Source organism: Solwaraspora sp. WMMD792, from assembly GCF_029626105.1.
In the GTDB taxonomy this organism is placed as follows: domain Bacteria; phylum Actinomycetota; class Actinomycetes; order Mycobacteriales; family Micromonosporaceae; genus Micromonospora_E.
Map to the genome: position 1 here is coordinate 2,475,729 of NZ_JARUBH010000009.1, position 57,671 is coordinate 2,533,399.

41 protein-coding genes and 1 pseudogene (2 of these 42 cut by a window edge) are annotated in these 57,671 nt (G+C 72.1%); 19 read left to right on the plus strand and 23 right to left on the minus strand.

Translation table 11 applies throughout. The features are described from left to right. The 4 genes in view from O7629_RS12635 to O7629_RS12650 are tightly spaced (at most 54 nt apart) and all read right to left on the minus strand, a layout consistent with a single transcriptional unit that may run on beyond the window. Nucleotides 1-3,329: the beginning of a hypothetical protein gene (locus tag O7629_RS12635; protein ID WP_278169372.1), read on the minus strand. It extends 5,842 nt beyond the left edge of the window; the window shows 3,329 of its 9,171 coding nt (coding positions 1-3,329); the start codon lies at nucleotides 3,327-3,329; its stop codon lies off the left edge, out of view. A 26-nt stretch (nucleotides 3,330-3,355) separates the two neighbouring features. Beyond that, the gene (locus tag O7629_RS12640; protein WP_278169373.1) at nucleotides 3,356-3,724 is read right to left on the minus strand and encodes a hypothetical protein; all 369 of its coding nucleotides are present in this window, start codon (nucleotides 3,722-3,724) and stop codon (nucleotides 3,356-3,358) included. 54 nt (nucleotides 3,725-3,778) lie between these two features. Further along, nucleotides 3,779-4,201 (minus strand): YbaB/EbfC family nucleoid-associated protein, encoded by a 423-nt coding sequence (locus O7629_RS12645; RefSeq protein ID WP_278169374.1) that lies wholly within the window; start codon nucleotides 4,199-4,201, stop codon nucleotides 3,779-3,781. Next, nucleotides 4,201-4,494 (minus strand): hypothetical protein, encoded by a 294-nt coding sequence (locus O7629_RS12650; protein WP_278169375.1) that lies wholly within the window; start codon nucleotides 4,492-4,494, stop codon nucleotides 4,201-4,203. Before O7629_RS12650 ends, O7629_RS12645 begins: the two co-directional genes overlap by 1 nt. Nucleotides 4,495-4,751: 257 nt before the next feature. Here O7629_RS12650 and O7629_RS12655 point away from each other — a divergent pair, with 257 nt between their 5' ends. Then, nucleotides 4,752-8,024 (plus strand): right-handed parallel beta-helix repeat-containing protein, encoded by a 3,273-nt coding sequence (locus O7629_RS12655; RefSeq protein WP_278169376.1) that lies wholly within the window; start codon nucleotides 4,752-4,754, stop codon nucleotides 8,022-8,024. Between the two features lie 66 nt (nucleotides 8,025-8,090). Here O7629_RS12655 and eccCa read toward each other — a convergent pair whose 3' ends face one another. Beyond that, a complete protein-coding gene (gene eccCa / locus O7629_RS12660; protein ID WP_347403727.1) occupies nucleotides 8,091-12,020 on the minus strand; it encodes a type VII secretion protein EccCa in 3,930 nt (1,309 codons plus the stop codon). Between the two features lie 214 nt (nucleotides 12,021-12,234). Between eccCa and eccD the strand changes: the two genes are divergently transcribed. Both eccD and eccB read left to right on the plus strand, forming a co-directional pair. Beyond that, nucleotides 12,235-13,590 (plus strand): type VII secretion integral membrane protein EccD, encoded by a 1,356-nt coding sequence (eccD, locus tag O7629_RS12665; RefSeq protein WP_278169378.1) that lies wholly within the window; start codon nucleotides 12,235-12,237, stop codon nucleotides 13,588-13,590. Between the two features lie 3 nt (nucleotides 13,591-13,593). Next, the gene (gene eccB / locus O7629_RS12670) at nucleotides 13,594-15,030 is read left to right on the plus strand and encodes a type VII secretion protein EccB (protein ID WP_278169379.1); all 1,437 of its coding nucleotides are present in this window, start codon (nucleotides 13,594-13,596) and stop codon (nucleotides 15,028-15,030) included. Nucleotides 15,031-15,086: 56 nt separating this feature from the next. Here eccB and O7629_RS12675 read toward each other — a convergent pair whose 3' ends face one another. Genes O7629_RS12675 through O7629_RS12685 form a run of 3 tightly spaced genes read right to left on the minus strand, consistent with a single transcriptional unit; the run spans nucleotide 15,087 to nucleotide 18,886 of the window. After that, the gene (locus O7629_RS12675; RefSeq protein ID WP_278169380.1) at nucleotides 15,087-18,068 is read right to left on the minus strand and encodes a hypothetical protein; all 2,982 of its coding nucleotides are present in this window, start codon (nucleotides 18,066-18,068) and stop codon (nucleotides 15,087-15,089) included. A 27-nt stretch (nucleotides 18,069-18,095) separates the two neighbouring features. Next, nucleotides 18,096-18,503: a hypothetical protein gene (locus tag O7629_RS12680; RefSeq protein ID WP_278169381.1), complete on the minus strand. Its 408-nt coding sequence runs from the start codon at nucleotides 18,501-18,503 to the stop codon at nucleotides 18,096-18,098. Between the two features lie 41 nt (nucleotides 18,504-18,544). After that, a complete protein-coding gene (locus O7629_RS12685) occupies nucleotides 18,545-18,886 on the minus strand; it encodes a hypothetical protein (protein ID WP_278169382.1) in 342 nt (113 codons plus the stop codon). A gap of 255 nt (nucleotides 18,887-19,141) precedes the next feature. On the opposite strand from O7629_RS12685, the gene O7629_RS12690 reads away from it, so the two are divergent. The 3 genes from O7629_RS12690 to O7629_RS12700 all read left to right on the plus strand — a co-directional run bounded on the left by O7629_RS12690 (nucleotide 19,142) and on the right by O7629_RS12700 (nucleotide 22,880). Beyond that, on the plus strand, nucleotides 19,142-20,893 hold the full coding sequence (locus tag O7629_RS12690; RefSeq protein WP_278169383.1) for a hypothetical protein: 1,752 nt from the start codon (nucleotides 19,142-19,144) through the stop codon (nucleotides 20,891-20,893). Between the two features lie 28 nt (nucleotides 20,894-20,921). Further along, nucleotides 20,922-21,914: a glycosyltransferase family 2 protein gene (locus O7629_RS12695; RefSeq protein WP_347403728.1), complete on the plus strand. Its 993-nt coding sequence runs from the start codon at nucleotides 20,922-20,924 to the stop codon at nucleotides 21,912-21,914. A gap of 378 nt (nucleotides 21,915-22,292) precedes the next feature. Further along, nucleotides 22,293-22,880, plus strand: a complete 588-nt coding sequence (locus tag O7629_RS12700; RefSeq protein ID WP_278174512.1) for a hypothetical protein — start codon at nucleotides 22,293-22,295, stop codon at nucleotides 22,878-22,880. Between the two features lie 83 nt (nucleotides 22,881-22,963). Here O7629_RS12700 and alc read toward each other — a convergent pair whose 3' ends face one another. Genes alc through uraH form a run of 7 tightly spaced genes read right to left on the minus strand, consistent with a single transcriptional unit; the run spans nucleotide 22,964 to nucleotide 31,459 of the window. Beyond that, on the minus strand, nucleotides 22,964-24,049 hold the full coding sequence (gene alc / locus O7629_RS12705) for an allantoicase (protein ID WP_278169385.1): 1,086 nt from the start codon (nucleotides 24,047-24,049) through the stop codon (nucleotides 22,964-22,966). Beyond that, a complete protein-coding gene (gene allB, locus O7629_RS12710) occupies nucleotides 24,039-25,364 on the minus strand; it encodes an allantoinase AllB (RefSeq protein WP_278169386.1) in 1,326 nt (441 codons plus the stop codon). The genes alc and allB overlap by 11 nt, the downstream gene beginning before the upstream one ends. Continuing rightward, entirely contained in the window at nucleotides 25,354-26,640 is a 1,287-nt protein-coding gene (locus O7629_RS12715; protein WP_278169387.1) for an aldolase/citrate lyase family protein, read from the minus strand. Before O7629_RS12715 ends, allB begins: the two co-directional genes overlap by 11 nt. Further along, nucleotides 26,640-28,262, minus strand: coding sequence for a malate synthase A (gene aceB, locus O7629_RS12720; protein ID WP_278169388.1), 1,623 nt, complete (start codon nucleotides 28,260-28,262; stop codon nucleotides 26,640-26,642). The genes O7629_RS12715 and aceB overlap by 1 nt, the downstream gene beginning before the upstream one ends. Then, nucleotides 28,262-29,665 carry an 8-oxoguanine deaminase gene (locus tag O7629_RS12725; protein WP_278169389.1) on the minus strand — a complete coding sequence of 468 codons (1,404 nt, stop codon included), beginning with the start codon at nucleotides 29,663-29,665 and terminating at the stop codon, nucleotides 28,262-28,264. The genes aceB and O7629_RS12725 overlap by 1 nt, the downstream gene beginning before the upstream one ends. Continuing rightward, a complete protein-coding gene (gene pucL, locus O7629_RS12730; protein ID WP_278169390.1) occupies nucleotides 29,659-30,519 on the minus strand; it encodes a factor-independent urate hydroxylase in 861 nt (286 codons plus the stop codon). The genes O7629_RS12725 and pucL overlap by 7 nt, the downstream gene beginning before the upstream one ends. A gap of 4 nt (nucleotides 30,520-30,523) precedes the next feature. After that, nucleotides 30,524-31,459 carry a hydroxyisourate hydrolase gene (gene uraH, locus O7629_RS12735; RefSeq protein WP_278169391.1) on the minus strand — a complete coding sequence of 312 codons (936 nt, stop codon included), beginning with the start codon at nucleotides 31,457-31,459 and terminating at the stop codon, nucleotides 30,524-30,526. A 154-nt stretch (nucleotides 31,460-31,613) separates the two neighbouring features. Here uraH and O7629_RS12740 point away from each other — a divergent pair. Next, nucleotides 31,614-33,080 (plus strand): annotated as a pseudogene (locus O7629_RS12740) (PucR family transcriptional regulator ligand-binding domain-containing protein); the annotation flags it as partial. Here the strand turns inward: O7629_RS12740 and O7629_RS12745 are convergent. Together O7629_RS12745 and O7629_RS12750 are read right to left on the minus strand one after the other, a co-directional pair. Further along, nucleotides 33,003-34,268, minus strand: a complete 1,266-nt coding sequence (locus tag O7629_RS12745) for an XdhC/CoxI family protein (RefSeq protein WP_278169392.1) — start codon at nucleotides 34,266-34,268, stop codon at nucleotides 33,003-33,005. The pseudogene O7629_RS12740 and the gene O7629_RS12745 sit on opposite strands and share 78 nt — an antisense overlap. Continuing rightward, nucleotides 34,265-34,927 carry a nucleotidyltransferase family protein gene (locus O7629_RS12750; protein WP_347403652.1) on the minus strand — a complete coding sequence of 221 codons (663 nt, stop codon included), beginning with the start codon at nucleotides 34,925-34,927 and terminating at the stop codon, nucleotides 34,265-34,267. Before O7629_RS12750 ends, O7629_RS12745 begins: the two co-directional genes overlap by 4 nt. Before the next feature lie 147 nt (nucleotides 34,928-35,074). Between O7629_RS12750 and O7629_RS12755 the strand changes: the two genes are divergently transcribed. From O7629_RS12755 to O7629_RS12775, 5 genes are all read left to right on the plus strand, one after another. Beyond that, nucleotides 35,075-35,911 (plus strand): FAD binding domain-containing protein, encoded by an 837-nt coding sequence (locus O7629_RS12755; RefSeq protein ID WP_278166929.1) that lies wholly within the window; start codon nucleotides 35,075-35,077, stop codon nucleotides 35,909-35,911. Next, a complete protein-coding gene (locus O7629_RS12760) occupies nucleotides 35,908-38,655 on the plus strand; it encodes a molybdopterin cofactor-binding domain-containing protein (RefSeq protein ID WP_278166930.1) in 2,748 nt (915 codons plus the stop codon). The genes O7629_RS12755 and O7629_RS12760 overlap by 4 nt, the downstream gene beginning before the upstream one ends. A gap of 40 nt (nucleotides 38,656-38,695) precedes the next feature. Then, complete coding sequence (locus tag O7629_RS12765; protein WP_278166931.1) at nucleotides 38,696-39,799, plus strand: adenosine deaminase; 1,104 nt, start codon at nucleotides 38,696-38,698, stop codon at nucleotides 39,797-39,799. Beyond that, the gene (locus O7629_RS12770) at nucleotides 39,789-40,484 is read left to right on the plus strand and encodes a hypothetical protein (RefSeq protein ID WP_123601747.1); all 696 of its coding nucleotides are present in this window, start codon (nucleotides 39,789-39,791) and stop codon (nucleotides 40,482-40,484) included. The genes O7629_RS12765 and O7629_RS12770 overlap by 11 nt, the downstream gene beginning before the upstream one ends. Before the next feature lie 190 nt (nucleotides 40,485-40,674). Beyond that, nucleotides 40,675-41,760: a hypothetical protein gene (locus O7629_RS12775; protein WP_278166932.1), complete on the plus strand. Its 1,086-nt coding sequence runs from the start codon at nucleotides 40,675-40,677 to the stop codon at nucleotides 41,758-41,760. 19 nt (nucleotides 41,761-41,779) lie between these two features. Here O7629_RS12775 and O7629_RS12780 read toward each other — a convergent pair whose 3' ends face one another. Genes O7629_RS12780 through O7629_RS12790 form a run of 3 tightly spaced genes read right to left on the minus strand, consistent with a single transcriptional unit; the run spans nucleotide 41,780 to nucleotide 45,522 of the window. Beyond that, the gene (locus O7629_RS12780; RefSeq protein WP_278166933.1) at nucleotides 41,780-42,871 is read right to left on the minus strand and encodes a glycosyltransferase; all 1,092 of its coding nucleotides are present in this window, start codon (nucleotides 42,869-42,871) and stop codon (nucleotides 41,780-41,782) included. Between the two features lie 45 nt (nucleotides 42,872-42,916). Beyond that, entirely contained in the window at nucleotides 42,917-44,359 is a 1,443-nt protein-coding gene (locus O7629_RS12785; protein WP_278166935.1) for a sugar transferase, read from the minus strand. Nucleotides 44,360-44,415: 56 nt separating this feature from the next. Beyond that, a complete protein-coding gene (locus O7629_RS12790) occupies nucleotides 44,416-45,522 on the minus strand; it encodes an LCP family protein (protein WP_278166937.1) in 1,107 nt (368 codons plus the stop codon). 282 nt (nucleotides 45,523-45,804) lie between these two features. Between O7629_RS12790 and O7629_RS12795 the strand changes: the two genes are divergently transcribed. The 4 genes from O7629_RS12795 to O7629_RS12810 all read left to right on the plus strand — a co-directional run bounded on the left by O7629_RS12795 (nucleotide 45,805) and on the right by O7629_RS12810 (nucleotide 50,692). Further along, nucleotides 45,805-48,495, plus strand: coding sequence for a hypothetical protein (locus O7629_RS12795; protein ID WP_278174513.1), 2,691 nt, complete (start codon nucleotides 45,805-45,807; stop codon nucleotides 48,493-48,495). Between the two features lie 56 nt (nucleotides 48,496-48,551). Next, complete coding sequence (locus O7629_RS12800; protein ID WP_278169393.1) at nucleotides 48,552-49,109, plus strand: SigE family RNA polymerase sigma factor; 558 nt, start codon at nucleotides 48,552-48,554, stop codon at nucleotides 49,107-49,109. Continuing rightward, nucleotides 49,102-50,274, plus strand: a complete 1,173-nt coding sequence (locus O7629_RS12805; protein WP_278169394.1) for a hypothetical protein — start codon at nucleotides 49,102-49,104, stop codon at nucleotides 50,272-50,274. Before O7629_RS12800 ends, O7629_RS12805 begins: the two co-directional genes overlap by 8 nt. Nucleotides 50,275-50,386: 112 nt before the next feature. Beyond that, nucleotides 50,387-50,692 (plus strand): hypothetical protein, encoded by a 306-nt coding sequence (locus O7629_RS12810; RefSeq protein WP_278169395.1) that lies wholly within the window; start codon nucleotides 50,387-50,389, stop codon nucleotides 50,690-50,692. On the opposite strand, the gene O7629_RS12815 is transcribed toward O7629_RS12810, so the two are convergent. Then, nucleotides 50,664-51,917, minus strand: a complete 1,254-nt coding sequence (locus tag O7629_RS12815) for an RNA-guided endonuclease TnpB family protein (RefSeq protein ID WP_278169396.1) — start codon at nucleotides 51,915-51,917, stop codon at nucleotides 50,664-50,666. The genes O7629_RS12810 and O7629_RS12815 overlap by 29 nt on opposite strands. A 173-nt stretch (nucleotides 51,918-52,090) precedes the next feature. Here O7629_RS12815 and O7629_RS12820 point away from each other — a divergent pair, with 173 nt between their 5' ends. The 3 genes from O7629_RS12820 (at nucleotide 52,091) to O7629_RS12830 (ending at nucleotide 56,662) form a co-directional block, all read left to right on the plus strand. Next, nucleotides 52,091-53,779, plus strand: a complete 1,689-nt coding sequence (locus O7629_RS12820; RefSeq protein ID WP_278169397.1) for an amidase — start codon at nucleotides 52,091-52,093, stop codon at nucleotides 53,777-53,779. Nucleotides 53,780-54,011: 232 nt separating this feature from the next. After that, entirely contained in the window at nucleotides 54,012-54,806 is a 795-nt protein-coding gene (locus O7629_RS12825) for a siderophore-interacting protein (RefSeq protein ID WP_278166945.1), read from the plus strand. Nucleotides 54,807-54,967: 161 nt separating this feature from the next. Further along, the gene (locus O7629_RS12830; RefSeq protein ID WP_278166947.1) at nucleotides 54,968-56,662 is read left to right on the plus strand and encodes a S8 family serine peptidase; all 1,695 of its coding nucleotides are present in this window, start codon (nucleotides 54,968-54,970) and stop codon (nucleotides 56,660-56,662) included. Nucleotides 56,663-56,939: 277 nt separating this feature from the next. On the opposite strand, the gene O7629_RS12835 is transcribed toward O7629_RS12830, so the two are convergent. Further along, nucleotides 56,940-57,647, minus strand: coding sequence for a response regulator transcription factor (locus O7629_RS12835; protein WP_278166949.1), 708 nt, complete (start codon nucleotides 57,645-57,647; stop codon nucleotides 56,940-56,942). Continuing rightward, nucleotides 57,644-57,671 carry the 3' end of a histidine kinase gene (locus O7629_RS12840; RefSeq protein WP_278166951.1) on the minus strand. Its footprint extends 836 nt past the window's final position, so 28 of the gene's 864 nt are visible here — the last part of the coding sequence; its start codon lies off the right edge, out of view; it ends in the stop codon at nucleotides 57,644-57,646. The genes O7629_RS12835 and O7629_RS12840 overlap by 4 nt, the downstream gene beginning before the upstream one ends.

Below are 57,671 nucleotides of genomic sequence, written 5' to 3' on the forward strand. Positions count from 1 at the left end.
CCGGCCGGGAAGATGGCGGATATCGGACCAGCCATGAGATCCCTCAGCAGCTCACCGACGAGGTCCTCCGCCCGCTGTCCTGGTCGGGGGCCTGCCTGGTAGGCGTACATCTGGCCGAGCGCACCGTCGAACTGGGTGTACCAGGGCAGAGCAGGTGGCTCCGCGAACATCTCCGGCAGATCCAGATCGTCCGGAAAGTCGTCCGACCGCCCCGCGAACAACCCCGGCAGATCCAAATCATCCGGAAAGTCGTCCGACCGCCCGGCGAACAACCCCGGCAAATCCAAATCATCCGGAAAGTCATCCGACCGCCCCGCGAACAACCCCGGCAAATCCAAATCATCCGGAAAGTCATCCGACCGCCCCGCGAACAACCCCGGCAAATCCAAATCATCCGGAAAGTCATTGACCGGGAGAGCGCCCGACATGACCGGTGGCCGGCGTACCTGCGGACGGACCGCGTCGCCGTCGTCGCTTATCTCGCGGTCGGGGTCGTCGTCCTCGCTGGTCTCACCATCCGAGTCGGTCGCGGACTCCGGTTCGCCGGTCGTCGTGGTCCGCCGGTCCACTGGTCCGGCGATCGGACCGGACTCGGTGGTCACCGCAGACAACACCGGCGGCTCCGGGCGCGGACGATCGGCCAGATCATCGAGCTCGGTCCCGGGCTGTCCGTCGGCGGTCGGGCGGTCGACCGGGGTGGAAGCCTGCGACGTAGTCGGCGGACGGTTCGCAGCGGCTGGCGGCTGCTTCGGCGCACGTGGTGCGTACTCATCGGCGGTTGGCCGGACGGGCCGGTCCACGCCGTGATAGCCGCCGTCCTCACCGACCGGCCCGATGAGGACGTCCAGCAGATCCAGATGGCGCTGCCGCAGGCCGCCGTCGCGCCAGAGGTGCCACCTGTCCGCCGGCGTCGCCACGTCGTCGCCGGTGGGCTTGGGCACGGTGAAGTCGCCGAGCAGGCTACCGGGGACCGACCCGCTGCCGGACCTGTCGTCGCGCAGGCCCAGTTGGTGAGCGATTTCGTGCGTGTAGTACTCAGCCGCCGCGTCGGCCCACCATGAGTACTGGTGCATCTCCTGGTCCCGGTCGACCAGGTTCACCGTCAGGTGTGCGCTGTCCGGCGAATCGGCACGCAGCACGGTGACATGCAGGCGATCGCCGTTGCCCAGCTGATAGCCGGGACTGTTCAGGTGCTCGCGCACACCGGAGGCGAGTCGGTCGTGGACAGCGTCGACGCCGGCGGGTCCCACTCCGGTGTTGTCGTCGATCCACACCCGGACTTCGAGGTCGGTAAACCATTGACCGTCGTGGAACACCCGCCGCGCGTCGAAGCCGGACCGTACGACCAGCTGCTGCTCGCCGTCGGGGCCGAACCGGTGAACCGGATCGCCCCAGGCGTGCGTGCGAACTCCGACGCTCGCGTTTTCCCTGGCCGACGTCCAGGCGGCGTCGCTGGGCAGTGGCGGCGGCGGGACCGGGGTGACCACCGGCGATGGCGGCGGCTCCGGCGGGGTGTGCGTCCGCTGGTCGGCGACGTCGGCTCCTTGCCGGACCGGGTCGGCTCCTGCCGGGGCCTGGGCCGCCTGCTCTCCGTCCGGTTGGTCCGAGCCGCGATAAGGTGCCGCAGACTCCTCGACCAGATCTCCGTCGCCCGGCGCAGGGGACAGGAGTGGTGTCGGAACAGATTCCGTCGCGGGCGGACCAGCCGTCGCGGGCGGACCAGCCGTCACGGGCGGACCAGCCATCGGGGGCGGCGCCACCGTACCGCTCGGCACACTCGGCTCGGCAGTGACGACCGGCGCTGCCGGTGGTGCCGGGTAGGAGGGCGGCGGCGCGGTCGGCACCAGGGGATCCGGGTTCGGTGTGGTGCCGACCACTGGTGGTCGGAACACCCCCTCCGACGCGGAGGGGCCCGCCTCTGTGCGGTGTTCTGATCCGTCGATCAGGCCCGGGCGGTCTGGCCGGTCCGGTGTCCGCTCCCCCACCGGGCCGGGGCGGGGCGCGTCGCCCGCACCCTTCTCGTCGGCCACCGGGCTTTGGCCGGGCGGGGGCGGGGGCGTCGTAGGCGGCTGCGACGTCCCGCCGGACGGCGGGCCGGCGGTGCTGCCCCCGACGACCGGCACCGGGCCGAAGGTCAACCGGCCGAGCCAGTTGCCGAGCGGCTGCGCAACCTTGATTTCGGTGATGCTCTGCAGGACCGCGGCGGTGGCCGCGAGCCCGGGCATTCCCGGGTCGATGTCGACCTTGCCGTAGACAGCCGCCCCGGAGATCACCTCGCCGAGGGTCTCGCCGATCGCCGTTCCGACGGCCACTGACGTCAGGATGATCGGTAGACGCAGGTGACGTACGGGTGACGGTCCCCCGCCGGTACGCGGGCCCGGACCCGGTCCGACGTTCGGCCCCGGTCCGGGTCTTGGACCTGCGCCATCAGGGCCGCTGGCCCCGTCCCGCTTCACCGGGGGCGGGACCTTCTCGCTGAGTCCGCCGATACCCGGTCGCGGCCCGCCCGGCGGGTCGAGGTCGAATCCGCCCGGCCCGTCACGGCCCAGTCGCGGCGGCGGCAGAAACTTGCGCAGCAGGCTGTCGGTGATGACGTGCTGGAACAGGCCGGAGAAGTAGCCGCTGACGAACGACGATGCGCCGTGCTTGTCGTTGAAGCCGTCGCGGTTGCCCTTCTTGATCTGGTAGTCCTGTACACCGTACGACATGCCGGTCTCGATGACCCCGTCGATCGGGCCGTAGATGAAGACTCCCTGGCCGACTGTCTTGAACCAGGGCGAGTTGATGAAGGACTTGAACCAGGGGGTGTTGACGACGGTCTTGAACAGCGGCGACGAGGTGATCCGCAGGATCAGCCGCTGGATCCCCAGGCGGATCAGCATCCGGGTGATGGCGAACTTGACCGGCAGCAGCGCGGTCGACAACCCGAAGCTGAAGTAGGACATCGCCACGGCGATCGCGATCTCAACGAGCAGCACGATCAACTCGGCGATGATCATGAGCTTCATGTACTCGGCTTCGGTGGCGACCTCGCCAGCGAATGCCGCCAGCGCACGTGCCTGCTCGGCCGCGCCCTCCAGCACGGATATGTCGCCGGAGACAAACTGTTCCATGTGCAGGGCGAAGGCCTCGGCGGCCTGCCCGTCAAAGGACCGGCGGACGCCGGCCACCAGGTACTCGACGTGACCCTGCAGCTCACCGAGATCGCCGGAGACCGCGAGGTACAGGTCCTCAACGGTCCGCAGGATGTCCTCGTTGATGTCCGGCATCCGGGAGCCGGTGAGGACCATGTAGAGGTTGTTGACCTCGTCCGAGGGCTGGATCGCCACCGGTCACTCCGCCGACGGTGGTGAACTCACCACCGTCGGCCTGCGCCGCCGGCGTCCACCTCGCCCTGGTCGAAGATGTTGCTCACCTGCTGGCCATTCTCGTCGGTCATCAGCAGCACGCCACGAACTTGTTCGACGAGTACCTTCAGATTGTCGGTCGGTCCATCGACCTTGGAGCGGTAGGTCTGGGCGATCTCGTCGCCGGTGTTGCCCGCGCCGGCGAGATTGAGCTCGTGGATCTGCTCGATCGTGTCGCCGAGCCGCGCCAGGACCTGCTCAGCCTGGCCGAACCGCGCGAACCGGTTTCGCAGGTCCGAAGGAACCATCAGCTCAGACACGAGACTCCCCCGACCGACATCGGGCCACCGGGCGCCCGGCCGGCAGCGCTGCGGCAACTCTGCACGGTCAACGTGTCAGATCACCTCCCACCGGCACCAGTGGGCATCTCCCTAGTTCCGTCCCCGGGGGTCGGCGTCGAGTCCGCCGGCGGCGCGGGCGGCGCGGCGGATCGGGCCGAGCAGCTCCTCCAGCGGGTTGTCACCGACCATCGTGTCCCGGATGCCGGTTCCGCGTTCGACGAACGATCGCACCACCTGGTCGGTTTCCGCCGCCATCTTCTGCCGGGCCTGCTGGTACGCCCCGACGACGGCCTTGGCCAGATCGGTGCCGGCCATCGACCGGTACGCGCCACCGTGAAACTCGATGTCCGTCAAATCGCCCTGCGCACCCACCACAACGGTGATCGCCCGGTCGGCAGTGGTGACCGACGCGCTGCGCTCCAGCAACGACCGCTGCATCCGGGCCAGGTCCTCCTGGTAGCGGCGGACCTCGGCCATGCCCTGTTCGATCCGGGCCTCCCAGGCGGAGGTCATCAGCCGCCCAGGATGTTTGTGCCGCGACGATCCGAGTCGATGTGGATGTTCTGCATGTCGCTCAGCGCGAGCGCACCCTTGCCGAACGAGTTCTGCATCTGAGCGTCGGCCTGGGAGACGGCGACTTTGAACGCGTCCCACTGGGGACGGGATCCGTCGGCCGCGAAGGTCTGCTCGAACGGGGTCAGACCCTGCATGAGCTGCTGCATGGCGTTACGCATCTGGGTCGTCGCCTGCACCATGTCATCGATGGCCTGACTGAGGCCCGGGTGGTTCAGATGGATGTCGGCCATGGCCACTCCTTCGGTGAACAGACCAGCTGGTCGCCTCAGGCCCGGACACTACGGCGTACCCGGGCGGCGGGGCCAGAGTGGGACGGCACCGGACCGCGAACTCTAGTAACCACCCCAGGCTTGTGCCCGCCGCCGTGGAGCCCGCCACACCCGCCGGTACTCTGGTGCGCGAAACGATATTCCAGGTACGGTCCGCGGCGTCGGGGCCACCATATGGCGTCCGGTCCACGACAACGTGACGGGACGGCGATGCCCGCGTGACGCGCCAGGTGTTGACGGTCGACCCGTCCCGCCCCGGGGGCCACCGCACGATCACCGACGCTCTGCGCGCCGCCCACGCCGGCGCGTTGATCACGGTCGCCGCGGGTCAGTACGACGAGCGGCTGACCATCACCACCGTGGTCACCATCGTCGCCGCCGACGGTCGTGGTTCGGCGCGGATCACCACCCGCACCGGCCCGGTGGTCCGGGTGCTCGGCGAGGCCGTCAAACTGTCCGGCCTGATCCTGCAGGGCCAGGACGCCGAGAGCGCCACTTTGGAGATCCTGCGCGGTCAGGTGGAGACAGACGACTGCGAGGTCGTCGGCGCCGGCTGGACCGCAGTGCTGGCCGCCAATCAGGGCGCGGTGGCGATGCGCGGCTGCCGGGTGGTCAACCCGGAAGGCGCTGGGGTGGTCGACACCTCCGGCGCCGGCAGCGTGCTGGAGGACTGCGTCGTCGAGCACGTCGGAACGTCCGCACTGGTGATCGCCGAACGCGGCGATCCGGTGGTCCGTCGGTGCGTGCTGCGCGACGCCCGCGGCAACGGCATCTGCGTCAACGGGCAGGGTCGGGGGTTGATCGAGGACTGCGAGGTGTCGGCGACCGACAAACCGGCGATCGCCCTCGAACAGCAGTGCACCACCCGAATCCAGCGGACCGCCGTCCGGGACACCGACATCGGCGTCTACGTGACGAGCAAGTCCCGGGTCACGCTGACCGACTGCCAGATCAGCGACACCCGTAGCCACGGCATGGTTCTCGGCGACGTCTCCGATCCGGTCGTCGAGGGGCTACGGATGGACCGCCCCGGCGGTCACGGCATCTGCGTGGTCGAGCAGGCCCGCGGCACCTTCAACCGGTGTGAGGTCACCGAGGCCCGACTGGACGGGCTGTTCGTGAAGGGCGCCGCCGGGCCGGTGCTGACCGACCTGACCGTCCGGCGGTCCGGCGGCTGCGGCGTCGCGGTGCTCGAGCGGGCCAACCCGCAGTTACACCGGTTGACCGTCGACCACGGCACCGGGGCGGCGGTACGGGTCGACGACTCGGCGACCCCGCTGCTGCGCGACTGTCGACTGACCGGAACCGACGGTCCGGGTCTGCTGATCGAGGGCGGCGGTCAGGGCCGGATCGAGGGCGGTGAGATCGCCGACACCGGGGACGACGGCGTACGGGTCACCGGCTCGGCACACCCCCGGCTGACCGCAGTGACCGTCCGCAACGCGGCCCACAACGGCGTGTCCGTCGCGGGACGGGCCCGGGTGACCGTGACCGACTGCGAGTCCACCGGAGCCGGCGGGCACGGGATGCTCGCCGACGAGCAGGGGCAACTGGTCGCTGACCGGAGTCGCAGCCTGCGTAACCGTCGGCACGGCGTACAGGTCGCCGGCGCCGCCCGGGTCTCACTCACCGGCTGCACGGTGAGTGAGAACAGCGGCGACGGTGTCCGGGTCGACAGCGCCGAGCCGGTGACGTTGACCGACTGCCAGCTGACCGGCAACCGGGGTGTCGGCCTGCGCGAAAGCGTCGGCGCCGCCCGGGTCAGCGCCGACAACGTGGTGGACCGCGACAACGAGTCGGCCGCCGCCACCGGCCCCGACGGGCTCCCCGCAGAGCCCGGTCCGGACGACAGCCCGCTACGCCAGTTGCAGGCCATGGTGGGGCTGCCGACGGTGAAACGGCAGCTGACCAGCCTCGTGGACCTGAACCGGATGGCCCAACGACGGCGGGCCGCCGGTCTGCCGGTGCCGCCGACCAGCCGGCACGTGATCTTCGCCGGCCCTCCGGGCACCGGCAAGACCACCGTCGCCCGGCTCTACGGTGGCATCCTCGCCGAGCTCGGTGTGCTGCGCAGCGGGCACCTGGTCGAGGTCGGCCGGGGAGATCTGGTCGCCCAGGTGATCGGCGGCACGGCGATCAAGACCACCGAGGTGTTCACCGCCGCGCTCGGCGGGGTGCTGTTCATCGACGAGGCGTACACCTTGACCGCGCAGGAGTCCGCCGGTGGCCACGACTTCGGCCGGGAGGCGATCGACACCCTGGTCAAGCTGATGGAAGATCATCGCGACGACGTCGTGGTGATCGCCGCCGGCTACTCCGACGACATGCGCCGGTTCGCCGCCTCCAACCCCGGGCTGGCGTCGCGGTTCAGCCGGACCATCGAGTTCGACAACTACACCAGCGACGAGATGGTGACCATCGTCGGTCAACTCGCCGAGCAGCACCGCTACCGGCTCGGGCCGGGCACCGCCGAGACGCTCGCCGCCCACTTCGACCGGATGCCGCGCGACCGGACGTTCGGCAACGGTCGCACCGCCCGGCAGACCTTCGAGGAGATGGTGGACCGGCAGGCCGGCCGGCTCGCCGCCCAACCCGACGTGGACGGCGACGAGCTGAGCACGCTGCTGCCGCCCGACGTCGGCGAGCAGCACACCACCGGGCCGGACCCGACGGACATCCCCGGCCCGGTCGAGCGGCTGCGTGGCATGACCGGCCTGCAGGGGGTCAAGGACGCCGTCGAGGATCTGGTCAACCTGCTGGCTGCGGCCAGGATGCGCCGCGCCGCCGGGCTGCCCGCGATGTCCATCGACAACCATCTGGTGTTCGCCGGGCCGCCCGGGACCGGCAAGACGACGGTGGCGCGACTCTACGGGGAGCTGCTGACCTCACTCGGGCTGCTGCGGACCGGGCAGCTGGTCGAGGTCGCCCGGGCGGACATCGTGGGTCGATACATCGGTCAGACCGCGCAGCTGACCCAGGAGGCGTTCGAACGCGCCCGGGGCGGGGTGCTGTTCATCGACGAGGCGTACACGCTGACCTCGACCGGCGGCGCGATCGCCGACTTCGGTCAGGAGGCGGTGGACACGCTGCTGAAGCTGATGGAGGACCACCGCGACGACGTCGTGGTGATCGCCGCCGGCTACTCGACGCAGATGCGCCAGTTCCTGGCGTCGAACCCCGGGCTGGCGTCCCGGTTCAGCCGGACCATCACCTTCGACAGCTACTCCGACGACGAACTGGTGTCCATCGTCGAACAGGCTGCGGCCGCCGACGGGTACGAGTGCGATCCGCGGACCGTGTCGGCGCTGCGGGAGCATTTCGCCGCCGTACCCCGGACCGAGACGTTCGGCAACGCCCGGTACGCGCGGACGCTGCTGCAGGCCATGGTGACCCGGCAGGCCGGCCGGCTGCTCGCCCGGCCCGGGGCCAGCGTCGACGAGCTGCGGCTGCTGCTGCCCGACGACCTTCCGCAACGCGTCGGCGTCGGCTGACCGGCCCCGGTCAGCCGAATCTGGTCGATCAGCTCCGGTCAGCCGGCCCTCGCCACTCGGGCCCGGTCAGCCGGCCAGGTCCGGCGGCGGGTCGGGCTCGATCAGAGCGGTCTGCACCTCGGTCACCCGCCGCCGGGTGATGTGCTGTGCCCGGCCGGTCGGCAGCACCCGGGGCCGGACGTTGTTGAACAGCACCCCTTCGGCCGGTGGGCAGGACAGCAGCAGGGCCGGACTGTTGACCTCCATCAGGGTCCGCAGCAGCGGGTCCATCATGGCCCGGGACAAACCATTCGCGCTGCGCGCCACCACCAGGTGCAGGCCCAGCTCGGTGCCCTGGGCTAGGAACTCCAGCAACGGGCCGAACGGGTTGGCCCCGGACGAGTTGGACACCATGTCGTAGTCGTCGACCACGAGGTAGAGCTCCGGGCCCTGCCACCAGTCACGACGACGCAGTTGCGCCGGGGTGATGCTGGAGTCGGGCAGGCGCTGACGCATCGCCCGCGCCACCGACTCGACCATCTGCTTGATCCCCGACGCCGACACCCCGTAGCCGAGCTGATGCTCGGTGGGGATGGCATCGTAGAGGCCACGTCGCACGTCGACCGCCATCACCCGGGCCTCGTCCGGGCGGTACCGGGCCACCACGGCGGCGGTCACCAGCCTGAGCAGATTCGTCTTGCCGGTCTCGGCGTCACCGGCGACGACCAGGTGCGGGCTCTCCTCGAAGTCGTGCCACTGCACGCCCAGGGTCTGCCCCTCCCAACCGAGCGGCACCCGCAACGAACCGTCCGCCGCCGGCAACCGGTCGGCGGTGAGCACCACCGGCAGCATCCGTACCGCCGGGGCCCGCCGGCCCGGCCAGGCGGCGTGGACCGCGTCGACGGTAGCGGCCACCCCGTCACCCGGGTCCCCGGCATCGCGGACCAGATGCGACAGCCGTGGCAGCGCGGTCAGGAAGTGCAGTTTGGTCTCGGTGATACCCCGGCCGGGGATCTTCGGCACGGTCTGCGCGACCCGCATGTTGACCATCGAGTCGACGGCGTCACCGAGCCGCAGTTCGAGCCGGGTGCCGAGCAGGTCCCGCAGGTTGGTGGAGATCTCGCCCCACCGGGCCGCCGCCACCACCAGGTGCACGCCGTAGCTCAGCCCACGGGACACGATGCTGGTGAACGCCGGGGTGAGGTCGATCAGGTCGTGCCGGACGGTGGCCCATCCGTCGACGACCAGGAACACGTCACCGTGCGCCTCGTCCGGGAACTCGCCGGCGGCCCGCCGGCGGCGGAAGTCGACCATCGAGTCCACTCCGGCGGTGGCGAACAGCCGTTCCCGGCGGCTCATCACCTCCAGGACCTCGGCGATGGTCCGGCTGATCCGCTCACTGTCGAGCCGACCGGCGACCCCGCCGACGTGCGGCAGCCGGGCGACGCCGGAGAGCAGGCCACCGCCGAAGTCCAGGCAGTAGATCTGGACCTCGTCCGGGGTGTGCGACAGGGCCAGGCTCATGATCAGCGTACGGAGCAGGGTGCTCTTGCCGCTCTGCGGCCCGCCGGCGACGCCGACGTGTCCCCCGGCCCCGGCGAGGTCGACGGTGAGCAGATCCCGTCGCTGGTCGAAAGGGCGGTCCACGACCCCGACCGGGACGGACAGCTGCGCTGGATCCGCTCGACGGCGCCAGGTCAGCCCGCGCGCCGGGTCGGTGGTCAACGCCGGGAGCAGGTCGTCGAGGGACGGCGGGTCGCCCAACGGCGGCAGCCACACCTGGTGGGCCGGCGGGCCGCTGTCGCGGAGCCGGTCCAACGCGGTCTCCAGCAACGACGGCGCCTCGTCGTCGGTGCCGGACTCGCCGGGATCAGGTTCCGCCTGCGGCGGTTGGTCGGCACCGGGCGGGTCGACCCAGCCGCTGCGGTAGGGCAGCACCCCGGTCGCGACGCCGGCTCCGGGATCCGAACGCCGGGCTGGCCGGTACCGGCCCGAGACGTAGGCCGCCTTGAACCGCACCATCGTCGTCACGTCGGTCTTGAGGAACCCGTTGCCCGGCTGCGACGGCAGCTCGTACGCGTCCGGCACGCCGAGGACACCGCGGCTCTCCATCGCGGAGAAGGTCCGCAGGCCGATCCGGTACGACAGATGCGACTCGAGCTGGTGCACTCGGCCCTCGTCGAGCCGCTGCGAGGCCAGCAGCAGGTGCACACCGAGGCTGCGACCGAGCCGGCCGATCATGACGAACAGGTCGATGAAGTCCCGGTGCGCGGCGAGCAGCTCGCTGAACTCGTCGACCACCACGAACAGGCTGGGCAGCGGGGCGAGTGCCGGGTCGGTGCGGGCGCGGCGGGCCGCGTAGTCGGCGGCGGAGGTCACCCCGACCCGGCGCAGCACCTCCTGACGGCGGACGATCTCGCCGTTGAGGGCGTCCTCCATCCGGCCGACCAGCGCTTCCTCGTCGGCCAGGTTGGTGATCACCGCCGAGGTGTGCGGCAACTGGTCCAACCCGAGGAACGTCGCCCCGCCCTTGAAGTCGACCAGGATGAAGTTGAGTGCCTCCGACGAATGGGTCAACGCCAGCCCGAGCACCAGGGTGCGCAACAACTCCGACTTGCCGGACCCGGTGGCGCCGATCAGCAGCCCGTGCGGGCCCATCCCGCCGCGCGCGGACTCCTTGATGTCGAGTTCGACGGCGCGCCCGTCGGCGGACACCCCGATCGGGACCCGTAGCCGCCGTTCGGCCGGCCAGCGCTGCCACAGCTGCGCCGGGTCGTGCCGGTTCAGGTCGGCGATGCCGAGCATGGAGGTCAGCTCGACGTCAGCGGTCAGCGCCTCCCCGCCGTCCAGTCCGCCGCTGAGCCGCAGCGGGGCGAGCGCGGTGGCGAGCGCGGTGGCGGTCGCCGGGCCGAGCCGGGTCGGGCGGCCCAGCACGGTCACCCGTTCGGACTGGTCGGGGGCGGCGGTGACGGACTCGACCTGCTGCGCCGAGATCCGCAGCCAGAGTGTCTGCGCCCCGGTGCGCCACGGCAACGCGCCGGCCAGGTCCAGCACCGTGACGTTGCGGTACCCGTCGTACCGGATCCGGTGGTTGTCGGGTACCTCGACGCCGTCGAGCAGCACGATGACGTACGGCTCATCGACACTGGCGACCGCGTCGGCGGTGAACCCACCTCGGGCGGCGAACTCCGCACCGAGCAGACGTTCCAGGTCGGCCACCCGGTCGGTGAACAGCCGGACGGGGCCGGCACCGTCGTCGTCGGCCGGGTGCAGGGCGTGCGGCAACCACTTGATCCATTCCCACCGTTGCCGTACCGCGCCGTCGGCGACGACGACGATCCGGACCTCCTCCGGCCCGTGGAACACCGCCATCTCGGCGAGCAGGGCCCGCACGAGCGCCACGGCGGTGGACCGATCGCCGTGCAGCAGCACCCGGGCGTAGCGGGCGAGGGTCACCGTGATCGGCTGGTCCGGCACGGTGCGGTACGCCTCGACGAAGCGCCGCAGGGCGTGGGCGGACAACGGTTCGAGGTTCTCCACCGGCTTGGTGTGCAACGGGTGGAAACGCAGTCCGAGTGGCTGCACCCCGGTGGCCACCCGGACCTCGGTGAAGTCGTCGTGACTCGGACGACGTTCCCACATCCGGGAGGTGCCGACGAAGTTCGGCAGCGCCTGCGGATCCGGGTGGCGCCACTGCTGGGCCCGATGGTGGCTGATCACGGCGGCCCGCACCTGCCGGCGGATCCGGCTCAGGTAGCTGAGGTAGTCGCGCCGTTCGCCGTGCAGCTGTCGCTTACGGTCGCGTGCGGTCCGGACCACCTGGCTCAGCACCATGGCCAGGGCGGCGATCAGGATCAGGCCGACCGCGAACACGGTCAGGCCGGCACCGCCGCCGCCGACCGGCCGCAGGAAGATGATCACCATGCCGAGTGAGGCGAGCGCCATCGGCAGGTAGCTCAGCATCTGTGACAGGCCGCTGACCGGCTCGGGAAGCTCCGGTGGCTCCTGGAGGGTCATGTCACCCTCGACGGCTTCCGGTCCAGGTGGCCGCGGCGGCCGTCGGATCAGCAGCGTGCTCACCGCGCCATCCTGCGCCGCGGCCCGTCGACAGGCCAGGAGGCCGCGATTGTCTGGGGATTCACCCAGTCTCCGATGGACCGGTTGGACAACGCTGCGGCCGGGGGACTATCCAGTGTGATACTGGCACGGTTCACGGAAAGGCCTACCTCTGGTGGCAGACGTCGACACCCTGTGCCGACTGGTCGTCGTGGTGCCCTCGGGGCGGGTCGAGTTGGCGGTGCCGACCGACGTGGTGGTCGCCGAGTTGCTGCCGGCCGTGGTGCGCCTGGGCGGCGAGGAACTCGCCGAGGCGGGCATCCCGCACGGCGGCTGGACGCTGCAGCGGCTCGACGGCAGCCGGCTCGACGGGGAGCAGACGCTGCGCCAGGCGGGCCTGGTCGACGGCGAACAGCTGTACCTGCGGCCGTACTACGCCGAGATCCCTGCGGTGCACTTCGACGACATGGTCGACGGGGTGGTGACCACCATGGCCGACCGCCCCGACACCTGGCGGCCGGCATGGACCAGGGCGCTGCTGCTGGCCTGGGTGGGCGGCGCGCTCGTGCTGCTGCTGGCGCTGCTGGCCGGGGCAGGCCGGCCGGGGACGTTCGCGGCGCTGGCCGTCGGTGTGATCGGGCTCGGCGTGGCCACCGCGGTGGCCCGGGCCCGGGTGCATCCGGCGGCGGCCGGCGTGCTGGCCGCTGTCGGTACGGCGTACGTCGCGGTCGGGGTCACCGTCTTCGCGCCGGGCGCCGGGGCCGCTCTGCTGCTGGCCGGACTGGCGGTGGTGGCGGCGGCGCTGGTGGCGGTGCCAGCCGTCGGATCCCGTACCGCGCCGGTGTTCACCGCCGTGTGCCTGGCCGGCACCATGGCGGCGCTCGGCGGCGTCACCCTGCTGGTCGGGGCCACCGCCGCCGGCGCGGCGGCGATCGTCGCGGTGACCACCGTGGTGGTCGACTCGCTGCTGCCGGCCACCGCGTTCCGGCTGTCCGGGCTGCGGATGCCGATGCTGCCGACCGACGCCGGCCAGTTGGCCGACGAGGTCGACCCGTTGCCGGACACCGGTGTCCGGCGACGCACGGCCCGCGCCGACGTGTTCCTCAACTGGCTGTACCTGGCCAGCGGTACGGTGGCCGGTGCCTGCCTGTTCGTGCTGGCCGGGCAGGACGGCTGGTGGACGTTCGCCCTCACCGCGGTGCTCACGTTGCGGCTGCTGCTGCACGCCCTGGTGCTGCGGGCCCGCTGGCAGCGGCTGGCCGCCGTCGTACCGGGCAGCGGTGGAGTGGTGCTGATCCTGCTCGACCTGGTGGCGCGGACCGGTCAGGTCGGTTTCCTGGTGATCGTCGGCGTGCTGCTCGCCGTCTCGGCCGGGCTCGTCATGGCCAGCCACTACGTTCCCGGCCGACGGTTCGTGCCGTACTGGGGACGGGCGGCCGACCTGGCGCACACGGTGGCGGCCGCGGTGACGGTGCCGCTGATGCTCCAGGTGCTCGGCCTGTACGGCCTGATCCGCAGCGTGATGGGCTGACCCGTGCAGTCCCGGCGCGACCAGGTCCAGGCGCACATGTTCATGATGAGCCGGCTGTCGGCGGCGTTGCTGCGGTCGGCGCCGGACCACCCGGACCAGCCCACCGGGCGGTCGCTGCGGGGCATGGCCGGCGGGCTGGCGATCGCGTTCATCGTTGCGGTGCTGGTCACCATCGTGACCGTCCTGTTCCCGCCGGCCCGCGAGGTGAACTGGCGGGTCAACGGCGCGGTCGTGGTCGACCTCGACACCGGTGCCCGGTACCTGTACGCCAACGGCGTGCTGCATCCGGTGGCGAACCTGACGAGTCTGCAACTGCTGCTGGGCAACCAGCCGTCGGTGGTGACGGTCGGCGGCGCGGTACTGGCCGGCACCCCTCGCGGCGTACCGCTGGGGGTGGTCGGGGTGCCGGAGCGGTTGCCGGACGCCGCCGGGTTGAGCGTGGCGCCCTGGCTGGCCTGTGCGGGTCGCACCGGTCCGGGTGACGGTGCCGCACCACGGTTCACCCTGGAGGTCGCCGCGACCCGCGCGGTCGAGCCGCTCGGCGGTGACGCGGCGCTGGTCAGCGCGCCCGACGGCAGCGTCCACCTGCTGGTCGGCGAGACCCGGCACCTGATCGACGCGGACAGCGGCGCCCGGGAGGCGTTGGGGTACGGTGCCGCGACCGCGCGTCCGGTACCTGCCGAGTTCCTGCGGCTGTTGCCGGCCGGGCCCGACCTGACAGCGCCGGACGTGCCCGGACGGGGGTCGGCCGGGCCGACGCTGGCCGGCCGGGACACCCGCGTCGGCCAGTTGTTCAGCGGGCCGGGCGGCACGGCGTACCTGCTCACCTCCGACGGCCTGGCGCAGCTGACCCCGACGGTGCTGGCGTTGCTGATCGGTGACGCCCGCACCCAGGAGCAGGCGTACGACGGGGCCACCCCGGAGTTGGTGCCGCTCGGCGCGAGCGACGTCGCCGACCACCGCTCGGCTGCTCCGTTGGGGACCCGGATCGACGCGCTGCCGCCGGCGCCGCCCGCGCTGATCGACCTGGTCGGTGTGGACCTGTGTGCGAGCGTGTCGGCCGATCAGGAGCAGCCGACGCTGACCCTGGTCACCGCCGGGCCGCTGCCGGCCGCCTCGGGTGGTGTCCCGGACGGTGGCACGCTGCCGGTCGGTGTGGTGCCGGGGTGTGGCCAGGTGGACCAGGTGGCGGTCCGGGGAGACACCGGTGTGCTGCTGCAGACCGCCCCGACGGCCGACTGGTATCTGGTAGCCGACAACGGTGTGCGGTACCCGTTGGGCGCAGACGGCCCGGCCGGCGAGTTGGGCTACCGGGGAGTCCAGGTGGGACGGCTGCCGGCGGCCCTGGTCGATCTGCTGCCGACCGGCCCGCTGCTGGATCCGAAGGCGTACCGCGAGGGCGGAACGCCCGCCGCGCCCCGCCGACCCGACTGCGGCTGACCCACAGGATCAGCCGAGGTCGAACCGCTGGATCAGCGAAGGCGCTACCGCCGCCGTCAGCGGGCGGCCTCACCGCTGGCGGCCGAGTCGGCGCCCCAGGTGTTCTCCTCGCCCCGGATCGTGTCCTCCATTGTCGGCACCCGGGTCGCGGCGAGCCCTGCTTCGCGGGCATCCCCGACCGGCAGATCGCTGGCGGCGTCCTTGGCGGTACGGGCGGTGGCCGCCGACCGCTGCGGGTTGCCGGCCAGCACGTTCACGATGTCGTCGGCCGACATCGGCTGTTCCTCGACCGGCTCGGTCGGTTCCCACGGCCAGCCGCGCGGCTCGTCGCCCTTGCGCCGGCCCGCCTTGCTGCGTGCCTGGTCGATGTCCTCGCGCAACGGGTACGGGGTACGGCTGCGTGGCTGGTCCTGGCTGCCGCCACCGCCACCACCGCCACCACCGGGCGGTGGCATGTACGGCGGGTAGCCGCCCTCGCCGGTCGGGTTGCCGGCGGCACCTACCGGGCCGAACCCGGCGCCGACGGCAGCGGTCGGGGCGGTCGGGGACTGAGCTGACGGCTGGTCGTCAGCGGTCCCGCCCGGTGGGTCGACGACCCGGTCGCCGGCGGCGGGCAGCAGGGTGCCGGACCCGGACGGCGGGTCGGCGGTCCCGACCTCGGGCGGCGGGATCACCGTGCCGGACCCGGACGGCGGCAGCAGCGTCCCAGGGTCGGGGCGGGGCGTGTCCAGGCCGAAGTCGTCACGGCCGCCGACCAGGTCGGGGCGGGGAGTCGGGCTCGGCTGCGGCACGTTCGGCGGGAGGACCGTCCCGGGCGGGGAGACGCCGCCACCGGGGGTCAGCCAGTCCACCGGGGTGCGGGTGCCACCGTCGGTGACCAGGTCGTAACCACCCTGCCCGTCCGGCACCAACTCCAGGCCGTCGACCGTACGGCGGGTCCCGTCCGGGCTCACCAGGTCCACGCCGCCGTCACCGTTGGGCAGCAGCCGCACCCCGTCGTCGTCGCCCGGGGCGAGGTCGAAGTCACCGACCGGGGTGCGGGTGCCGCCGTCGGTGACCAGGTCGTAACTACCCTGTCCGTCCGGCACCAACTCAAGGCCTCCGACGGAGCGCTGCGTCCCGTCCGGGCCAACCAGGTTCAGTCCCCCGTCGCTGCCCGGCACCAGCCACATCGGGTTGCGGTCCTGCGCCAGGTCCCAGGGGGTCTGCAGGTCAGGCGGCAGGGTGTCGAATCCGCCGGCGGGGGGTTCGAGCCGGCCGACCTGGGACGGGCTGCGGGGCGGGTCGGTCACGATCGAGGATCCGGGCGGCACCACCACGGGTGCCCCGTCGGTGTCGCGTACCGACTGGCCGTCCGGACCCGTCACGGTGCCGTCCGGACCGATCCGGGAGCCGGGGGGCACGAGGACCCCGGCACCGTCGCTGTCGAGCACCGGACGGCCGTCCGGGCCGAGCACCGTGCCCTCCGGGTACTGCAGTTGCGGTGGCCCGTCGCCGCCGGGCGGCTGAAAGGACTGGGTGGGCAGCAGGACCGGGCCGGGGTTGACGGTGGCGAACTGCTGCGGCCCGCCCTCACCCCCGCCGAGGAGCTTCTCGTAGTCCTCCTTCTGCGAGGTCAGGTCGTTCTGAAGCCCGTCGATGACCCGCTCGTAGTCCTCCTGCATGCTGGTGACGGCGTTGCGCTGATCATCGCCCATGTTGTTGATGATCTCGTCGTACGACTCCTTCTGGGCCCGCAGATCGTCCTGGAGATCGTTGATGATCTGGTCGTAGTCGCCCTCCATTTTCTGCATCGCTTCGCGGTTGTCGTCGTTGTTCTGCGCCAGGATCTCTTCGAACTCCTCCTTCTGCGACCGCAGGTCGTTCTGGAGGTCGTCGATGATTCTCTCGTAGTCCTCGACCAGCTCGTCGATGGTCTCCTCGTAGTCCTCCTGGAGCCGCTCGATCTCGTTCTGGCCGTTGCCACCACCGGATCCGCTGCCGGTCGGTGGGATGAGCCGGACCTCCGGGTCGAACTTCGCGTCGGCGAACACCTCCGCGGAGGTGCCGTACTGGGTGCGGATGTTGTTGAGCACCGTCGTCCCGACCGGGTCGAGAAGCTCGGTCACCCGGTTCAACCAGCGCCTCTTCGCCTCGGCGTCGACAGCGTCCCACATCGCCTGACTGCGCGGGTCGTACCGGTCCTCCTTGAAGACCGGCTTGTCGTCCTCGATCCGGACCAGGTTGTCGACCCCGTCGTAGTGGTCGTGCAACGCGTCGAACACGTGGTACGACGGCTGCCACATCCCGTCGGAGGTGTAGAAGGCGCTGTGCCCGTCGTACAGGTCGTTGAGGGCCTTCTCCATGGCCAGCACACCGTCACCGATGGCACGCGGCACGGACGTACCGCTGCCCGGGTTGATCTCACTGTGCACGTCACGCAGCAGCTTTTCGAACTCCCGCAGCAGCGCGGAGAACTGCCCGGCCGCCGACCCTTCCCAGTGGGCGGAGTCGACGTTCAACTCCTCGGCGTACCGCTTGAACTCTCCCGCCCAGTGCTCGGCCCACTTGCCGACGCCGACGAGGACCGGCTCGGTGTTCCAGAAGGTCCGCCGGGACGCCACGTCGTTGGCGGCCGGGTTGTAGTTGATCAGCGGAGTCAGCGAGATGAACAACCGCTCGAAACGCCGAATCGGGCTGTCCTTCGGCATCGACAGGACCTGGTCGTCGATTTTGACGCCAGCGACGACATAGTCGTCCGGGTCGTACGTGGTGCTACTCAACCCGAACTGCGAGCCGTTGGGCGGGATCGGGCGATGCTGGACGCCCTCACCGGCGAAGAAGAAGACCGCGTAGGCGTTCAGATCCTTGTAGGTGAGCCCACGGGAGGCCGTTGGCGGCGCGTAGTTGATGACGAACGCGTCCCCGCCGGTCACCCACTTCGGCGATTCCGGGCCCGCGACGGCATCGCGGTAGGCGATCTCCGCGTCCGACGGCACGAACAGTGAGTTCGCCAGCTCCCACTTCTGATCGGTTGCTGGAACGCTGCCCTCGGCCACCTGAGTCGCCTCCCGCCTACTCGGCGGTTACCGGTACAGGCTCGGCGTCGGCTGCCAGACCTCACGCACCAGGTCGAGCATCTGGGCCTCGGTCAACGCGTCCTCGGCACCGACGTCGAGCGTCTCCTTGACCTGCAGGAAGTCGTCACGCAGCTTCTCGATGATGGTGAACAGCGCCTGGATGTTGCCCTTCGCGCTGTCGGCCATCGCCTTGAAGTTCGTCTCCACCTGACCGACCTCGGTCATCACCCGCTCGTTGCCGGCCAGCAGGATGGTGAACGGTGCGAGGTCCGCCGGCGCGGGCGGCTCTCCGGTGTAGGCCAGCAGCCGCCGCACGTCGTCGTTGTCCCGCACTTCGGCCAGGAACTCCTCGAAGCGTTCCCGGACGGTACCGCTGAGATACTGTTCGGTGACGGTGAAGGTCTCTTCGGCCACGGCTCAGACTCCCGCTGCTCAGACTCCCGCTGCGTACCGGATCAGCGGCCGACCGGTGCGAGGATGTCGTAGATCCCGTCGTCGGTGTCCCAGCTGGCTCCCGTGACACCAGCGCTGTCCTCACCGGAGTCGATGATCTGGCCGACGAAGCCGGTCTTCTCGCCGAGATCCTGGAACTTGATCATCACGTTGTTGTACGCGCTGATCCACTCATCGAGCTTCGCCTGGAAGACCGAGCTGGAGCCCGCCTGGTAGGTCGCCCGGATCTCGCCCTGGATCCGGTACGCGGTCTGCCCGGCGACGATCATGCTGCTGACGTGGTCGTCCAACGCCGCGATCGCGGTGGCGAACCCGGCGTCCTCCTTGTTGAAGTTCCCGTTCACAGTCGCGCCCCACCTTTCCGTCGACACCGGGTCCACACCGCCGACCACACGACGGACCCCGGCTGCACAGCACCCGCTGGAGCCAGCGTTGCGGCTCGGGCCGACAGCGGCAATAGCGGAATCCCTAGATCCCGCAGGTCCGGTAGGACTTGCGCGGGGTCACCGAGTGCAACGATGATCGGCGAACCAGATCCGGCCCGGCAGGTGACGGGCGGGTTCGACAGCCCACGTCCTGATTTGAGATCATCGATCCTCGTGGAGACCGCTCAAGACCGCCCGTCCGCCCCCCAGCCCTCGCTGTGGCGGTTCCTGCGGCACGAATGGACCTTGGCCGTGCTCGGCGGACTACTCTTCGCAGTGGTGCTGACCTGGCCCACCCTGCGCCACCCCGCCAGCACCATCCCCGGCGACATCGCCGACCCCACCCTGCAGGCCTGGCAGGTCGCCTGGGGAGGGCATGCCCTGTTGACCGACCCGACCGGGCTCTGGCACTCCAACACGTTCTTCCCTGAGCGCTACACCTACGCCTACAGCGACACGCTGCTCGGCTACGCACCGGCCGGGATGATCGGCTCCGGCTTCGAAGCCGCGCTGATCCGCTACAACATCCTGTACGTGCTGCTGTACGCGTTGGCGTTCATCGGCGCGTACGCCCTGATCCGGCAGCTCGGCGCGGGCCGGATCGGCGCGGCGGTGGCCGGGGTCGCGTGGGCCTTCGCCCCCTGGCGGCTGGCCCACTCCGGGCACATGAACATCCTCTCCACCGGTGGGATCGCGCTGTGTCTGGCGATGCTCGCCCGTGGCCACGGCTGGTCGTTGCGGCACGGCTACCGCCCCGAACGGCGCAGACCGGGCTGGGCCCTCGCCGGCTGGCTGGTGGCCGCCTGGCAGATCAGCCTCGGCTTCGGCATCGGGCTGCCGTTGGTCTACTTCCTGCTCGCCGCCGGGGTCGTCGCCGCCGGCGGCTACGGGATCTCCTGGTGGCGGCACCGCCGCCGCCCACCGTTCGGCCGACGACTGCTCGCGGCCGACGCGCTCGGCGGGGTGATCTTCGGCGCGGTCACCCTCACGATCGCGGCGGCCTACTTCCGCGTCGTCGAGCTCAACCCGCAGGCGGAGCGGAGCCTGGCCTGGACCGAGATGTTCTCCCCGCCGGTGGTCGGCCTGATCACCGCACCCGCCGAGTCCTGGCTGTGGGGGGAACGGCACGCCGCCACCCGGGAGCAGATCTTCTGGCCGCCGGAGATGACGCTGCTGCCCGGGGTGACGCTGATCGCCCTGGCCGCCGCAGGCCTGGTCGTCTCGTCGTTTCGGATCCGGCACCGGGTGGCGCTCGCCGCCGGAGTCATCGGCACGGCGCTGCTCGCCCTCGGTGCCACGCTCGGCGGCGACGGCGACCCCGGCTACCTGACGCTGTCCAAGCACCTGCCGGGCTGGGACGCGCTGCGCACCCCGGGGCGGATGATGATCTGGACCAGCCTGCTGCTCGCGGTCCTGGCCGCCGGGGCGCTCACCGCCGCGGCCACGGCACTGCGCCGGGCCGCCGCCGGATGGCCGCAGTGGTCCCGGCAGGCCGTCGGTGCCGTACTGGCGATCCCGCTGGCGCTGGTGGTGGTCGAGGGGATGAACCGGACCGCCCATCCGCAGGTGCCCACCCCACCGGCCGCCTGGGACCAGGTCACCGGGCCGGTGCTGGTGCTGCCCAGCGACGCCGGCGCGTTCGAGCTGAACGTCATGCTGTGGACCACTGAGGGAGACTTCCCGCAGGTCGCCAACGGTCTGGCCGGTTTCGTCCCGGCCAGCCAGGAGCAGACCCGGGCGGTCACCGCGTTCTTCCCCGACCCGGCGAGCGTCGAATACCTGCGTGACCTGGGGGTGCGTACGGTGCTGGTGATGCCGGACCGGCTGATCGGCACACCGTGGGACGGGGTCGCCCAACGTCCGGTCGACGGGTTGGGCATCACCCGTGAGGAGATCGACGGTGTCCTCGTCTACCGGCTCGACTGACCGTCCCGGGCCAGCGGCCGGTCGGCCGCTGCGGCTGTCGGTCGTGGTCCCCTGCTTCAACGAGGACGCCTCGCTGGCCCGGCTGCACACCGCGGTGACCGCCGCCGTGACGGCGCTCGACGACGTCGAGGTCGAGTACGTCTACGTCGACGACGGCAGCACCGACGGCACCTTGGCCGAGTTGCGCCGACTGGCCGCCGCCGACCCGGCCGTCCGGTATCTCGCGCTGAGCCGCAACTTCGGCAAGGAGTCGGCGATGCTCGCCGGGTTGGACCGGGCCAGCGGGGATGCCGTCATCGTGATGGACGCCGACCTGCAGCACCCTCCACGCCTGCTGCCCGATATGGTCGCCCTGTACCGGCAGGGGTACGACCAGGTCATCGCGTGCCGCGACCGACGGGGTGACCGGTTCGTCCGTACCGTCGCGTCGCGGACGTTCTACCGGCTGATGAACCGCTGGGTGGACGTGCAACTGCTCGACGGTGCGGGCGACTTCCGGTTGCTCTCCCGCCGGGCGGTCGACGCGCTGCGGGCCATGCCCGAATACAACCGGTTCTCCAAGGGCCTCTACTCGTGGATCGGGTTCAACACGGTCGTCTTCGCCTACCCGAACGAGGCCCGCGCCGACGGCGGCAGCCGCTGGAGTTTCCGGTCTTTGTTGAACTACGCGTTCGATGGGCTGCTGTCGTTCAACGACCGGCCGCTACGGTCGGCGATCTACGCCGGCATGGGGCTCACGTTCGTCGCCGTGGCGTATGCGGCCTGGGTGGTCGCGGCGGCGCTGATCCGGGGAATCGACGCCCCCGGCTACACCACGATCATCGTCAGCGTCATCGGTCTCGGCGGCATTCAAATGATGATCCTCGGCGTGATCGGCGAGTACATCGGCCGGATCTACTACGAGACGAAGCGCCGCCCCCGTTACCTGGTCATGGAGTCCGAAGGGGCCGACGGTACGCCGCAGGTGCCGACGCCTCGGCGGGAGACGGCCGTCCCCGGCCCGGCGGCCGACGCGGAATGATCCGGCGGGCACCGTCGTTGTGCATGGTCGCGCCACGCACTCCGGCCCGCCACCGCCAAGCGGCAGCCAGGCTTCGGCCCGCCGGCCGCTAGGCGGCAGTCAGGCTCCGGGCCCGGCCGGGCAGCCCCGGTCGGTGGACCCGGTCGGGAATCGTCGGCGGGTCGGCATGGTTGTACATGGTCACGGCGCGCAGCAGCGCACCCGCGCCCCACCCCCCTTCGGGGCGTGCCGGAGCCGCCGCGAGCCGACATCGCACGTCTGAGATCCCGTACCACCCGGATGACCGTTTACCGCGCACCCGCCCGCCCGTGACAGGTGTGGTGTGCCCCCTCGGCAAACGGAAGGTGGACCCCCATGACCACGATCATCACCCGCACCCTGCGTACCAGCCTGCGGACCACCGCCCTCGGCATCGCCGGGCTGACCCTGGCCGGCGGCGCAATCGCCGCCCCCGCCCTGGCCGCCGACCACGCCCCCACCGCCCTCGCCGCACCCGTGGCCGCCGCCAGCAGCGACAGCGTCGACACCGACAAGCTGACCCCGCACGGCGTGCAGGGCGAGCAGTCCCGCATCACCCTGTCCGGCGAGCAGACCGACAACGTCAAGGGCATCATCGCCGCGACGAAGAAGGCCGGCATGGACGAGCGGGCCGCCGTGGTCGCCATCGCCACCGCCCTGCAGGAATCCAAGCTGGAGAACCTCGGCCACCTCGGTGACCGCAACGACCACGACTCGCAGGGCCTGTTCCAGCAGCGCCCCTCCTCCGGCTGGGGCACCGTCGAGCAGATCACCGACGTCGAGTACTCCACCACCGCGTTCCTCAACGGGCTCAAAGCCGTCGACGGCTGGCAGGACATGCCACTGACCGACGCCGCCCAGACCGTCCAGGTATCGGCGTACCCGGACCACTACGCCCAGTGGGAGACCCAGGCCGCCGAACTCGTCGCCCAGCACTGGAACAGCTGACCCGAAACACCACAAACTCAGCGCGAGGGCCGGACCCCGTACCCCGGGGCCCGGCCCTCGACGCATGCCCAGGTCAGGTCAGGTCAGCCGGCCGCAGCCGCCGTCCGGTATCGGGCGGCGAGGTCGGCGGCGCCGACGGTGGTGAGCCGGCCGAACAGCCGCAGCCGGGCCATCCCACCGTCGGGATGGATGTCCAGCCGGACGTGACTGACCGGGCGCGGCCGGTCCAGCCGGAACCGGTGCCGGGTGTCCGGCTGCAACGGGGTCAACGGCAGCAGCTCGGGCCAGTCGGTGGAGTCGACGCCGGAGCCGCCGTCGAGGGCCGGGTCGGTGCCGGTGAGGTCCGTGCCGAGCAGCCGGGCCGCCGCCGGCGCGTTGCCCTTGAAGTGGCTGGTGTCCAGCTCGACGAACTCGACGACGCCGACGGCACAGAGCCGGACCTGGACCCAGTCGTTGCCGTCGTCGCGGCGGCGGGCGGTCTCCCAGCCCTCGCCCATCGTGCGGGCCGGCCCGGGTAGCAGCAGCTGCTGCGGGGATCCGTAGAACCGGTCGCTGCACGCCTCGACCCGGCCACCGTGCTCGACCGCGGCAAGGTCGAGCACCTCGGTCAGCAGATCCGGGTCGGGCACCGGCTCGCCGTACACCCGCAGCCGGGCGACCCCCCCGTCGGGAAAGATCGTCAACCGTACGTGGGTCTGCCGTGCCGGCACGTCGACCGGGACGACCAGCTGGCTGTCCCCGGCCAGCGCGGTGCGGGGCACCAGTGGTGTCCACCGCGCCGCGGCGAGTTCCTGCGGCCCGGGATAGCCCAGGAGGCAGCAACCGTCCACCGCCGCGTACGGCGGGTAGTTGCCGGTGAAGTGCGCGGTGTCAATCAGCACGGCGCGGACCACCCCCGGGGCACCGAGCCTGACGATGGCGTGGTCCGCGCCGGGTAGCCGCCGGCGGCGGGTTTCCCAACCGTCGTACACCTGGCCCTTCGCCCCGAAGGTGCCGGCGGCGAAGACCGGCGGGCGCGGGTCGACCAAATTGTCGGCGGCGGCGAAGAACTCGTCGTTGGCGGCGACCACTCCCCCGCCGAGGGCACGGGACGCCAGGTCGGGCAGTCGGGTCGGGTCGGATCCGTCCGGCGGACCCGGCGGTGGCGTGGATACGTGACTACCGGTCAACGGTCCCCTCTCGCGACAACAGGCGGCCGCGCGGCGCGTCCGGGGTGACCGGCGCGCCGCGCAGCCAGGTGGCCCGGACGATGCCGGTCAGGCGTCGTCCGGCGTACGGGGTGATCGGATGACGTTGCCGCAGCCGGGCGGGGTCGACGTGGTAGCTCGGTGCCGGGTCGAAGGCGACCAGGTCGGCGTCGGCGCCGACGGCGAGCCGGCCCTTGGTGGGCAGCCCCACCAGGTCGGCCGGCCCCTGGCACATCCACCGGACCACGTCGCCGAGACCGAACCCGCGCCGACGGGCCTCGGTCCAGACCGCCGGCAGCCCCATCTGCACCGAGGCGATGCCGCCCCAGGCGGCGGCGAAGTCCCCGGTGTCGGGTGCCTTCAGCGCGGGCGGGCAGGGGGAATGGTCGGAGACCACACACGAGATGGTGCCGTCGGCCAGGGCTGCCCACAGCGCGTCCTGGTTGTCGCGTTGCCGGATCGGCGGGCAGCACTTGAACTCGGTGGCCCCGTCCGGGATCTCCTCGGCGGCCAGGGTCAGGTAGTGCGGGCAGGTCTCGGCGGTGACCGGCACCCCGGCCCGCCGGGCCGCAGCCAGCACCGGTACCGCTCCGGCGGCGGACAGGTGCAGGATGTGCAGTCGGGCGCCGACCCGACGGGCGACGTCGATGGCCGCCGTGACCGCCTCGATCTCCGCGGCCGGCGGTCGGCTGGCGAGGAAGTCCCGGTAGCGGGTCGAGGAGGCGGCGGCCATGAGCTGGTCGGGTTGTTCGGCGTGCACCACGAACAGGGCGGGTACGGCCGCCAACGCGGCGGCGAGCTGACCGGTGTCCAGTGGGGGGAACTCCGGCACCCCGGAGTCGGCGAGGAACGCCTTGAACCCGAAGACCCCGGCGGCGTACAGGTCGGGCATCACCTGCTGGTTGCCGGGGACCGCGCCGCCCCAGAAGCCGACGTCGACATGGCACTGCCCGGCGGCGGCCCGCCGTTTGACGGCCAGCGCGGCCGGGTCGACAGTCGGCGGAAGGCTGTTCAACGGCATGTCGACGATGGTGGTGACTCCGCCGGAGGCGGCGGCCAGGGTGGCAGTGGCGAATCCTTCCCATTCGGTACGGCCGGGTTCGTTGACGTGCACGTGGGTGTCGACGAGTCCGGGCAGCAGCGCGACGTTGCCGAGGTCGCTGTCGACCGTCGCCGGCACGTGTTCCCGGTAGTCGGCGACGGCGACGATCCGACCGTCGCCGACGGCGATTGCGGCCGGACGCTCACCGTCGGGCAGCACCGTGCGGCGGGACCGCAGTACCAGATCAACGGGCATGGTCGGTGGGCTCCTCACCGGACGCGGTCGGTGGGTGGGCGGTCGGCGCGGCATCTCCAGCGGCGGTCGGCACAGCCTCAGTGGCGCCCGGACCGGCCAGGGTGGTCAGTACGGTGCGGTCGAAACCGGCGTCGGCCGGGTCGACAGCGCCGCAGTCCAGCCCGCGCAGCAGGAAACGGGCCAGCGCCCGGGCGGTCGCCGGCTCGTCGAGGATTCCGCCGGACCGGCGGGCGAGGTAGGCGTCGAGCCGCCGGACGGTCTGCGCCCGGCCGGCACGGTAGAAGGCGTAGGTCGCCGCGAACCGGGTCGGCAACTGGTGCGGGTGCAGGTCCCAGCCCTGGTAGAAGCCGCGTTCCAGGGATCTGCGGACCAGGCCGGCGTGGCGCTGCCAGGCAGACCGCACCGTCTCGGTGTCGCCGACCGGCAGGATGTTGGTGGAGCCGTCGCTGAGCGGTACACCGGTGCCGGCGGCGGCCACCTGCATGACGGCTTTCGCGTGGTCGGAACTTGGATGGTCCATACTCAGGTAATCGGCGGCGACGCCGCAGGCGGTTCCATAGTCGTAGGTGCCGAAGTGTAGTCCGGCACACCGTCCGGCTGACTCACCGATCAGCCGGGCGACGGTCGCTGTGCCATCGCCGGCCAGCACCGCCGCCGGCGTCTCGATCTGGATCTCGAACCGCAGCGCCCCGTCCAGCAGCCCGTACGCCTGCTCCAGCCGGACGCAGACGTCGACCATCGCGGCGACCTGGGCCGGGTGGCTCACCTTCGGCAGGGTGACCACGAAGCCGTCGGGCGGCCCAGCGCAGGCGTCCAGAAAAAGGTCGAGGCTGCGCACCGCCCGCCGCCGGGTGGCCGCCTCCAGAGACTTGATCCGTACCCCGACGCGGGGTGGACCGACGCCGGCCGCACGTGCCTCGGTCAGCGCGCGCGCAGCGGCCCGCAGGTCGGCGTCCTCGGTGGCGTCGTCGCGGACACCGTACCCGTCCTCGACGTCGATGCGCAGGTCCTCGACCGGCTCGCGGGCCAGTTTGGCGCGGACCCGTCGGTCCAGTTCGGCCGGGTACGGAGCCGGCGGATGGGCGTCCAGCGCGGCCAACGCCGCCGCGCCCCAGGTCGGCACCAGATCGACGGTGATCCGGTCGGCGGGCACGTACACGGTGTGCACCGGCTGGCGCCCCGGCGTCTCACCCGGGTAGCGGGCCCGCAGCGCGGTGTCGACGTCGGCGAGCCGGTCGTCCAACGCGGCGTACACCGCCGGGTCGAGCCGGGCCATCAGTCGATCAGCCGGTACGCCGGCAGGGTCAGGAAGTCGACGTAGTCGGCACCGAGAGCGACCTCCTCGAACAACGCCCGGGCCTGCGGGAACCGGCTCGCCGCCCAGTCCGGTTCGGTCAGCGCGGCGTGGATCGCCGCGAGTTCGGCGTCGCCGATGGCCCGGACCAGGTCGGCGGTCACCAGGGTGCCGTCGGGCAGCCGTACCCCGTTGCGAATCCACTGCCAGATCTGCGACCGGGAGATTTCGGCGGTGGCCGCGTCCTCCATCAGGTTGTCGATCGCCACCGCGCCGTTGCCGCGCAGCCAGGCCTCCAGGTAGCGCACCGCGACGGCGACGTTCGCGCGCAGCCCGGCCTCGGTCACGGCACCGCCGGTGGCGGCGACGTCCAGTAGCTGCGCGGCGGTGACCGCCACGTCCGGGCGTTGCCGGTCGAGCTGGTTGGGCCGGTCACCGAGGGCCTCGTCGAAGACCTCCCGGCAGGCCGGCACCAGGTCGGGGTGGGCGACCCAGGACCCGTCGAAGCCGTCGGCGGCCTCCCGACGTTTGTCGGCCCGGACCTGGTCGACGGCGCGGGCGGTGACGTCGGCGTCCCGCCGGTTGGGGATGAACGCCGACATGCCGCCGATCGCCATCGCACCCCGCCGGTGGCAGGTGGCGACCAGCAGTTCGGTGTAGGCGCGCATGAACGGCGCGGTCATGGTGACCGCCGCGCGGTCCGGCAGCACGAACCGCTCGCCGGCGTCACGGAAGTTCTTGATGATGCTGAACAGGTAGTCCCACCGGCCGGCGTTGAGCCCGGCGGCGTACGAGCCGAGCGCCCACAGGATCTCGTCCATCTCGAACGCGGCGGTGATCGTCTCGATCAGCACGGTGGCCCGGATGCTTCCGGCCGGCAGGCCGAGCGCCTGCTCGGTGTGAACGAACACGTCGTGCCACAGCGCTGCCTCCTCGTGGCTCTCCGTCTTGGCCAGGTAGAGGTAGGGGCCGCTGCCCCGGCGCAGCAGTTCGGCGGCGTTGTGGAAAAGGTAGAGACCGGCGTCGACCAGCGCGCCGACGGCCGGCGCGCCGTCGATGACGAGGTGCCGCTCGTCGAGGTGCCAGCCACGGGGCCGGACCACGATGGTCGGGTACGGTCCCGGGCCGAGCCGGTAGGTCTTCGTCTCGGTCCGCAGCTCGATGGTGCGCCGCACGGCGTCGGCGAGGTTGCGTTGCCCGTCGATCACGTTCGCCCAGTGTGGGGTGTTCGCGTCCTCCAGGTCGGCCAGCCAGACCCGGGCACCGGAGTTCAACGCGTTGACGGTCATCTTCCGGTCGGTGGGACCGGTGATCTCGACCCGCCGGTCGGCCAGGTCGGGCGGGGGCGGCGGCACCGTCCAGCTGCCGGCCCGGACCGGCGCGGTGTCGGGGCGGAAGTCCAACCGGCCGGTGCGGGCGATGTCGGCCCGGCGGCGACCACGGGCGGCGAGCAGCTCGGCCCGGCGGCCGGCGAACCGGCGGTGCAGTCCGGTGAGGAAGGCCACCGCGTCGCCGGTCAGCACGTCCCCGGTGGCCGCCGGCCGGCCGGCCGGGGCCGAAACGGTCACGGCGGCTGGCGGCGGGTCGACCTGGCTGCGGGGCATCAGAGGTCACTCCTGTTCGATGGGACCGGGGACATCAGGGTCCGGTGCGTACGGGCGGCCTCGCGGGCCAGGTCGGCGGCGTCGGCGGTACGCAGCTCGCCGCGTTCGACGACCGGCCGGCCGCCGACCAGCAGCAGCTCCACCGGGGCGGGTGGGCCGAGCACCAGCGCGGCGACCGGGTCGTCGATGCCGGCATGGCCCAGCCCGTCGACCCGCCACAGCGCGACGTCGGCGAGCTTGCCCACCTCCAGCGAGCCGATCTCGGCCGCCCGGCCCAGGCAACGTGCGCCGCCGATGGTGCCCAGCGCGAGGGCGTCGCGGGCGGTCAGCGCGGCGGGTCCGCCGCGCAGCCGGGCCGCGTACAGCGACTGGCGCAGCTCCGCACCGAGGTGGCCGACCTCCTGACTGGCGGAACCGTCGACGCCCAGGCCGACCGGTACGCCGGCGGCGAGCAGGTCGGTCACCCGGGCGGTGCCGGCCCCGAGCCGGGCGTTCGAGCTGGGACAGTGCGCGACGCCGGTGCCGGTGGCGCCGAGCCGGGTCACCGCCGCGTCGTCGAGGTGTACGCCGTGCGCCAGCCACACGTCGTCGCCGAGCCAGCCGAGCTGTTCGGCGTACTGCACCGGGGTGCAGCCGTGCGTGGTCCGGCAGTACTCCTCCTCCTCGACGGTCTCGGCGAGGTGGGTGTGCAGCCGGACCCCCCGGCGGCGGGCCAGTTCGGCCGACTCGCGCATCAGCCGGGGGGTGACCGAGAACGGCGAGCACGGGGCGACGGCGACCCGCAGCATCGACTCCGGAGCCGGGTCGTGCCAACGGTCGATCGCCGCCTCGGTGGCGGCCAACGCGGCGTCCGTGTCCTCCACCGTGGAGTCCGGCGGCAGTCCGCCGGCCGACCGGCCGAGGTCCATCGAACCCCGGCAGGGATGAAACCGCAGCCCGATCCGGCGCGCGGCGGCGATCTCGGCGGCGAACAGGTCACCGCCGTCGCGAGGGAAGACGTAGTGGTGGTCGGTGCTGGTGGTGCAGCCGGACAGCGCCAGCCAGCCGAGGTTGGCCGCGGCGGCGGCGTGCACCGTGTCGGCGTCCATCCGGGACCAGACCGGGTAGAGGGTGGTCAGCCAGCCGAACAGGTTTTGCTGCTGGGCCAGGCCACGGGTGGCCCACTGGTAGAGGTGGTGGTGGGTGTTGACCAGGCCGGGGGTGGCCAGGCAGCCGGTACCGTCGACCCGGCGTACCCGGCGCGGGTCCCCGCCGGTGAGCGCGTCGAGCAGGCCGGCGGGCACGTCGCCGGGGCCGACGGCGGCGATCCGACCGTCGTCGCCGACGACGAGATGCCCGTTGCGGTGCTCGGTGCCGGCGACGTCGACCGTGGCGACGGCGGTGCCGGTGACGACGATCACCACTGCCCCAGCTCCGGCGGCGCGTCGTCGCGGGTGACGGTGCCCTCGATCAGCCCGTACGGCCGGTCGGCGGCGACGAAGACGCTGTTCGGGTTGTCCAGGTCGAACGGGCTCAGGTCGACCAGCAGGTGGTGCTTGTTCGGCAGGGCCAGCCGCACTTCCACCACGTCGGGCCGGTCGGTCAGCACCCGCTCACCCATCGCGTACAGCGTCTGCTGCAGGGACCGGCTGTAGGTGCCGACGAACGCGTCGACCAGCGCCTGGCGTACCGCCGCGTGGGCGACGTCGAAGCCGCCGGGCGGCGCGGTGCCGGCGTAGCGCCACCGGGCGTCCACCGCGGTGGCGAGGATCCGGTCGTCGGTCTCCGGCAGGGTGGTGTACGGGTCGACCACGTAGCCCCGGAATTCCGAGTCGGTGGAGTTGAGCAGGACCAGGTCGGACAGGCCGGCGATCACCTCCGCCCGGTCGCCGTCGTAGCGGACCGTGACGGTACGGGTGGACCCGCCGTCGCGTTCGAACGAGTGCGGCCCGAGCCGTCGCCAGTCGTACTGCTCGATGTCGACGCGGGCCCGGGTGATGCCGGGCTGGCTGTCCACGAAGTGCCGGGCCAGCAGCACGGCGAAGTCCTCGGCGCTGGCGATACCGTGGCGACGGGCGAACGCGTACACCGTGTTCTTCTGCGTGTCGGTCGGCAGCACCTGGCTGTTGTCGCCGGTGAGGTGGGTGGCGGCGAGGTCACCGGCGAGCGCGACGGAGACGTTGAGGTCGCGCAGGCTGTGCCGGTCGCCGTCGCGGTCCACCCGGACCACCCGGGTCTGTGCCTTGCCGTACCGGTTCGGCCCCAGAACGATTCCCATCCGGTCAGCTCCCTCGGTAGGTGGTGTAGCCGTACGGGCTCAGCAGCAGCGGTACGTGGTGGTGGCGGGCGGCGTCGCGGACGGTGAACACCACCGGGATCTCGGTGTAGAAGGCGTCCGCCCCGAGTCGGTCGGCCACGTCGAACACCAGCCGGTACGTCCCGGCGGCCCAGCCGGCGCCCGGCACCCAGTCGCGCAGCCGGCCGTCGGCGTCGGTGTGTCCGGTGGCGACGGTGCGCCAGCCGTCGACCGGGTCGGCGGCGTCGAGCCGCACGGCGATGCCGGCCGCCGGGGTGCCGGTGGTGGTGTCCAGCACGTGGCTGGACAGCGGCGCCGGCGCGGCGATGTCGTCGACCAGCCGGCCCAGGCGCAGCGCGGCGATGTCGCCGAGCTCGGTGCGGACCACGCCCTGCTCGGTGTCCGGGTCGTGGTGCAGCCGCTGTCGGGCGGCGGCCACCAGTTCGGCGGCGCCGCGGCCGTTGGCGAAGATCAGGAAGCGGTACCCGAACCGCTGCTCGTAGGCGTCGTTGGCGGCCGCCAGGTCGGCCGCGACGGCTGCGCCGGCCCGGTCGACGGCGGAGCCGTCAGCGCCGGAGCCGTCCGTGGCGGAGCCGTCCGTGCCGGAGCCGTCCGTGCCGGAGCCGTCGGTGGCGGAAGCGGCCGTCGCCGCCGCCTGCTCGCGACGGGACCACTCGGCGTCCCGGCCGGTGCCGGTGGGGGGCCGCCCGATCCGCGGGTGGGCGGCGACCGCGCCGACCACCTCCGGCCAGGGCAACGCCCCGATCCGTGCCCGCGCGGCGGCGGTCAACGCCGCCCGGTCGGCGTACGGCCGGCCGGCCGTCACCGCGGCGGCCCAGCCGGGCGCGGCGCAGCAACTCAGCAGCAGTTCCCGCACGTCATCGGCGGGCAACGTGTTGAACACGTCGAGTCCGCGGTCCAATCCGGTCCCCTTTCGCTGGGCAGCAGCAGTCAAGCAGTTGCGGCGAGCCGGCCGGTAGCGGCGCAGGGACCAAAGACGAAACATCGTCACCGTACGGTTTTGGAGGTTCATCCAATCACCGTGACCGGAGGCGACCCCTGTGCTGCTGGCCGACGTGCTCGACAAGGCCCACCTGAAGCTGGTGCCGCTGACCGGCGACGACGGTCGGGACCGCACCGTCGGCCGGGTCAACGTCATCGACCTGCCCGACCCGGGCCGCTACGTGTCCACCGCAGACCTGGTGCTCACCGGCCTGATGTGGCACCGGGGGCCGGCCGATTCCGAAGTCTTCGTCGCGGCGCTGGCCGCCGCCGGGGTGACCGCGCTGGGCGCGGGTGAGGCGCTGCACGGCAGCGTGCCCCGCGACCTGGTCGCCGCCTGCCGCCGGCACCGGCTACCGCTGTTCGAGGTGCCCGCCGACGTGTCGTTCCGCGACATCATCGACGACGTTCACCCGACCCTGTGGGCGCAGCGGGCCAGCTCGCTGGCGGCGGTGCTGGGCCGGCAGCGCGGACTGGTCGCCGCGATGGCCGCCGGCGCCCGGCTGACCGATCTGCTGCCGACCGTCGCCGCGGCGATCGACACCGACTGCTGGACGTTGACCACCAGCGGCCGGGTGGTGGCCGGAACGGCCGAGCTGGCCGATCCGGTCGCCGAGGCGCTGAGCCGCGCCTTCCTGACCGCGCAGCGGCTGCCCGCGACGGTGACGGTCGATGGTGCGCGGTTCTCCGTGTTCGGGGTGCCCGGCCGGGCCGAGCACCGGCTGGCTGCCTGGTTGGTGGCCTGCCGTGGCGCGCTCGACACGCTGCCCGGCACGGTCGACGAACTGACCAGCGTGGTGGCGCTGGAGCGAGCGCACCTGGACGAGGCCGCCCGGGTGGAGGCACGGTTGGCCGGTCAGCTGCGGGCGGCGCTGCGGGCGCCGGGGGACCTCGCCGGACTGCGGGCCGCGCTGCTGGCCGCCCGGCTCGACCCGGACGCCACGTTCGTCGCGGTCGCCGCCACGCTGGACGGGATGCGCGCACCGGCGACGCTGACCGTCGCCGTGGTCGACGAGTTCCTCAGCCGGCTGGCACCCGACCGGGCGGTCGCCGTCCTCGAACCCGACCTGCCCTCGGGGGCGCTCGCCGTGCTGGCGCTGGCTCCGCAGGCCGCCGGCACCATAGGTTCGGCGCTGGTCGCCGCCGCCGACCGGATGGCGCCGGGGCTGCGCGGCGGCCGGCTCATCCTGGGCGTCTCCGCCGCCGGCGTGGGTGCCGCCGGGCTGGGCGGGGCGGTCGAGGAGGCGCTGCACGCGCACCGGTCCGCCACCGGCACCGCGACCGGCCCGGTCAGTGTGGTGGCCGCCGGTGACCTGGCGTCGCATTCGCTGCTGCTGGCCGGGGTGCCGGCCGGCACCCGGCAGGGGTTCCGCGGCCGGCTACTCGGGCCGGTCGAGGAGTACGACCGGACGCACCATGCCGACCTGCTGCGTACGCTGTCGGCTTTTCTCGACTGTGACGGATCATGGAGCCGCTGCGCGCAACGGCTCCATGTGCACGTCAACACGTTGCGGTACCGGATCGGCCGGATAGAGCAGTTGACCGGCCGGGACCTCGGCCGGTTCGAGGACCGGGTGGACTTCTTCCTGGCGTTGCGGCTCACCGCCGGCTGACCCGTGCGCCGCAGGCCCGTACTCCGCCGGATGGATCGAGCCCCGGCCGCCGGTCAGCCGTCCGCCGTCGCGGCCGCTGCCGGCCGCGACGATCTCGGCGGCGATGCTGACCGCGGTCTCCTCCGGGGTCACCGCCCCCAGATCCAGCCCGATCGGCGCGGACAGCCGGGTCAACGCGGCCGGCGGCACCCCGACGGCACGCAGCCGGGCCGCCCGGTCGGCGGCGCTGCGCCGGGACCCCATCGCCCCGATGTAGGCCAGCGGCAGGTCGAGTGCGGTCCGCAGCAGCGGTACGTCGAACTTCGGGTCGTGGGTGAGTACGCAGAGCACCGTACGCGGGTCGACCCGACCGGCGGCGGCCTCGGCGCTCAGGTAGCGGTGCGGCCAGTCGACGACCACGTCGTCGGCGTCCGGAAACCGCTGCCGGGTGGTGAAGACCGCCCGGGCGTCGCAGACCGTCACCCGGTAGCCGAGGAACCGGCCCTGCCGGGCGAGCGCGGCGGTGAATTCGGTCGCCCCGCAGATGATCATCCGGGGCGGTGGCAGGATGCCGAGGACCAGCAGGGTGGTGCCGGCGGCGGGCTGGGCGAGCGTGGTCCGCCCGGTCTCCAGGGCCGCCCGCGCGGCCCGGACCGCCGCCGCGTCCAGCGTCGGACCGCCGAGCGAACCCCACTGACCGTCGGCGTCGACCAGCAGCCAACGGCCCCGGCTGGCTGGCGGCCCGGTGAGGCAGGTGACGACCGCGACCGGGCGGGCGGCCCGGGTCGCCGCATGCAGCCGGTCGAGCTGCGGCACGCTGTCGCGGTCCACCCGCTGCACGTACACCTCGATGGTGCCGCCGCAGGTGAGACCGGGGTCGAACAGCTCGTCGCCGGTGTCACCGAAGCGCGCCAGCCGCCCCTCACCGGTGTCCAGCACGGTACGGCACAGCTGGTAGATGGCGGCCTCGACGCAGCCGGCCGAGACGCTTCCGGTGACCGTACCGTCCGGGGCGACGAGCATGCTGGTGCCCGGTGGCCGGGGTGCGCTACCGGAGGTGGCGGTCACCGTCGCGACGGCCACCTGCTCACCGGCGTACCACCAGCGCATCGCCTCGTCGAGGACCGGCCCGATCATCCGGTCGCCACCGTCCGGGCCGATGCACCGCCGGACCCGCCGCCCTCGATGAGCCGGTCGAGGTCGGCGAGCCGGTCGGGCTCCGGGAACCGGGCCAGGTCGCCGGGCCGGTCCAGGTCGGTCGGGTCGGCCACGTCGTCGCACGGCACCAGACGCAGCTGGTCGGGGTGGGCCCGCAGGTAGTCGCGGGCGCCGGTGTCACCGGTCGCCGACGCCGCCACCGCCGTCCAGTGTGCCCGACCCAGTACCACGGGATGCCCCGGCCGCCCGTCGACGTAGCTGGCCGCGGCCAGCGTCCGCCGATCGGCGCCGGCCGCCACCCGGCGGACCGCCGCTGGACCGATCCCCGGCATGTCGACCAGCAGGACGGCTGCGGCGTCCGCCGGGCTGATGCCCACCGCCGCCAGGCCGACCCGCAACGACGAGCCCATCCCGGTGGCCCAGTCCGGGTTGACCGCCGGCACGGCACCGGCCAGGTCGGCACTCGTACACACCGCGTCGGCCGCCGCGCCGAGCACCACGATCACCGGCCGGCAGCCGGCCGAGCGCAGCGTCTCGACGGCCCGGGTCACCAACAGGGTCCCGTTGAGACGGACCAGCGCCTTGGGCCGACCGTAGCGGTGGCCGGCGCCGGCGGCGAGGACGATTCCGGCAAGCACCCGTCAACGATGGGCAGCGGCTGATCACCCGGTCAAGGCGCCCGGGTGCGCCTTGTAGGTTCGTCCAACCACCCGGCTGATCGGCGGGTCGGGATTGTGTTCCGCCGTCATTGTCCGGGCCGACGGCGGCGGCGGACGATGCGGACCGTGGATCTGCATACCGTCTCCGACGTGATCGCCGCCGACGCCGACGCCTGGCGCCCCGGCGACCGCTGGCTCGCCGGCGGCAGCTACCTGTTCTCGCAACCTCAGCCCGGGGTGCGCCGGCTGCGTGACCTGACCCGGCTGCGCTGGCCGTCGATCCGGATCGATTACGACGGGCTGGAGATCGCCGCTACCTGCACCGTCGCCGAACTGGCCCGGTTCGCCCCGCCGCCCGGCTGGAATCGGGTGACGGAGCTGGTCGCCGGCTGCTGCGACGCGTTCCTCGCCTCCCGCAAGATCTGGAACGTGGCGACCGTCGGCGGCAACATCTGCGCGGCGCTGCCGGCCGGTCCGATGACGTCACTGGCGGTGGCGACCCGGGCCGAGTACCTGCTCACCGACCTGGCCGGCGGGCAGCGCCGGGTGCCCGCCGACGGATTCATCCGCGACGTCGGTGCGACGGTGCTCGACGCCGGCGAGTACCTGCGCAGCGTCCGGCTGCCGGCAGCCGCCGCTCGGGCCCGGTACGCGATGCGCCGGGCGTCGCTGTTCCGGCACGGCCGGTCGGCGGCGCTGGTCATCGGCTCGGTCGACCAGGACACTGGCGGGTGGACGATGTCGGTGACCGCGGCCACCCGCCACCCGGTGGTGCTGTCGCTGCCGGCCGCACCGACCGGGCCCGAACTGCTGGACCGGGTCGACGCCGGATGCGCCGCCGCCGGCTGGGTCGACGACGTGCACGGCCTGCCGCGCTGGCGGCGGCACCGCACGCTGCGGATGGCCGAACAAATCCGGGCCGAACTGGCCGCGGCCGGCACCGACGGCGAGGACGGCCGGTGAACGTCGTGGTGAACGGCACCGCCGCCGCCGGGGAACCGGCCGCCGGCCAGTGCCTGCGCACGTTCCTACGCGACCAGGGCTGGTACGGCGTGAAGAAGGGCTGTGACGCCGGGGACTGCGGGGCGTGCACGGTACACGTCGACGGAGTCCCGGTACACAGCTGTGTCTTCCCGGCGGTACGGGCCGAGGGCCGGTCGGTGACCACGGTCGAAGGACTGGCCGACGGCGACACGCTGCACCCGGTGCAGCAGCGGTTTCTCGACGCGCAGGGATTCCAGTGCGGATTCTGCACCGCCGGGCTGGTGATGACGGTGGCCGCGCTCGACGGCGACCAGCACGCTGACCTGCCGCGCGCGCTGAAGGGCAACCTGTGCCGGTGCACCGGCTACCGGGCGATCCGCGACGCGCTCGACGGGGTACGGCACGTGACCGGCACCGCCGACGGCACCACCGGCGGCGGCCCTGGCTGCCCGGCGGTCGGCGGCAACGCGGCCGCCCCGGCGGCCCGGCAGATCGTCACCGGCACCGCCCGATTCACCTTCGACGTCGATGTTCCCGGGCTGACCCACCTGAAGCTGGTCCGCTCGACGGTGCCGCACGCCCGGATCGTCGACGTCGACACCGACGACGCGATGCGGGTACCCGGGGTTCTGGCGGTACTCACCCACCGCGACTGCCCCGACCTGCGGTACTCGACGGCCCAGCATGAGAACCCGCGCGAGGACCCGGCAGACACCCGGCTCCTTGACGACGTGGTCCGCTTCGTCGGACAGCGGGTGGCGGCGGTGGTCGCCGAGACCGAGGCGGCCGCCGAGACGGCCGCCAACCTGGTCCGGGTCAGCTACCAGCCGCTGCCGGCGGTGTTCGACCCGGCGGCGGCGATGCTCCCGGGCGCGCCCGTCCTGCACGACCTGGATCCGGCGGTCAGCGGCATCGCCCGGCCAGTGGACAACGTGGCCGGTGAGGTGCACGGTGAGATCGGCGACGTCGACCGGGCGCTGGCCGACGCCGACGAGGTCTTCACCGCGACGTTCCGTACCCAACGGGTGCAGCACGCCCACCTGGAGACGCACGGAGCGGTGGCCTGGCCGGAGCCGGACGGCGGGCTGACCGTACGGTCCAGCACCCAGACGCCGTACCTGACCCGGCGGGCGCTGGCCCGGCTGTTCGGCCTGCCGGTCGAGAAGGTCCGGGTGGTCGCCGGCCGGGTCGGCGGCGGATTCGGCGGCAAGCAGGAGATGCTCGTCGAGGACGTGACGGCGCTGGCCGCGCTGCGCACCGGACGACCGGTGAAACTGGAGTTCACCAGGGCCGAACAGTTCACCGCGGCGACCACCCGGCATCCGTTCCGGACCCGGGTGACGGTGGCGGGGCGCCGCGACGGGACGCTGACCGCGATCCGGCTGCATGTCGTCGCGGACACCGGCGCGTACGGCAACCACGGCCCGGCGGTGCTGGCACACGGCTGCAGCGAATCGGTGGCCCTCTACCGGTGTGCGAACAAGCAGGTCGACGGTTGGTCGGTCTACACCAACACGGTGCCGGCCGGCGCGTTCCGCGGCTACGGGCTGGGGCAGGTGTCGTTCGCGGTGGAGTCCGCCGTGGACGAGCTGGCCCGCCGGCTCGGGTTCGATCCGATCGCGTTCCGCGCCCGCAACGTGATCGGCCCGCAGGATCCGCTGGTCACCCCGGTCGGGCACGACGACACCGTACGGGTGCACAGCTACGGCCTGGACCAGTGCCTGGAGCTGATTCAGCGGGCTCGGGACGAGCACCGGCATGCGGACGCCGGAGCCGGCTGGCTGGTTGGCGACGGCATGGCGGTGGCGATGATCGCCACCGGACCACCGGGCGGTCACCACGGCCGGGCCCGGGTCACCCTCGACACCGACGGCGGCTACCAGTTGGACATCGGGATGGCCGAGTTCGGCAACGGGTCGACCACCGTGCACCGGCAGTTGGTCGCCGACGCGCTGGCCACCACCGTGGACCGGATACGGATCCGGCAGTCGGACACCGCGCTGGTCGGTCACGACACCGGTGCGTTCGCCTCGACCGGCACCGTGGTGGCCGGCACCGCCGCTCAGCGCGCCGCGCTCGCACTGCGGGACGTGCTGGTCGACGCCGCCGCGCGGGCGACCGGCGTCGACCCGCGGGAGTGCCGGGTGGACGCGACAACGGTGCGGTGCGCCGGCCGGCGGATCGATCTGGTCGACCTGGCCCGGGCCGCGTCGACGGCCGGCCGGCCGCTCACCGCCGAGGGGCACGCCGACGGAGCGCACCGCTCGGTGGCCTTCGACGCGCACTGGTTCCGGGTAGCGGTCGACCCGGACAGCGGGGAGATCCGAATCCTGCGCAGCGTGCACAGCGCGGACGCCGGCACGGTGCTCAACCCGATGCAGTGCCGGGGGCAGGTGGAAGGTGGGGTGGCGCAGGCTCTCGGTGCCGCCCTCACCGAACATGTGGACATCGACGACCAGGGTCGGGTGACCACCGACGACTTCCGCAGCTACCACCTGCCGACCTATGCCGACGTGCCGCTCACCGAGGTGCTGTTCGCCCAAACCAGCGATCCGCTCGGGCCGGCGGGCGCGAAGTCGATGAGCGAGAGCCCGTTCAATCCGGTGGCCGCCGCGCTGGCGAACGCGCTGCGGGACGCGACCGGAGTCCGCTTCACCGATCTGCCGTTCACCCGGGACCGGGTGTGGGACCGACTGCAGCGCGGTCGGGCCGGCGGCGAGTAACGACATCGGCGAGTAACGACTGAAGGAAGAATAGATTCGTATGGTGGCTGTTTCGTTGGCGGAGATCGTTCGGGCGCCGAAGGTGCTGCTGCATGACCATCTGGATGGTGGGTTGCGGCCGGCGACGGTGGTGGAGTTGGCGGACGAGGTGGGTCATGTGTTGCCGGTGACGGATCCGTCGGAGTTGGGTCGGTGGTTCGTGTCGGCGGCGGATTCGGGGTCGTTGGAGCGGTATCTGGAGACGTTTGCGCACACGGTGGCGGTGATGCAGACGGAGGCGGGGTTGTTCCGGGTGGCGGCGGAGTGTGCGGTGGATCTGGCGGCGGACGGGGTGGTGTACGCGGAGGTGCGGTTCGCGCCGGAGCAGCATCTGTCGCGGGGGTTGGGGTTGGGTCAGGTGGTGGAGGCGGTGTTGGCGGGGTTCGCGGCGGGGTGTGCGGAGGCGGCGGAGGCGGGTCGGGTGATCCGGGTGGGGACGTTGTTGACGGCGATGCGGCATGCGGCGCGGTCGCAGGAGATCGCGGAGTTGGCGGTGCGGTACCGGGATGTGGGGGTGGTGGGGTTCGATATCGCGGGTGCGGAGGCGGGTTTTCCGCCGACGCGGCATTTGGACGCGTTCGAGTTTTTGCAGCGGGAGAATTTTCATTTCACGATTCATGCGGGTGAGGCGTTCGGGTTGCCGTCGATTTGGCAGGCGATTCAGTGGTGTGGTGCGGATCGGTTGGGGCATGGGGTGCGGATTGTGGATGATATTGAGGTGGGTGGGGGTGGGGTGCGGTTGGGGCGGTTGGCGTCGTATGTGCGGGACAAGCGGATTCCGTTGGAGTTGTGTCCGTCGTCGAATGTGCAGACGGGTGCGGTGGGTTCGATCGGTGAGCATCCGGTGGGGTTGTTGCGTGATCTGCGGTTCCGGGTGACGGTGAACACGGACAACCGGTTGATGAGTGGGACGTCGATGTCGCGGGAGATGTGGTTGTTGGTGGAGGCGTTCGGGTGGGGGTGGTCGGAGTTGCGGTGGTTGACGGTGAACGCGATGAAGAGTGCGTTCATCCCGTTTGACGAGCGGCTGGCGGTCATCGACGACGTCATCAAGCCCGCGTACCGGTCCCTCGTCGAGGACGAGGAGGTCGACCGTGTCGGTTGACGCCCAACCCCGCCGATGCGGCGGAGCGACCGCCGGCCGGTGGGGCGCCATCCCGCACCGCAGGCTGCTCGACGCGGTCGCCGCAGCGGTTCCGGCCGACCGGCTGCCCAGAGTGGAGACCGCCACCGTGACCCATCTGCTGCGGCCGGTGCCCTGGCAGCGGCGCTCCGGGCTGGTCAGTCTGGTCAGCACCGCCTACCCGGCGCTCGCCCACCGGGTGGCCACCGTGGTCGACGGCGAGTTCCCCGGGGTACGGATCGCCACCACCGCCCGGATGAGCGGACGCGACGACCGGGACCGGTTCGACGTACTCGTCCCCAGCGGTCGGGCCGACGAGGTGCTCGGCTGGCTCGCGCGGCTGTGGCAGACGGCAGCTGAGCAGGTCGGGCCGCACGCCCGGCCGGGTCTGCGCACGCCGGCCGCCCGGACGATGTGGCGGGCGGCGCTGCTGGTCGCCAACGGCTCCCGCCGCCGCAGCCAGGTCCGGGTCCGGGTGCCGGATCCGGCTGCGTTGACCGCGCTGACCCAGGCGGGTGACGCGCTCGGCCTGGCTGTGCACCAGCACGTGCGGCGGGGCAACTCCTACTTCGTCACGGTGGATGATCCGGCCCAGTCGGTCCAGTTGCTCCGGATCGTCGGCGCCGGGCCACACGCCGAGGCATGGGTGCGCGACACCGCCGCCTGACCGGTCGGCCGTGCGGACAGCTCCGCGGGGCTCCCGAGCCGTGTCGCCAACCTAGAGTCGTGGTACGGTCACCCTCGGTCGCTATGATCCCCAGCAGGACACAGGGGCGGGAGGCCGAATGCAACCGGTAGATCCGTACCGGCTCGTCGAAATGCTGGGATCGTGTCCGGCGGGCAGCGTCTGGTCGGCTGTGGAACCCCACGGCGAGCAGATCACCGTGGCGATCCTCGACGCCGATGTGGCCGCCGACGAACGGTGGCGGGAGGCGTTCTCCTCGGCCGCCGAGGCGCTGGCCGACCCGGCGGCGGGAGCGCCGGCCTTCCGATACGCGAACTTCACCGCCCGGGTCCCCTGGGTCGCCTGTGGTGCCGGGCACGGTGAAGGGGCGGAGCGGATCTTCCTCGCCCTCGGCCAGGAGTACCAACCGGCCGGACCGCAGGGCGCGGTCGGCCCGGCAGCCGAGCGACCAGCGGCCCTGGCCCACCAGCCGGCGTACCCTCCGGTGCCCCGGTTCGCCCCGGCCGAACCACCGCGCCGACGCGTTCCGGGCCCGCTGCTGGCCGGGGCGGCGGTCGTGGCGGTCCTGCTGGCCGGTGCCGCCGTCACCTGGTGGCCGGACCGGTCCACCGAGAACCCACCACGGTCCGCAGCGAACGCGTCGCCGGGCCGGGCGGTCGACACCCCGCCGAGCGACACCCCGCCGGGCGGCCCTCCGCAGGATGGCACCCCGCCGCTGGCCACCCCGGACCAGCCCGGGTTGGAGCCACCGGCGGAGAGCTCCTGGCGGGCCGACTGGCCCCGGTTCACCCCGGAGGACACGGTCCGCACCTACACCGACCTGGCCGACGTGGGTCTGATCCTCAAGGTGCCGTGGAGCTGGGACTGCTCCCCCGTCCCGGACGACCGGGCCCCGCAGACCCGCCGCCTGCGGTGCAGCGGCACGTTCAGCGAGCAGCAGCAGGAGGTCGGTGGCGAGGTCGTGGTCCGGCCCTGTCCACAGCGGTGCACCCCGGACCGGCAGGCGAGGATGCGCCAGGCCGAGGAGGCGTGGAGTCAGCAGTGGTTGCAGGCAGGCATCGCTACCGCGTACGCCGAAGTCAGCACGCTGGAGGTCGACGGTGAGCGGCGGCACGGTCTGGTGATGGTCGCCTACTGGCGCGGCGGGCAGGACGGGTCGATCGACCGGCAGCTGGTGCTGCGACTGACCGGCCCGGCCGACGGGGCCAGCCCGCTGCGCATGATCGCGAACTATCTCCGCAGTTCGCTGCTGCTGTAGTCGGCTGGCGGCGGTGCCGTCACCGACACTCGGCTTCGATCCAGTCGGCGAGCTTCGCGGCGAACTCGGCCGCGGCGAACGACTTGGCGTGTGCCTGGATACCGGCGGCGTCGAGCTGGTCGAGCCGGCGCAGCAGCGGAACGTAGTCGTCGGCCCGGGTCGAGTCGACGAGGTGTCCGGTCGCACCGTCGACGACGGTCTCCAGCAGCCCGCCACGGCGCAGCCCGAGGACCGGCGTACCGCAGGCCTGGGCCTCGACCGGGATGATGCCGAAGTCCTCGTGCACCGGGAAGAGCAGTGCTCGGGCCCCCCGGTAGAGCTGCCGCAGCCGGGCCCGGTCCGGACGTACCTCGAAGGTCACCTCGGCGCCGACCCGGTCGGCGTGCCGGCGCAGGTTGGCCTCCTGGGGCCCGGAGCCGGCGACGACCACCGGCATCCGGGCGGCCGCGGCGATCGAGATGATCAGATCGAAGTTCTTGTACGGTATCCAGCGCCCCACCCCGAGCAAATAGTCGCGTTGCGCGACGGGGTCGTCCGGCTGGGCGGTGGCGAAGTAGTCGACGTCGACCGGCGGATGGATGACCACCGCGTCGCGGTGCCAGAACCGCCGGATCCTGTCCCGCACCTCACGGGAGTTCGCGGCGTAGCTGGCCACGTGCCGACTGAGCCGCACGTCCACCGCCTGCAGGGCCCGCCGGGGCAGGGCGAGCAGCCGGCCGGAGCCGCGGCCGTCGTAGTCGGGACTCCACACGTACCGAGCCGGCGAGTGGACGTAGCTCAGATGCCGGGTCCGCCCCGGCGCACCAAGCCGTACGGTGTGCGCGAAGGCGTGGCTGGACGACAGGACCACGTCGAAGTGCTCCCGGCTGAGGGTCCGCCACACCAGCGGCATCAGCGGCAGGGCGAGGGTCTTGCTGCGGCGCAGCGGTGTCCGGGCAAGCCAGGATTCCCGCAGGCCCTGGTCGGTCACCCCGGGGTCGGACCACAGCACGAACCGTTGGGCGTGCGGGACGAGGTCGGCGATCCGCCGGAACACCTGCTCCGACCCGCCGGTGTCGCCGAACCACTCATGGACGAGTGCGACCGAGCGGCCGGCAAGTGGTGTCGTCAACTCCGCGAGCTCCCCTCATCTGCGTCGGTGTGCCGGTCGGCTGGATCAGCGCCCGCGGCCACGGAGCACCTCGGCGACGGTACGCAGCACCACCTTGATGTCCAGCCACAGCGACCAGTGCTCGATGTAGAAGTTGTCGAACCGGGCCCGGTCGGAGATCGGCGTGTCCCCCCGCAGGCCGCTGACCTGAGCCAGCCCGGTGAGTCCCACCGGGACCCGGTGGCGCGAGGCGTAGCCGGGCAGCTCGGCGGAGAACTTCGCCACGAAGTACGGACGTTCCGGACGGGGACCGACCACGGTCATGTCGCCGCGCAGGATGTTCCACAGCTGTGGCAGCTCGTCGAGCGACGTACGTCGCATGAACCTTCCGATCAGGCTGACCCGGCGGTCGTCGGCGATCGACCAGGTGGTCCGGGCCTCCTGGTCGGTCTCGGGGCGCAGCGACCGGAACTTGATCACGTTGAACGTCCGGCCGTGCTGGCCGATGCGCTCCTGCCGGAAGAAGATCCCCCGGCCGCCGTCGATGAAGGTCGCCAGTGCGCACAGGGCGAGCACCGGGCTGAGCAGGACCATTGCCACCGAGGCGAGTGCCACGTCGGAGGCCCGCTTCACCATCCAGCGCGGACCGGACAGGGCGATGTGCCGCACGTGGACCAGCGGGATCGCGCCGATGTGGTCGGGTTGCCGCCCGTACGATCCCGACCCCCACAGTCTGGCCACCGCCCAGAGGTCCTGGCTGGCGCACTCGGGTCGGCGCAGCAGATCCATCAGCCCGGCTTCGGGGCAGTCCGGATCGGCGATGATGAGCACGTCGCACTCGACCATGTCGATCAGCCGGCCGAGGTCGTCGAACGTCCCGACCAGCGGCAACGACGCGCCGTCGGTCTGCCGGGCGGCTGAGTCCACGCAGCCGGCGAACCGCAGGCCGTAGCTGGGGTAGCGGCGCATCAGCCGGGCCAGCTCGGCCGCGACCGGACCGCTGCCCAGGATCAGGGCGTTGTGTTCGACCCAGCGGCGGCGACGGGCGAAGACCACCACCGCCCGGGTGATCGAGCGTCCGATGATCAGCAGTACGGCCGAAACGGCGATCCCCCGCATCAGGTCGGCCACGTACTCCACCGAGTCGTGCCGCAGCCCGGCGATGATCGCGACGGTGCCGGACGCGGTGAGCAGGCGTCCACACAGGGTCGGCAGTTCGTCGAGGAAGCTGACATGGCGTCTGGCCCGGTAGAGCCCGCTGAACGCGAAGACGGCGATGGTCAACGCCGCCATGAACAGGGTGCCCCGCCAGTAACGGTTCGAGATCAGCAGCGGAGCGAGCAACGCGGCGAGGTCCACCGGGGCGGCGATCATCCAGGCCCGTAGCGGCCGGGTGCGGCTCGATGCCCGCGAACCGGCGTACGGCAGGACGGCGGTGGCGCCAGTCGACGGATCCGGCCCCTCGTCCGGCCGTGGCCGGGGCACCAGCGGCAGCAACGGGGCTTCCACGACTTGGCCATGCCTTCCCGGTTCGATGGAGCGGGGCTGGTGGTCGGTGCCGGAGGTCACCGCGCAGCGGCGAGGATCTCGTCGACCGCGTCGCGACGGACCGCGTCATAGAAGGAAGCGGCCGCCTCGGTGTCGGCGAACACCACGCTCTCGTCACCGACCCGCCCGGTGCCCTCGGTCGGGCTGGTGACGAAGGTGAGGTCGTCGCCGCGCAGGTGTCGCAGGTCCATGCCGAAGTCGAGCAGGGACAACGTCTCGTCGACCGCCACCGCGTCGGCCGTGGCCCGGATGAACGAGTTCAGCGTGGCCGGGCTGGACAGCACCCCACCGGAGGCCGCCTTCTCCAGGATGGCCTTGATGACCTGCTGCTGGTGGCGGATCCGGGCGAAGTCGCCATCGGCGAAGGCGTACCGCTCGCGGGCGTAGTCGAGGGCCGCCGCGCCGTCCATCGTCTGCGGGCCGGCGGCGAACGACCGTCGGTTGTCAGGGTTGAGGGAATGGTTGGAGGTGAACGCCTCCTCGACGTCGATCTCGACCCCGCCGAGCGCGTCGACGATCTCCCGGAATCCGGCGAAGTCCACCAGGGCGACGTTGTCCACCCGTACTCCGGTGAACTCCTCGACGGTCTGCACCATCAGCGGGATACCACCCCAGGCATACGCGGCGTTGATCTTCGCTTCCCGTCCGCCGTATGTTCCTTCCTGGTTTTCCGGCACGAAGACCCAGGTGTCCCGGGGAATGGAGATCAGCTGGGCGCTCTGCCGGTCGGCCGCGATGTGCGCCAGGATGATCGTGTCACTGCGGGAGCCCGACGTGCTCTGCGGGTCCCGGGTATCGCTGCCGAGGATGAGGATGTTCGTGGCGGTGGTCACCTTTTCCGGCCGGAACTCCTCCGGCACGTCCACGAACGCCTCCACCCGCTCGATCCCGGACTCGATCGACCGCAGGTAGAACCCACCGGCGAGCAGTCCACCGCCACCGAGCAGCGTCAGGACCACGAGCACCGTCAGAGCGATCCGCAGCCCGCGGCGACGGCGACGCGGTGGCGCGGCGGCGGAGTCCATTACCGACTCGGGATCCTGCGTCCCCGGCTGCACCCCGTCCGCAGCCCCGCCCAACTCCTGGGCGGCCGTGGGGTCCGCGAGCCGTTCTCGACGTGACATGTCAGTGATAGTACTGACGAAGGTTTCCGGATGATGTCCGCCCGGGACAGTCGAAGATCCACTTTAATCATCCACGCCGGTCTTATCCGCATTCATCTTCCTACCGGCGCGGCTCGGGACAGTGGATCATCGTCCCTACCTTGCCGACGGACCTGACGGATTCCCGTCAAACCGCCGGGCATTCTGCCCTAATCGTCCGGTCCGCAAGCCAGCAGGTGGCAGCCCTGACCGACACTGGATGGACCGTCCGCTCGACCGCAGGATCGGAGTGCCGAGGTGACCATGGAGGCCGGTGCGAACCGGGCACGTGACCGGCTCGCCTCCCGGGGCGTGGCCGAACTGCTGACCCTCGTCGGCCGGCTGCTGCGCCGGCCCCGGCGCGGCGAGCACGATCTGCCGGTCGTCGTGGCCGTTGGCGCTGCCGGGTCCGAGGTGCACGCCGGGCTGCTGCGCCGGCTCCGCCGGCCGGCCCACCGCCGAGTGCCGCATGTCGACGTCGACGCCACCGAGTTCCCCGACGGAGCAGGAATCCGCCCGCTGCTCGACGCGATGCACCACCAGCTCGCCCTCGACGCGTTCGGCGGTGAGCCGTTCACCTTCCGCCACTATCCGCTGGCCCGCTGGCTGATGGACCAGCGGTTGGCCGACGTCGAGGTCACCGAACGCCGGGCCCGGCTCACCCAGATGCTCCGCGACTGGCGCCGCCGGCCGGCCGCCGAGAACCTGAGCGGCGCCTCGGACGCCGAGACCATGTTCGCCACCGCGTACCGGCTGCTGCTCTGGCTGGTCCTGCGGGCGGTCCCGGACGTGGTCTTCCGGGCCGCGTTGTCCGGACGCCTACCGGTGATCGGCGGCCGGTACCGCTGGTTCATGCGCCAGCAGTACCTCGCGCCACGACAGAGCGGCACCTTCATCGGCTTCGCCGAACGACTCACCACCGACCTGCGTACCGGGGAACAGCCCGAGCAGGTGCGCAAACTGCTCGTGCACGCCTTCCTGGAGGACCTGCGCGCCGGACATCTGCGCCGCGTCTGGTCACCGAACGGCTGGCAGCGCACCGCCTATCCGGTGCTGCTGCTGCGCGACGTCGCACCGGACAACGCCGGACACGCCCTGCTGCGGCTGGTCAACGATGTCCGCAACGAGACCGGCCGGTGGGACCCCCTGCTGATCCTGGCCACCGCGGCCGAAGGCTACGCCCCGGTACCGGACGCTGCGACCCCGATCCGGCTGACCGAGGTGGACATCGGCCTCGACGAGTGGCGCGACGCCCTGCCGGAGCAGCGGCGGCTACGCCGCGCCGACGCATGGATCCTGCCGCTGGCGGCGACCGCCGACCCCGACGACCGCTACGGGCACCCGACCGCCGCCGACCTCGCACCGCCGGCGCCACCGTGGTGGGCCCGGCGAACCGTCGCCGCCGCCGTGGTCCTGGCCCTGCTCGCCGGTGGACTGTTCTGGGCCGGCGGGCGGTGGGGTCCGGGCTGCCTGCCGCACCCGGGGCAGGGCGAGATCTCGCTGCGGCTGATCGACGGCGAGTGCGTCGGTTACAGCGACAACCTGGCGTACGTGTTCAACCACGACCCGGGCCAGGAGGCGCTGCGCGGGGTACAGGAACGCATCTTCCGGCAGAACGAGGAGGTCATGCAGGTCTGGCGGAGCAGCCAGCGCCGCCGCCCGCTGATGACGCTGGTCTATCTGGGCATCATGACCGGCCAGCGGACCGGTCCCCGAGAGGTCTCCTACGTCTCCGAACGCGAAGAACTCGAAGGGATGGCGGTCGCCCAGTACGCCCGGATGAAGGCGTCGGCGAGCACCGACGGCCAGGCGCTGCTGCGCATCGTGGTGGCCAACGGCGGCAAGCAGATGCGACACGCGGAGCGGACTGTGGAGCTGCTGGCCGGGCTGGCCCGCCGGGATCCGACGGTGGTCGGCGTGGTCGGCCTGGTGGAGAGCCGCACCACCACGGCCCGGGCCCTGCGGCGACTCAACGAGGTGGGGCTGCCGGCGGTCGCGCCGACGCTGTCCGCCGACGGGCTGCACCGCAACTCGCGGCTCTACCTGCAGATGGTCCCGCCCAACGCCGACCAGGCCGAGCTGGTGTCGGCGTACGCCACCCGGGTGCTCGGCCTGTCCGAGGCGCACATCTACTACACCACCGGCGACAACAGCCCGCTCGCCGATGACCTGTACGTCAACACACTGGTCACCGGCCTGACCGAGCGGCTCGGCGAGCAGGCCACCGCGCGGCCGTTCCGGGTCGGCGACTCGCTCGGTCACGAGTGCGGCTACCCCGGTCTGCTCTTCTTCGCCGGCCGGTACTCGGAGTTCGACGAGTTCCTGGAGGCGCTGCGGGGCTGCCGGAACAATCCTCCGCTGCATCTGGTGGCCGACGACTCGGTCAACCGATACCTGGCCAACCACCAGCTGCGGGCGAACGCGCCGGGCAACCTGCCGGTGACGTACGTGTCGAAGGCCGCGTTGGCGATGTGCACCCGGCTGGTGACCGACGCGGTCGCCGACGAGTCACGCCGCCGGTTCCTCGACCTGATCCGGCGCGACGACCTGCTCGGCGAACGGCGGTGCGTGGACGGCTCCGGGCCGCCGGTAGGCGAACGCGTGGCGCTGGCCTACGACGCGACGATGATGCTGATCGCGGCGGTGGAGCAGCTCGCGGCCCGGCTGAACGTCGGCTCCCGGCCGTGGGACGCGCGGGCGGTCAGCCCGGTCGCGGTCTTCACCGAGGTGCTGCGGCAGAACGCCGCAGCGGCGTACCCGGGGGTGACCGGGCCCACCCGGTTCTCGGCGGACACCGGTGAGCCGGTGGAGAAGCGACTGTCGCTGATGTACGTGGCCAGCGTGCCGCAGGTCGACCAGGAACCCACGGAGGTCTTCTACTGTGGCCGGGCACAGCCGGAGGACCCGCCCGGCTGCCATCCGGCCCCGGCGACCCCGACCGGCGACACCGGCTGAGCCGCCCACCGGCCGACGGATGGAACCTTCCGGACCGCCGGGGAGTCGGGCACTGCATGGGAGAATCCCCGCCGGACGCCGACGGCGGCGGCCTGGCGCACCCCGACGACGTCGTCGGCCAGGTGTACGCCGGCAGCTACCGGCGGCTCGTCGTGCAGCTGTACGCCGTCACCGGCGACCTGGGCGAGGCACAGGAGACGGTGCAGGAGGCGTTCGTCCGCGCCCTGCTCGCCCCGCACCGCTTCGCCGAGCTGGACAACCCGGAGGCGTGGCTACGCCGGGTGGCGGTCAACGTCGCCCGCAGCCGGCACCGCCGCCGGGCCGTTCTCGCCCGGCTGCTCCCCCGGCTGGCCGCCCCGGTCGACACCGAACGGCTGATCGCCGACAGCTCGGCCGAGCACGTCGCGCTGATGCGGGCGCTGCGCCAGCTGCCGGCCGGGCAACGACACGCGATCGCCCTGCACTACCTGGCCGACCTGCCGGTCGCCGAGGTCGCCGACGCGCTCGGCGTCACCGAGGGCACCGTCAAGTCGCGACTCTCCCGAGGCCGGACGGCCCTCGCCGGTCTGCTCGTCGACACGTCGACCAGTTACACCCGGAGCAGCCATGCCTGACCTGCGGCTGACCACCTTCGACCGGGAGCGAATCAGCGAAGCGGTGATCCAGCCGGCACTGGACCGGCTCCGGGCACGGGCCCGACGGCGACGGCGGACCATGATCGTCGCCGCCGCGCTCGGCCTGCTGCTGGTGGCGCTGGTCGCCCCGGGCCTGGCCGCCACGGTGGGCCGTCACCGGTCCGACGGCCCCGCGCCACCCGGCCCGCTGCGGATGACCGTGTGGGACGACCGGACCGTGGTGGGCTTCGACGGCCCCGGCGAGGACTGCCGGTTCCGGTTCACCCGCAGCGACGACGCCGGATCGACGTGGCTGCCGCTGAACGGACCGGACACCACCGCGGACTGCCTGCACGACGCGGACGGCCACCCGGTGTCCCGGGCGGTGGCGTTCAGCCTCACCCCGGACGTCTTCCTGGTCGGCGTCGGCGTAACCGACCACGTGTCCACCGACGCCGGCCGGACCTGGCGGGACGCCACCGCGACGACCCGCACCGTCACCGTGTTCCCGCCCGAGGCACAGCCGGTCGACTGTCTGACCCACTGCGCCGACCTGCGCCCGCCGGTCGCGGTCGACCCGGTCGCGGGCACGGTGTACCGGCTGGCCGATCCGCCGACGGTCGGCGGACGGGTGTACGTGGCCCCGGACGGGGCGATCTGGACCGCCGGAGCGGCCGGAGACGGGCCGGGCACCGTGATCGCGGTCAGCACCGACCGGGGCGCCAGCTGGCGGACCACCGCCGGACCGGCCGGCGCCCTGGTCGCCGGCCTCGCGGCCCGCGACGCCCGGCAGGCGTTCGTCCTGTTCGACCCGATCGACGCGGGCGAGACCGGCTCGTCGGCCGCCCGGCCGGTGCTGTGGCGTACCACCGACGGCGCGCGCAGCTGGCAGGACCTGGCCGTCCCGCTGCCCAGGCTGGACCAGAGCGCGCTCACCGTCGGCGACGACGGCCGGCTGCTGGTGGGCGGCCTCGGCCGGCACACGGTGCCGACGTGGACCAGCGACGACGACGGCACGACCTTCACCGCCGGCACCGCCGGCCCGTACGGCGAGCTCGGTGCCCTGCCGGGACGGCTGTGGGTCTCCGCCGGGCAGCCCGGCGCGCCCGGCTCGGTCACCGTCGACGGCACCAGCTGGCAATCCGTACCACTGCCGACACAGTGACCTTCCGACCTGGTCTGAGCTGCGCGGATTCATGATCACGTGACAGCCGCGTCACGGTGCCGACATCAACCGGCCGGAGATTGTGGCCACCGCTTCACCGCCAGGAGGTTCCATGGCCCCCACCCCTCCGACCGACGACGAGTTGAACACCTTCATCGTCGCCCAACTCGCCTCGCTCGGCATCGACCTCGACCAACTGCCGGCCGGCACCACCGCCGACCCGGTCACCGGCTCTCCCGGCCGCGACTCGGTCCTCGCGTCGCTGCGGTCCTTCATGCGCAGTACGGTGCCGGCCCTCGCCGCCTACCAGATGCCGACCCCGGACGCCGGCGACCCGGCGACCGCCATGGCACTGTCCCAGCAGCCCGCACCGGTCCTCTACCCGTCGATCAGCACCGAATGGCGCAAGCCCCGTTGACAATCCTCCCCGCCCTAAGGACGGGGATTCCCTGGGTCGCCCCAGGGGGTTCCTGTTTCACCGACGACCGCCCCGTCCGAGAGGAGGACTCCCGGTGAGGTCTTACACCGCCTCCACAGGCAATCACGGAGAGCCCCTCCGCGAGAATGTTCCGTGCCGCGTTGACATCCCGGTCATGGGCCTGCCCGCACCGGCAGGTCCACGACCGGACCGCCAACGGCATCCGCTCGGCCAGTACGCCACACGCGGAGCACAGTCGGGTCGACGGGAACCAGCGGTCCACGACCACCAGGTCGCGGCCGTACCAGCGCGTCTTGTACTCCAGCATGCTGCGGAACTGCCGCCAGCCCGCGTCGGAGACGGCGCGGGCCAGACGGTGGTTGGCCGTCATGTTGCGGACGGTCAGGTCCTCGATCACGATCGTTTGGGTTTCACGAACGAGCCGAGTGCTGAGTTTGTGCAGGTGGTCGCGGCGGCGGTCGGCGATCCGGGCATGAATCCGGGCCACCGCCAGCCGGGCCTTGGCCCGGTTCGCCGAGCCTTTGGCCTTGCGTGCGAGGTTCCGCTGGGCGCGGGCCAGCCGCCGCCGGTCGCGGCGTTCATGTCTCGGGTTGGGGATCTTCTCCCCGGTGGACAGGGTGAACAGGCTGTCGAGGCCGGCGTCGACCCCCACCACGGCACCCGACGCCGGGGCCGGTTCGATCCGGTCGTCGCAGAGCAGGGAGACGAACCAGCGGCCCGCCGGGTCCTGCGACACCGTCACCGTCGACGGCGCCGCGCCCTCCGGCAACGGTCGGGACCACACGATGTCCAACGGATCGGACATCTTCGCCAGGGTCAGCCGACCGTCGCGCCACCGGAACGCGCTGGCGGTGTACTCCGCCGACCGCCGCGACCTCTTCCTCGACTTGAACGTCGGGTACCGGGCCCGTTTCGCCCAGAAGTTGGTGAACGCGGTCTGCAGGTGCCGCAGCGCCTGCTGCAGAGGGACGCAGGAGACGTCGTTGAGGAACGCCAGGTCGTCGGTCTTCTTCCACGCGGTCAGCATCGCCGACGTGGCGTTGTAGGTGACCCGTTCCCGACGCAGGGTCCACGCCTCGCTGCGGGCGGCCAGCGCCATGTTGTAGACCAGCCGGACACAACCGAACGTCCGGGCAAGCTCGGCGGCCTGCCCGGGGGTGGGGTAGAAGCGGTACCTGAACGCCCGCTTCACGGTCCTGGACACAGTCCACAGTCTAGCGATTCGGTCGTGAGCCATGGGGTCGCGTGTGCGGTGGACGCCGATCCGCCTCGGCACCGGATCGGCTTTCCCTGCCCTGCTCCGCAGGAGTTCCGTTTCCTCCCCGGCCTGAAGGCCGGAGTATCCACGGAAGGAATCCGATGACAACAGAGGACGCCATGACAGACGCTTCGACAGGCGTACAACTGCCGCTCGACCGGCTCCTCGACCGCCGCGCGTTCCTGGCCCGCACCGCCGCGCTGGCAGCCACCGCCGCTGTCGGCACCGTGGCGCTGCCCGGCCTGGCCGGGCTCGCCTCGGCCGCGCCGAGCGACACCAGCGCCCCGGCCGTCACATTCAACCCGGATCTGGACCGGGGAGCCGCGTACAACAAACCACGCGAGTCGGCTATGTCCGATCCGACCGAATGGACCATCTCGGAAGCCGCCTGGATGATCCGGCACAACAAGATCGTGCCGGTCGAGCTGGTGCAGGCCTACCTGGACCGGATCACCGCGTACGAGTCGACGTACCAGGCGTTCAACGTGGTGCTCGCGGAGGCGGCGGTCAAGGCCGCCCGGCAGTGGGCCAACCGGCCGTACCGGGGGCCGCTGCACGGCATCCCGCTGGCCATCAAGGACAACTACTTCACCGAGGGCGTGCCGACCACCGCGAACTCGTACCTGTTCCAGGACTTCGTCCCACCGTACGACGCCACCTCGGTCGCCAAGCTGGTCGTGCAGGGCGGCATCGTGCTGGGCAAGACCCAGATGGGTCCGCTGGCCACCACCCGGGCGACCCTGCCCAACGGTCAGGTCACCACCGTCAACGCCTGGACGCCGACGAACCCGTCGACCAACCCGGGCGGATCGTCGACCGGCACCGCCACCGCCGTCGCCGGCCGGCTGGCCAGCTCGGGGATCGGCACTCAGACCGGCGGCTCGATCACCTCGCCGTCCAACGCCCAGAACCTCACCGGCATAAAACCGACGATGGGCCGGGTGTCGCTGGCCGGGATCGTCCCGCTCACCTACACCCGCGACCATCCCGGCCCGCTCGCCCGCGACGCCAAGGACGCGGCGATCATGCTGATGGCGATGGCCGGGCCGGACCCGGCCGACCCGCGCAGCCAGGGCCTGCCGCCGGTGCCGAACCTGATCAACGCGGCGACGCCCCGCTACGACGGCGACAGCCTGCGGATGCGCTGGAAGACCCGGATCGGGGTGCTGCCCGGCTATGCCGACGGCGGCTCGGAGACGGCGGCGGCCCGCCGGGCGTTCCTCGCCGAGATGGCCGCCATACCGGAGTGCGAGCTGGTCGAGGTGCCGTTCCCGGACGAGTGGAGCCTGCTCACCGGCAGCGCGTTCAACAACGTACGGCTGCCGGAGCGCAGCGAGCCGTTCATGCCGTACCTGCGCAGTGACCTGCGTGGCTTCGGGGTGTCGGTGACCAGTTGGCTGCAGGGCGCGTTGCTGGGCGCCAACGGGTGGGTCACCGGCCAGCGCGCCAAGCTGCTGCTGCTGGACCGGATTCTGGACCAGATCTTCAGTAGCTGCGATGTGGTGGTGCAGACCAGCCCGGTGCCGTTCGACATCGTCGGGCTGCCGGAGATCGCGTTCCCGATCGGCTTCTCCGGCGGCGGGGTACCGATCGGCACCATCCTCGGCGGGCAACCGTACGCCGAGGACCGTCTGCTGTCGGTGGCCGCCGCGTACCAGGCGGTCACCGACTGGCACTGGCGGCGGCCGGCCGACCCACCGGCGGTCGACCCGTCGCCGACCGCGTCCACCGCCGCCGCCCGGTCCGCGGCGGCGACGCCGTCGCGGGGTCGGTTGACCGCCGAGGAGGTCGCCGAGCTCACCCAGTGACCGGACGCGCTTCGGCGCGCTGCGGGCCGTCCACCCGGTGGGTGGGCGGCCCGCGCTCCGTTGCCGTCGGAAGCGGTGCCGCGACGATCCGCTGCGGGTCGACCTTCCGGACACCCGGACGACCAATTAAGGTTAGGCAAACCTGACTTGACCTCCCGGGAGTCCCGTGACCACGCAGCCGCACCGGCCTCCGCCGCTCGGCCGGGCGCGCCCCCGTGCGACAAGGAGAACCATGAGCTTCAAGGATGCCAAGAAGCACACCACGCTGTGTGTGGTGAACGTCGTCGGCACCGAACGGATCAGCCCGAACTTCATCCGGGTCACCCTCGGCGGCGACCAGTTGCAGCGCCTGCCCGACCACGGATTCGACCACTGGTTCCGGCTCTTCCTGCCGCAGGAACACGGCGAGACCACCTTCGACCTGCCCAACCGGGCCGACACCATCGGCTACCTGAAGTACCTGCGGATCCCGTCGGCGACCCGCCCACACCTGCGCAACTACACAGTCCGCGCGTTCCGGCCACAGGACCGCGAACTCGACATCGATTTCGTCGTGCACGGCGACGAGGGGGTCGCCAGCCGCTGGGTGCAACGCACCAAGGCCGGTGACACCGTCGCTCTGCTCGACCAGGGCTGCGGATACGAGTTCGCCCCCGACACCACGTTCCACCTGCTGGCCGGCGACGAGACCGCGCTGCCGGCGATCGTCGGCATCCTGCGGGACCTGCCGCGCGACGCCACCGGCCTGGCCCTGGTCGAGATCCCCGACCCCGCCGACGCCCAGCCGGTCGACGCACCCGCCGGGTTCGAGGTCCGCTGGCTGCCCCGGCCGGCCGGGACCCGGCCGGGCAGCCTCGCGCTCGCCGCGGCGCAGGCCTGGACGACCGACAGTCCGACCACGGTGTCCGCCTACTTCGCCGGCGAGCAGGCCCTGCCTGCCGGGGCCCGCCGCCACCTGGTCGAAATCGGGGTCCCGAAACGCAGGATCGCGTTCACCGGCTACTGGCGACTCGGCAAGACGCACTGAACCGGCCAGTCTGCCGCCGCCACCCGCTGCACGGAGCGGGCGAATTGCAACCGCAGTGGATCGTGTGACGGCGGAACCGGCGGTAGATTACCTCAAGCGTCGCCGCCCCCGGCGGCGCCGATCACGGTTCGTCCGTGCACATTCTACGAAGGGATGATGTGGTGAGCAGACGCTTCACCGCCGGTGCCGTCGCTACCGCGACGACCCTGGCCCTGCTGGGCGCCGTACCGGCCGGACCGGCCGCCGCCGCCCCCGGCGCCTCGGGCGACGTCACCGAGTACACGGTGGTCGCCGAGGCCGGCACCGGCACCGCCGAGGCGACAGCGGCCATCGAGGCCGCCGGCGGCACCGTCACCGGCAGCACCGTCGACGTGGGCATGTACCAGGTCGTCACTGACGACGCCGAGTTCGCCGCCAAGGTCGCCGCCGCTCCCGCGCTGCTCGGCGCCGCGGAGAAGCGGGCCATCGGGTACGCGCCACGCCAGCGCTTCGACACGGTGGAGCAGGAGCACCGCATCGCCGGCGCGACATCCGCCGGGGCGGCCGGGCGACGCGGCACCCGGATGGACCCGCTCGACGACAAGCTCTGGGGCCTGCCGATGATGCGGGCGGACAAGTCACGCCGGGTCGAGCCGGGCGACCGGCGGGTCACCGTCGGCATCCTGGACACCGGGGTCGACGGTCAGCACCCGGACATCAGGCCCAACTTCAGCTACTCGCTGTCGCGCAACTTCGCCCCCGACATCCCCGACATCGACGGGACGTGCGAGGTGGAGTCCTGCCTGGACCCGGTCGACCGCGACGACAGCGGCCACGGCACCCACGTCGCCGGCACCATCGGCGCCGCCGCCAACCGCTTCGGCCTGTCCGGCGTCGCCCCCAACGTCACCCTGGTGGCGCTCAAGGGTGGCCAGGACTCCGGCTACTTCTTCCTCGACTCGGTGGTCAACGCCCTGGTCTACGCCGGTGACGCCGGCATCGACGTGGTCAACATGTCGTTCTACATCGACCCGTGGCTGTACAACTGCCTGGACAACCCGGCCGACTCCGCCGAGGAGCAGGCGTCGCAGCGGGCCACCATCGAGGCGGTCAACCGGGCGCTGCGGTACGCGCACAAGCGGGGCGTCACGCTGGTCGGCTCGCTCGGCAACAACCACGAGGACCTGGGCGACCCCCGCCCGGACTCGTCCAGCCCCAACTACGGCGGCACCCCCCGGCTGCGCACCATCGACAACGACACCTGCTGGGACCTGCCGGTCGAAGGCGCACACGTGATCGGGGTGTCGGCGCTCGGCCCGTCGAAGGCCAAGGCGGACTACTCCAACTACGGCACCGAGGAGATCTCGGTCGCCGCGCCCGGCGGCTGGTTCCGCGACGGGTACGGCACCCCGACCCACCGGACCTACGACAACACCATCCTGTCGTCGTACCCGCTGCACGTACTGCAGGAGGAGGGCGCGGTCGACGCTGACGGCAACATCGTGCCGGACGCCGAGTCGTACGTGTTCAAGGAGTGCACGTCGGCCGGGACCTGCGGCTACTACACGTACCTGCAGGGCACCTCGATGGCGTCGCCGCACGTCTCCGGGGTGGCCGCGCTGATCGTCAGCCGGTACGGCAAGCGCGACGGCCGCCGGGGCGGGCTGACCCTGGACCCGGACAAGGTGGAACGGCACCTGTACCGGACCGCCGCCGACACGGCCTGCCCCGAGCCGCGCCTGGTGTCCTACGCCAACGAGGGCCGGTCCCCCGAATGGGACGCCTACTGCGACGGCGGCACCAGCTTCAACGGCTTCTACGGCCACGGCATCGTCGACGCCTTCGCCGCGGTCACCCGACCGCTGCACCACCACTGAGCACGTCCGGTCCGGACGGCCGGGGTTGGCTGATCACCGCCCACCCCGGCCGCCGGCCGCAGCCGGTCCCGCACCGCCGCCGGTCGACGTCGCGTGACATCGCCGAATCCATCCGACCCTCCTCGTCATACCAGCAGAATCGTCAGGTTCGCAGGGTACGGACCGCAGGCCGGTCCGGTGACCGGTCAAGGTTGCGCCGTCGTTCGGGTGGCCACTGCCCGCCCATCGACCGACTGGCGCCGTCCAGCATATTCAGAAGGACCGCCGGACAGCTTGTTCAGGAGGACCGCCGGCCGGCGGGTCGCGGGTGGACCAGGCCGCTTTCGTACGCCGCGATCACCAGCTGTGCCCGGTCCCGGGCGGACAGCTTGGCCAGCAGGTTGCCGATGTGGGTCTTGACGGTCTTCACCGAAATGGTCAGTACCTGCGCGATGTCGTCATTGGACAAGCCCTCGGCGACCTGGACCAGCACCTGTTTCTCCCGGTCGGTGAGCCCGTCGAGGGTGGGCGCCCGACGCCCGGCGCGCCGGTCGGCACGGTCCACGTAGTGCGCCACGATCCGGGCCAGGACGCTGGGAGCGAACAACGACTCCCCCGCGTGGATCCGCCGGACGGCGTCGAGTAGCCGGTCCGGGTGGGTGTCCTTGAGCAGGAATCCGCTCGCGCCGGCACGCAACGCTCCGTACACGTACTCGTCGAGTTCGAACATGGTGAGCACCACCACCCGCACGTCGCGCAGCGTGCCGTCGCCGGTGATCGCGCGGGTGGCGGCGATGCCGTCCCCGCCGGGCATCCGGATGTCCATCAGGACGACATCCGGACGCAGCAGCCGTGCGAGGGTCACCGCGTCCGCGCCGGTGGCGGCCGAACCGACCACCACCAGGTCGTCGACGCTGTCGATCACGATGGCGAGGCTGTGCCGCAGCAACGGTTGATCGTCGGCGACCAGGACCCGCACGGGTCGGCGCGCCGGTCGCGACGTCACCCCGCCGCCCCAGGCTCGGGTAGC

Bases quoted from the DNA above. Each gene is read 5' to 3' on its own strand.
- O7629_RS12645 (WP_278169374.1), bottom strand. From the start codon at position 4,201: ATGACCTCCGCCTGGGAGGCCCGGATCGAACAGGGCATGGCCGAGGTC.
- O7629_RS12650 (WP_278169375.1), bottom strand. From the start codon at position 4,494: ATGGCCGACATCCATCTGAACCACCCGGGCCTCAGTCAGGCCATCGAT.
- eccCa (WP_347403727.1), bottom strand. From the start codon at position 12,020: ATGACCCTCCAGGAGCCACCGGAGCTTCCCGAGCCGGTCAGCGGCCTG.
- allB (WP_278169386.1), bottom strand. From the start codon at position 25,364: ATGCCCGTTGATCTGGTACTGCGGTCCCGCCGCACGGTGCTGCCCGAC.
- O7629_RS12715 (WP_278169387.1), bottom strand. From the start codon at position 26,640: ATGGCCCGGCTCGACCCGGCGGTGTACGCCGCGTTGGACGACCGGCTC.
- aceB (WP_278169388.1), bottom strand. From the start codon at position 28,262: ATGCCCCGCAGCCAGGTCGACCCGCCGCCAGCCGCCGTGACCGTTTCG.
- pucL (WP_278169390.1), bottom strand. From the start codon at position 30,519: ATGGGAATCGTTCTGGGGCCGAACCGGTACGGCAAGGCACAGACCCGG.
- O7629_RS12745 (WP_278169392.1), bottom strand. From the start codon at position 34,268: ATGATCGGGCCGGTCCTCGACGAGGCGATGCGCTGGTGGTACGCCGGT.
- O7629_RS12765 (WP_278166931.1), top strand. From the start codon at position 38,696: ATGGTGGCTGTTTCGTTGGCGGAGATCGTTCGGGCGCCGAAGGTGCTG.
- O7629_RS12790 (WP_278166937.1), bottom strand. From the start codon at position 45,522: ATGTCACGTCGAGAACGGCTCGCGGACCCCACGGCCGCCCAGGAGTTG.
- O7629_RS12795 (WP_278174513.1), top strand. From the start codon at position 45,805: ATGGAGGCCGGTGCGAACCGGGCACGTGACCGGCTCGCCTCCCGGGGC.
- O7629_RS12800 (WP_278169393.1), top strand. From the start codon at position 48,552: ATGGGAGAATCCCCGCCGGACGCCGACGGCGGCGGCCTGGCGCACCCC.
- O7629_RS12805 (WP_278169394.1), top strand. From the start codon at position 49,102: ATGCCTGACCTGCGGCTGACCACCTTCGACCGGGAGCGAATCAGCGAA.
- O7629_RS12810 (WP_278169395.1), top strand. From the start codon at position 50,387: ATGGCCCCCACCCCTCCGACCGACGACGAGTTGAACACCTTCATCGTC.
- O7629_RS12820 (WP_278169397.1), top strand. From the start codon at position 52,091: ATGACAGACGCTTCGACAGGCGTACAACTGCCGCTCGACCGGCTCCTC.
- O7629_RS12825 (WP_278166945.1), top strand. From the start codon at position 54,012: ATGAGCTTCAAGGATGCCAAGAAGCACACCACGCTGTGTGTGGTGAAC.